We start from the raw sequence: 57671 nt of genomic DNA, 5'->3' as shown, positions 1-57671 counted from the left end.
AAATGCGGGTACCTGCCAGCTCAGCAATGAAGTAGTTGATTCCGAACTTCCTATCATTATAGATAAATTAAACGGTAAGATCCCTGTGTGATAATATTATCTTATAATAGGTAAATATTTGACCGTCGGTTCGTCCCGACGGTCTTTTTGTTGCGAAAACCCCATAATTAGCGTGATTTGTTTGTGCAGGCTTGCAATTGCTTTTTTTCGATTAGTGTGATATAATAAATGCGATATTATAATTTTATCACAATGCGGGCATATGACGCTCGCTTCTTGGGGGAAAAGAATATGACTAAAACAGAGGCACAGGAAGTATTATCTTTCCATTCATGCCGTAACAGGAATGTAAACGATCCCAGATGGGAATACGGTTTTGTGGGAAGGCTCCGTCCTTCCAGCGGAGAACTCAATGAGGATAACTTCATTCAGATCATGGAGAGCATACGTATCCTCAAACATGATCTTTCTTCTGAGACCATCGACAAGAATCTGGTCTATGATATCATAAGCATAATCCGACTGACCAGAACATGGTGCGTATCACCGGGCGGTCTCAACAATAACCTCACTGACCACGATCAGGACAAACTCCTGCTGTGGGTCGGTATAATCGAAAAAACCCTATTCTATCTGCTTGACGGCGCAGATGAAGAGATAGCCTTTCAGGATTACGAATGCTATCTACAGGACAGCAGTGAACAGCTGCTGAAAGCCGAACTGCTCAGAGCTATCTGAACCATATCCAATATTGGCGGTTTCCGCTGAATACGAGGAGTGATAATAGTGAAATGTCCTAAATGCGGAGAAATTGTGGGGGATCACGACAAGCTTTGTCCCCACTGTAACGCCGAATTGTTTATAGATACCCAGCTTGCCGAGCGCCTTTTCAAGAAAAAGGACGATCCGCTTCCTGATGATGAAGATAATTTCTTCAAGCCCGGCAAAAAAGTTAAGGATAAGAACGGACTGAAAAAGCCCAAGTTGAAGATAGATATCCACAATCTCAAACTAATTGCCATAGTGGTGCTGTCACTTCTAATCATTATTCTCGTGATAGTTCTTGTGGTCACTTCTATGGGCTCAAAGGGTGAGAAATATGCAAAAAAAGCCGCTGATTATATTGGCGCTGATTTTGAGATAGCTTCAAAGAAATTTGATTTCAAGATAAAACAGGAATCGGGTTATAAAGGTCTTACAGCAGTTATCGAGTATAACTACGTAGCAGAATCCGATACCGAAGTACGAATCGACGGTGTGACTTATCCCGAGTGGGCGGTCATTATAAAAACTGATGATGAGAACCGCATCACCGAAGTCCGCTACTGCAATTTCAAGAGCATCAAGAGCGATATCAAGGGTGTTAAGAAAGAGCATAACATCAACTTGGATAAATTCAATCCCGGTACGGACAAGTCTACTGTGGATAAAGAGCTTGATATGGACTACTACAGCGTATCCTATACCAAGGACGGCGAAGCTTACATCTACCGTTACTGGTACGAAAACGACAGCGGCGATGAACAGCCCGTTGTACTGACTGTTTACTACGATACCAAGGGTAAACTAAAGGTCTATACTCCACAGATGCTGTACCACCAGTTCATGTAAATTACCCCGATCCATTCGTATGAAAAAACGTATTTCAGGCACTTTTGTCATTTCTCTGGCAGAAGTGCCTTTTTATTATTCACTCGACTTACTTTGACAAAAAATTGTTAATCCGATATATTATCTTCTTTTTTCTTGCTTTTGTTACAGAAAATATTTATAAAAAATATGCAAAAGGACTTGACAATTGTGGATAGATTTGTTATAATATGCTTGACGAAGGGCAATGGTTCTTCGTATGCCTGCCGTAAGCACGGCGAAAATAACATCTTAAAGACGCCATCAGGTGCCTTTTGATTCGGCTGGCTCATCATGATGTTTAAGGCTTTTCGATGAGCAGGGAAGTGATTTATTCGGATAGCGTCCGAAAGAATCATATACTGCCCTCTGGGTTGGGGGCAGACCAGGGAGCAGAGGCGTGTCAGCCATAAGCTCTTACCATGTTTATGTTGATAGCCTGTCTGCTTATGCTGACAGGCTGTTTTACTTGAAAGGAACTGACATAAATGGATATCAGGAAAAATATTGCGCTGCTGACGGCTCTCGTATGTGTGCTGAGCTTAGGCAGCTGCTCAAATAAAAAAGATAATAGCAAAAAGAATTCAGCATCGCAATCTGTCGGAACCGTAGATGACGGTAAGCTTGATGATTCTATCGGTGTTGTAGATTTCAGCCTTGAAAGCGGATTCTACGATACCGACCAGCAGCTTGAACTCTCCGCTGATGGTGATGGTATAACCATAAGGTATACAACTGACGGAAGTATACCCAACGAATCATCACCCGAGTATACCGAAGCCCTGACACTCACCGACCGTGCTAACGATTTTTCTACTCTGGCGGAACATACAGATATCACTGCCAGCCATGATTATTCTGCACCTATGTCTTTGGATAAGGGCAACGTTATAAGGGCTGCGGCTTTTAAATCCGACGGCACCCACGGCGCAGTAACTTCAAGAACTATTTTCGTAGGTATCGACCGCGCGAAAAAGTACGGTGATGTACCCGTTATATCCCTTATGATGGATCAGGCTGATCTCTTCGATTATGAAAGAGGTATCTACGTACTGGGCAAAGTCCATGATGACTGGCTTGCGGAAGACTCCAAAAACAAATCTGTTGATGTCTGGAAGCAGGAAGCAAACTTCACACAGCGTGGAAAAGAATGGGAACGCCCCGTCTACGCTGAGTATCTTCTTGCTGATGGCACTACAGCTTTCACCCAGAATCTCGGTATCAGGATAATGGGAGCCGCTTCACGTAACGAACATCAGAAAAGTCTCCGTCTTTCTGCCCGCAAGGACTACGGCGAGAAGAATGTGAAATACGAACTTATCCCCGATAACACCCGTTCAGACGGTCAGGGAAATGTGGAAAAGTATAAGTCCTTTGTTCTGAGAAACGGCGGAAACGACTGCAATTTTGCCAAGATACGCGACCCGCTTCTCCAGTCTATGGTCAAAGACAAAACTTTTGAAACTATCCAATCAACTCCCGTTGTCGCTTTCATCGACGGCGAATACTGGGGAATGTACACCCTAACCGAAGATTACAGCGATAACTATATCGCAAATAACTACGATATCGATAATAACAACGTGGTCATCCTTAAAGTCGGAGAGATAGAAGAGGGCAATGACGAGGATATCAAGCTTTACAGCGATATGTACGAATTCATCACAGGTAATGATATGTCCGATGCCGAGAACTATGCCAAGGCTTGCGAAATGCTGGATATGCAGACTTTCTCGGATTACATGGCGTTCAACATCTACATCGCCAATGAGGACAGTATCATTCAGGGTAATAACTGGCGTATGTGGAGAGTCCGCGATGCCGATAATGCTACCGCAGTATCTGATGGCAAATGGCGCATGATGGCTTATGACACCGACTATTCCAGCGGCATTTACACAGGCGGACAGAACTACGATGATAACTTCATCAAAAAAGCCATCAACGGCACCAAGACTTTCAAAGACCTTGAACAGCCCCCCGCAGAGATTTTCCGCGCCCTGCTGGATAATGAGGATTTCAAGCAGATGTTCATTCTCTCCCTGTGCGATATGAGAAATATCAGCTTTGAGAAAAGCAATGTGGATGCCGCGTACAATGAAATCCTGAAAGTCTATTCCACCCTTGTGAAGGACACCTTTAAGCGTTTCGGTCCCGATTACGCTAAAGAGGGTTTTGAGTGGAATGCCGCTGGTCTGAAACAGTTCCTTGACGGTAGAAACGAGGTCTTTATGACCCATATCACCGACGTTTTCAAGCCCGGTGAAAAAGTCTCTGTTACTGTAAAGACTTCCGACAGTGCCAAGGGTGGAGTTATCCTCAACACCACAGCTCTTGATCTTTCGGGCAAGGATTTTTTGGGTGAATACTACACCGCATATCCTATAACCGTTACAGCTGACCCTGCATCGGGCAAGTTTGTCAAGTGGGAAGCCACTGGCTGTACTCTCTCCAATGCAAATTCAGCCACCGCAACCGTCACCATCAAAGGCGACTGCGAGATAAAGGCTATCTACGAATGATAAAAAAAGGCAGGGCGATCCTGCCTTTTGTCTTTCTCATAATTTCTCCGAAAGGACAACGACAATGAAAACACTTATCTTCAACGGTTCGCCACGATTAAACCAAGCTATACAAAATAAACCGTCTGCACACAGTGGCATACTGTGGCAGACGGTTGTATTTTTTATATTCAGTTTCGATCAGCTTAACACCCAAATCATGTAATGATTGTCGGGCTCGTATGAAGCGGTAGTAAGCTTGCTGCCCTTGGCTGTCAGATATTTTTTGAAATCGCTGTCCTCGGTGCTGATAACAAATCTGCGGTTGCCCAAAGCTTCAGCCCTGAACTGTGCAGCCTTGCCATCGATCTTCAGGTAATCGTATCCGCTGCATTTTTTGTTGATGTATCCGCCGCTTATGGCTCTCAGTCCAAAAGTGCCTGTCTCACTGAGTTTCACACGAAGTTTCTGATCTTTGTCCTTGTCGGCTTCGTCAACGGAGATGTTCTTTTCGGTGGTAGTCAGCAGAAGTCCTGTTGCTTCATTTTTGAATGTGTACATCTTGTCGTTGCATACGAAGTTGCCGCTATCGGTATTACAGTCGTTAAAGAATTTCAGAAGCACTGCCATAACGTGCTGTTCGGTAACAGGAATGGTGTTCTTCGCGGTGTCATCAAATGCTCGGGGATCAAGGTGAAGTATGGTATCAACGAACTTGCCCGCATATTTTATCAGCTTGTTGAAAGCGTCGCCGGGGTCGGCTTTTTCGTAGTACTTTGTAAGGCGCTTGTCGAAGTTATCAGCCTTGAAACCTGTGTAGCTGTTCTTTACCTGCTTTTCAAAAGCGTTGTGTACGTTGCTTGCTTTGATGCCGCTGGTCATATTCGCAACATGAGGAGTACAGCCCATATCGGATACAAAATGTATCGCTCTGCCAAGATATACCATAGATTCCTTGATCTTTCCGCTTTTGTAAAGAGATATTGCAGAGGTATAATTTGCGCGGAAAAGTGTTCTTGCACTGGGTGCAAAATCCCCAAGTCTGTTGCGGAAGAATCCGTTTGATTCATCGAGTTCCTTGCCCTTTGCGTTCATACAGGAATAGTAGTGCATACCGGGTCCTTCGTCTATATCACCTGATTTATCGGGCGCAACAGCACCCTGCTTTATCTCTTCATGCCAGTCTTTATAAAATGCTGCCGGACGGAGCTTTTTTTCAATTGTAAGAAGCTCCAGCGCTTTTTCTGCGATATAGCTGTGTACATCAGAAGTCCATGCATAAGCAGTTTTTACCCTGACCTTACTGCATAAAAAAGCTGAGGCAGTATTTGTTATGTTCTTCATCTTCATTCTAAAATTCCTCTTTCGTATAATTTATATAAAGCTGAAATCAGCCCTTGAAAGGACAAATATTCAGCGTTTTTTCTCGGTCTTCTTTTTGTTTTTCCTTACAGAATAACCGAAGCTGCCAAGCTGTTTTCCCAGCTCAAAATATCCGCCGTGAGCGTAAGCCAGAAGTCCTGCTTTTTCAAGGCAGAGCTTTCCATTTTCATCAAGAAGTTCCTTTGCGGCATTTATGCCCACGATATCAGCTATGAACATATCATGGCTGCCCAGCGGGACTATTTCCTTGACCTTACATTCTATGCTGACAGGACATTCAGCGACCATTGGAACAGATACATTTACGCATTCTTCGGTATGAAGTCCGCAGTCGGCAAATTTATCGAGCTTTGCACCTGTCTTAACACCGCAGCGATCAACTGCTCTAACAAGTTCTTTTGTCGGCAGATTGATAACGAACTCGCCGCTGTTTTTTATAAGGTCGTAGGAATATCTTTCAGGTCTTACCGAGATATATGTCACGGGAGGACGGGTGCAGAGTATGCCTGTCCACGCGATAGTCAGCACATTCACCTTATCTTCAAACGCGCAGGTAACAAGTGTGGGGGGCAGGGGAGAAGTTATCACGCTGCCTTTCCAGTGCTCTTTATGGTATGTCATTTCAAGTCCTCCTGGGAAAAGCCGTGAACCTTTTTGTAAATGGCGTCATAGTCTTTGTAAAGCAGCTGTACTGTATTTTCAAGAAAAAAGTAATGCTTGATATATGGCAGGAGCAGTCCCATAAGTAGTGCAGCCAGAGGTATCAGAGTCAGCTTGTCATATATCGCCACAGCAAGTATCGTTATGACGGTACACAACGCGAAAAGTACAAGTACTATAAGATGTATGAATCTTTCGTGCTGAAAATGACGGAGCTTTTCGCTGTGATAATCAAGAAGTTGAGTGATATCACAGTTTTCATCTTCAAGACATTCAAGGATATATTTCCTGTATTTTGTCAGATATTCAGTCATTGCTGCTCTCCGTTTTTTCTTCTGAAATATCAGAAAGGTCTATCGGTTCGGCATCGATTATATTCAGGTCGCGGAGCTTTTTGTTCTTGAATTCCTGTTCTAAGGCGCGTCGCTTTTCGTCTTCGGCGGCTTCCTTGGCAACTGTCATCACAAGCAGCTTGTCGATAGAGCCGTAATACTTACCGATACGCTGAAAAAAGTTTGGTTTGCCTTTTTTCTTTTTTGACGATATCGTCAGTATAGCCAGAGCGGTTGAGATAGCGGCAGTCATTATACCTTTCTCCGTTTTTGTATTCAGAGAAATATTGACTTTTTTGCTGATATCCTTGATATCCATTTGAATCGACCTGCCTTTCCCGATAAAAGTTTTACACTTAATTATACACTATTTTTTCATCGATTGCAAGTAGCAATAGCAAAAATCAGTAAAAATTTACTTTTTAAGCTCAAAAGGCTTTATTATTCGGTTATCAAGATTCTGTCCCGGTACAGTATGACACGTCATTTTTTGTGCCGTAGTCACAGCAAATGTCAGCCTGCCATCGTGCGTATCGGGGCTTTATGTAAACGGCAGATTTTTGAAAAATGCCGGGATAGTCTTCTTACTATCAGCGATTTTGCAGTAAAAGTTGTACGTTTTTGTACAACTCTTGCAGAAATATGTCCGAGTTAAATATAAAAACAGTTGTTTGCACAATGCCGCAGGTCGGGATATGTGCAAGTACAACAAGGCGCAGATCGTTTCTGTTAAACTTTTGGAGTCGGGTTAGCCCTTGACAAAATACGTTTTTTATTGTATCATAAATTAGATATTGCATGACCGATCTCGGACTGTTTTTGCAGGTCAGGGATCTGGTTTTATGATTTTGAACGGAGAAGATAACTATGGTATACAATAATGTTCTTGAAGCTCTGGGGCACACTCCCATGATAAGACTCAACCGAATGAACAAGCCCGGCAACGCTGAGGTACTTGTAAAGTTCGAGGGGCTGAACGTGGGCGGTTCCATAAAGACCAGAACAGCATACAACATGATAAAGAACGCCGAAAAGGAAGGTCTTATAAAAGATGACACCATAATCGTTGAGCCTACCAGTGGCAACCAGGGCATAGGTCTGGCACTAGTTGGTGCGGTGAGAGGTTATAAGACTGTCATCATCATGCCCGATTCCGTAAGTGAGGAAAGACGAAAGCTGGTTGAACACTACGGTGCACAGGTTATACTTGTTCACGATGACGGCGATATCGGTGCCTGCATACAGGAATGCCTTGATACTGCTCTTCGCATGGCTGAGAATGACCCGAAGGTCTTCGTGCCCCAGCAGTTTGCTAACCCCAACAATGTTTATGCTCACAAGTATCACACGGCGCTGGAGATCATGGAGCAGGTAGCAGGCAAGATAGATGGTTTCTGCTCTGGTATAGGTACGGGCGGAACTATCACGGGTATCGGCGAAGCTCTGCGCTGCCAGTACCCCGACCTTGAAATATGGGCAGTTGAACCGGAAAATGCAGCTATTCTTGCGGGTGGAACAATTGGCACCCATTTGCAGATGGGTATCGGTGACGGCATAATTCCTGATATACTGAACCAGAATATCTATGATGAGATATACATCGTAAGCGATGAAGAAGCTATTCAGACGGCTAAGGATCTGGCATCAAAAGAGGGCATAATGTGCGGAATATCCAGCGGCACTAATGTGGCTGCGGCATTGAAACTTGCTGAAAAACTTGGCGAGGGCAAGACTGTTGTAACAATACTGCCTGATACCGCGGAGAGATATTTCTCTACACCTCTTTTTGAATGATGTATAACTAAAAACGGACGACGCGTGGAGTTATGCCTTGTCCGTTTTTATCTTGAAGAATATGGACTTGAGGGTGAGGACGGTTACTGCTATGACTGCAGATCCCCTTTTCTAAGCATATCGCTGCTTTATCTGACAGGAAGCTTTTGTCAGAGAAGTTTTAGATGGACTCTCAGTACTACTTGAAGCGGAGATAAAAGAGGAATGGTGAAAAAATCCGTTAAAACTCTTGACAAGCGGGAGCATTTCGTATATAATAAATGTATATATGTAAATGCTGTGACGGAATTATCCGCAGGCGAGGACTATAGAGAGGGAGCGGTCGGTGAAAGCTCCTGTCCGGACGGCGGTGGCTGACCCGAGCTTGTACTGTGAAAACAGTGACGTATCATCTGCGTTAAAGGTGTCGAGGGGGCGCGTACTTTGTTATGTGTCAATTTGGGTGGTAACACGGAGTATCAGCTTCGTCCCATGTACAGGGGCGGGGCTGTTTTTTATTGAGTTTTCAGCATTTACTACAGACAGAGAAAAAAACTTTTGGGGACATACATAACGGGAGGTGCTTCGCGGTGAGCGTCAGATTATCAAAGGAAGAATCGGAAAAGCGGCTTGATCTCAGAAAAGAGACGGTAAAAAAAGTCTGTCTTAAAAAGACGGATATGAGCCATCTGATATCGAGGGTAGCTGTAGTTCTGGACGTTTCAGGGTCGATGACAAGAGCTTTTCAGTGCGGTATGGTACAGGCGACACTGGAAAGACTTCTTCCTCTGGCTATGGCTTTTGATGATGACGGCTCAATGGAAGTGTGGACTTTCGACCACGAGTTCAAGCGGTATCCGCCCATAACAAGGACTAATTTCTACAACTATATCGCGGACAACAAGATATCTGCCAGGGGTGCAACCATGTATGCGCCTGTTCTTTGTGATGTGGGCAGGTATTTCATACAGGAAGAACCTGCGAAGATACCGACTTATGTAATTTTCATCACCGACGGCGACAATGCCGATGGTCCTGATACGGACAAGGCTATAAAGGCTCTTTCTCATTTCCCGATATTCTTCCAGTTTGTGGGAATAGGCGGGTTTGGCACGAATGGTTTCAGGTATCTGGCAGAGCTTGACGAAATGGACGGCAGATATGTTGATAATGCGAATTTCTTTGCTATAGAAAATCTTGCCGATATTGATGTCATAGACGATGCATCGCTCTACACAAAGCTTATGGATGAATATCCGAAATGGCTGGCTTACCCTCAGGTCAGGGAAATGATCGAGAGGGGCGATATCATTGACAAGCAAAAGAGAAAGCTTCTAAAAAAACTCAAAAGACGCAACGGCGGTACAGAGTCTAATGCCGGCGACATTCTGAGTGCAATTATTGATATTTTACTTGAATTTTTAACGTAAATTATTTTTGAAAGGAAAGATATATAATGGAATGGACTAGTCTTAATGATCTGAGAGAATCCTATCTGAAATTTTTTGAAAGCAAGGGATGTCTGAGGCACAAGAGTTATCCTCTGGTACCCCAGAACGACAAGAGCCTGCTGCTGATCGTTGCAGGTATGGCTCCTTTGAAGCCTTACTTCACAGGTCAGGAGGTTCCTCCCAGAGTGAGGATGACAACTTGTCAGAAGTGTATCAGAACAGGTGATATCGAGAATGTTGGTAAGACTGCAAGACACGGCACTTACTTCGAGATGCTTGGTAACTTCTCATTCGGCGATTACTTCAAGAAAGAAGCTATCGCATGGGCTTGGGAGTATGTTACCGAAGTTCTGAAGCTGCCCCTTGACAGACTGCACGTATCTGTATACGAGGACGATGACGAGGCTGAAAAGATCTGGCACGAAGAGATCGGTGTGCCAATGGATCACATTGTCCGCATGGGCAAGGAGGACAACTTCTGGGAGGCAGGTACTGACGGTCCCTGCGGTCCTTGCTCTGAGATATACTTCGACCGCGGCGAGAAGTACGGCTGCGGCAAGCCTGATTGTAAGGTAGGCTGCGACTGCGACAGATTCATGGAATTCTGGAATTTGGTATTTACTCAGTTTGAGAGACACGAGGACGGTACTTACACTCCTCTGGCACAGAAGAACATCGACACAGGTATGGGTCTTGAAAGACTTGCTGCACTGATGCAGGGCGTTGATTCCATATTCGATGTTGATACAGTTAAGGCTATCAGAGACCACATCTGCAAGATAGCAGGCTGTGAGTACGGCGCTGAGTACAAGAAAGACGTTTCAATCCGCGTTATCACCGACCATATCCGTGCGGTAACATTCCTGGCTTCCGATGGCGTTCTGCCTTCAAACGAGGGTAGGGGCTACGTTATGAGAAGACTTCTCAGACGTGCTGTTCGTCATGGCAAACTGCTGGGTATCAACGGTCTGTTCCTGAAAGACCTGGTTAAGACTGTTGTTGACTGCAACAAGTGCGAATATAACGAGCTTGAAGAGAAGTTCGATTACATCGTAAAGGTACTGACTACCGAGGAGCAGAACTTCAACTCCACTATCGACAGAGGTATGAAGATTCTTGATGAATATATCGAGAAGCTGCAGGCTGAGGGCAAGACCATGCTGGACGGTGAGAGCTGCTTCAAGCTTTCCGATACCTATGGTTTCCCACTCGACCTTACCAGAGAGATACTTGAAGAAAAGGGACTTTCTGCTGATGAAGAAGGATATGCCGTATGCATGGAAAAGCAGAGAGAAACTGCAAGAGGTGCAAGAGAATCTCAGGGTTACATGGGTGCAGAGGAAACTGTATTCCACAAGATCGACAAGAACGTTTCTACCAAGTTCACAGGCTATGACAAGACTGAGGACACAGGTGTTATCTCATATTTGGCTAATGATGAAGACCTCATCGAGAATGCAGGTGTTGAGGACGTTGTGTACATTGTTCCCGATCAGACCTGTTTCTATGCTGAGAGCGGCGGACAGTCCGGCGATACAGGTGTTGTTGAGACAGCTACCGGCAAGGCAGAAGTACTTGACACACAGAAGGCTGTTGGCGGCAAGTTCGCTCTGAAAGTAAAGGTAACAGAGGGCGCACTTACTGTTGGTCAGAAGATCACATTCAAGGTGGACAAGGCAAAGCGTCTGGCTACCATGAGAAACCACAGCTGTGCACATCTGCTGCAGGCTGCACTGAGAACTGTTCTTGGCGATCACGTTCATCAGGCAGGTCAGCTGGTAGACAGCCAGAGACTGCGTTTCGACTTCTCTCACTTTGAAGCTATGACCAACGAGGAAAAGGCTAAGGTAGAGGCTCTGGTAAACAAGTATATCTTTGATGCGCTTGATATCACCATGGAAGAAATGCCTATCGCTGAGGCACAGAAGCTGGGCGCTATGGCACTATTTGGTGAGAAGTACGGCGAGACTGTAAGAGTTGTAACAATGGGTGATAAGGCTGATGCTGCATCCATCGAATTCTGCGGCGGTACTCATCTTAACAATACTTCAAAGATCGGTCTGTTCAAGATAATTTCCGAGAACTCTGTAGCTTCGGGTGTTAGAAGAATCGAGGCTGTTACAGGTACAGGTGTTCTTGAACTGCTCAATTCCAATATCGATACCATCAACAAGGCATCTGAGACACTGAAGCTCAACAACCCCGCTGAACTGGTTGCACGCTGCGGCGCTGTAATGCAGGAGATAAAGGGTCTGGAGAAGGAGAGAGATTCTCTGGAGACTGCAATGGCTAACATGAGAGCAAAGTCGGTTCTGGAAAATGCTGTTGATGTTAACGGTGTTTCTGTGGCAACTGCTCAGCTGACAAATGTTAAGCCCGATGTTCTCAGAAAGATGGCTGACGAGCTCAAGGCTGCAAACGACAACGTTCTGGTCATCATGACCACTGTAAACGGCGATAAGGGCAACATCGTTGCTGCCTGCGGCAAAGAAGCTGTTGCTAAGGGTGCTCATGCAGGCAAGATAGCAGGAAAGATAGCTGCGCTGACTAACGGCAAGGGCGGCGGACGTCCTGATTCGGCTATGGCAGGTGTTGGTGATATCGCGCTTATCGGTGCTGCACTTGAAAAGGCTGCTGAGGTTGCAGGAGAGTTCATAAAGTAACATAAAATATCGATCTGCTGCGGTGTGGGTGATACTACGCCGCTGGCAGGTATTCTTCATATGTATCGGAGGAAAGGCTGATGGGCAAGGCTGTTATCGTTGAACATTACAACGAGGCTTGGAAGGCTGATTTTCAGGCTATAAGAGATGAACTGGCGGATGCGCTGGGAAGTCTGGCACTGAGGATAGAGCACGTCGGCAGCACTTCTGTAAAGGGGCTTTCGGCTAAGCCTGTTATTGATATCGATGTGGTTATAGGCAATGAAAGTCAGCTTGGCGATGTTATTGAAGCGCTGGGCAAGGCAGGTTATAATCACGAGGGCGACCTTGGCATCAAGGGGCGCGAGGCTTTCAAATATGATGGAAAAGAACATTTGCGTAAGCATCATCTTTATGTTTGTGCGGAGGATTCTGCCGAGCTAAAAAGACACATCACGTTCAGGGACTATCTGCGTTCACATCCCGAAGCTGTGCGGGAGTACAGCCGCATAAAAGAAGAGGGTGCTTCGCTTTTTCCCGATGATATGGGAAAATACATTGAATACAAATCTCCGTTTATCGAGAAGATTTACGGTGAGTTAGGATTATAAAACTTTTGATCAGGAGGTATGAAAAATGTCTGATTGTTTATTCTGCAAGATAATCGCGGGGGAGATACCCTCGAAAAAGGTTTACGAGGACGAACTGGTTTATGCGTTCGAGGATATCGCGCCTACTTCGCCTGTTCATTTTCTTGTTATACCTAAACAGCATATCTCAAAGCTGAGCGACGTTACTGAGGAGAACAGTGCTGTTATCGCACATATCTACGAGGTCATCGCGAAGATAGCTAAGGAAAATGAGGCTATGAAAGACGGCTACCGCGTTGTTTCAAACTGCGGCGAGAGCGCAGGACAGAGCGTTTTCCATATTCATTTCCATGTTCTTGCTGGCAGACCGCTTACCTGGCCTGCGGGTTAAGATAGGTTTATGGGCTGTCGGAAAAATATTTTCGGCAGCCTTATAAGTATGGTGATAATATGACCAGAAAAGCAGCTTGGGCGGGAATATCTTTTTGGGCGGCACTGCTGTTTGGGGCTGTTTTCCGTAGTGAAAAGAACGGACTGTTTTTGCTGACAGCTCTTGGGCTGGCGGTAATAGTTTTTTCTGCGCTGAAAGGATACCGACGCCATGCAGTGGTATGTTTTATAGCTTTCGCGGCAGGTATCGCGGTGAATTCTAGCTACACTCATTTTGTTTATGACAGGCTCGTTGCTATGGACGGAAAAGAAGTCACGATACAGGGCTATATCAAAGATATCTCCCAAATAGACGGTAATTTTGATAGGGTTACTGTTTGCGGCGAGGTGGACGATATTCGCACAGAGATAAGCTATGTTCTGCCCTATGGAGATATGCATTACTATGATGAGATATCCGTGTCGGATACTGTCAGCGCTATCGAGGACGGAGTGAAGTTCGACAGCGGCAGCTACAACTATTCAAAGAGCGTATTTTTGCAGGGCGGGTATGCCACGGGGAGTTACGAGCTTTCGGGGCGCTGTGTGAATCCAATTTTCCGCGGGATACGCGAATACCGCGACAAACTTTTCGAGAAAATAATAGCTGTTTGTCCTAAGCGTGAGGGAGCTTTCCTCGGGGCGATGCTTTGCGGGGACAAGAGCGAGATGACTCCTGCGATGAAGACAGAGCTTTACAGGAGCGGTCTTGGGCATATATTTGCAGTCTCGGGAATCCATCTTGTTATTGCGGCGGCATTTTTCGGCTACGTAGTGGGGAAGATAGTCAAGGCAAAGAGGGTTGTATACTTGCTGACACTTGCTGAGATATGGGGCTTTGCTGTATTCGCAGGGCTTTCGGTGAGCGTTGTCAGGGCGGCGGTAATGATGACCGTCACTCGAAGCGGATACTATTTCGGCAGAAAAAGCGACGGATTGAATTCTCTTGGACTATGTGCTGTGATACTTACGGCGGCGAAACCTTATACGGCGATATCGCCTTCATTTTTGCTTTCATTCCTGGCGGTTGCGGCTATCGAGTTTGTAACGCTTTCAAAACACGAGAAAGATGGCAAAGTTGAGAGCACGCTTAGGCTTTCGGCGGCAGTGCTTTTCATGACCGCACCTGCATCTGCGGTGCTGTTTGGCGGAGTTTCTGCCGCATCGGTTGTTACGAATCTTCTGCTTGTACCGCTATGCACTGTTTCTTTGCAGATATGCTTTATCGTGCTGTTCACAGGCGGTGGCGCTATTGCTACGCCTTTGCTTATGGCGGCGGCATTGCCTGTGAAGTTCGTGCTTTACTGTTCGGATATACTGGCGAGGTATGATTTCAGCTATGTATTTGCGTCGTCAGGTGTCTTGCTTTTTATCGTTATAGGGACTTCTATTCTAATGACTTACGGATGTGTTCGCATCAGTGACAGCAGGAAAGTCGCGTTATGTACTGCGGCTGTGCTTGCTGTATGGTGTGCCTGCGGAAATGTCGCGCGAGTGATTAATGATGATATCAAGGTTACTATTCTGCCCAACGGCAAGAAATCGGCTTACATTGTTTCAACAGGCGGTAGGGCTGTTATCTTTGATGTTGGCTGCAAGGGCAAAATGGACAGCGCTTTGCAGCACCGGATGGACAAGCTTGGTATCCGTGAGATGCCCTATGCTTTTATCCTTGATGATGGCGCGGTGACGGCTGCGGGTTATGAGGACGATCTCTTTTTACAGCCGGATATCGTGTTTGTATGCGATGATCTTATCTCTGCTGATGGACGGAAGGTCTATCTTAAAAGCGGAGATACTGCGGATATCGGGGATATTCAGGTGAAGTCTGCAAAGGATGGATTTACTGTCAGCTATGATGACTGTGATATTTTTCTCGGCAAGGGGAAGATGCTGATAAATGGCGATGCGATCGATATCTCAGACGAGAAACGTGCTTTGGAATTTGACGGGAATGAGCTTAGTCGGCTTTGATGTGCTATGGGATTTTATGAAATGAGTTAGGAGGCTGTGTGATGGCTGTCAGCAATACTTCAAATATTACTAAAGATATCAAAAATGGTGAGGCGGCTAGTCTTTACTATTTTTACGGTCATGATACGGCTTCCATTGAAAGCTATACAAAGTGGTTGATAAATAAACTTTGTCCCAAGGATGCTCAGTTCATGAATTTTCACAAGTTTGAGGGCAAGGGTTTGGATATCCCCGCGCTTGTTGATGCCTGCGAGGCTTTGCCTATGTTCGCGGAACGTGTTGTTATCGCCATAAACGATCTGCGAATGGAGGACATAAGCAAAGAGGACGGAGATGTACTGAGAAAGATAGTATCCAATCTTTCGGAAACCACCACCGTAATTATTTACTCCACTGGTGTTGACCTTTACAAGAACAAGAGAAATCTCACGGACAAGAACAAGAGGTTCTGTGACCATTGCGCCAAGTACGGCGAGGTTGTGGATTTTGCTTACAAGTCAGCAGGTGAACTTGGACGTTCCATCGCGGCAGCTTTGCAGAAGAACGGCTGTGCCATCGACAAGAGGACTGCTGAATATCTGGCAGAGTGCTGTGGGTGCGATTCGGCTTACATAAAGCAGGAGATCGACAAGCTTTCGGCTTATGCACAGGGACGGTCGGTGACGAAAGAGGATATCGACACCATATGCGTAAAGCATATTGAATCCGACGGCTACGAGCTGGCTGTGAATATCCTCAACAATAACGCAAAATACGTATATAATCGGCTTTCCGAGCTTGCAAAGCAGGATTATGACGCTTATGAGATAGTCAGCATAATCGGGTTTTCGCTAACGGATATATATCGTGCTAAGCTAGCAAGGTCATCGGGGCTTTCGGCAGCTGATGCCTGCAAGGATTTCGGGTATGCGAAGAACAGGGAATTCGCGGTGAAAAAAGCTTTTCAGATCTGCGGAAGTATTTCCCTTACCAAGATAAGAGAGGTACTGAAGATAATGTCTCAGACCGATCTTACTATGAAGACCACATCGCTGGATAAAAAAGGCGCTATGCTGGTGCTAGAACAGCGTGTGGCAGAATGTTTCATGGCAGGAAACGGCAGGGTTTAATGATGGAAAAGATCAAAGTCAAGCAGGCGGTCGTTGTTGAGGGAAAATACGACAAGATCGCCCTGAAAAATGTTATAGATGGAGTGATAATCACCACTGATGGTTTCGGCGTTTACAGGAGTGAGGACAAGATAAAGCTCATTCAGATGTATGCGAAAAGTGTGGGGCTTATCATTCTGACGGATTCGGATACGGCGGGTCAGCAGATACGGGGACGCATAAAAAGTCTTGTGGGAGATGCACAGATAATCAATGTGTATTGCCCTGTGATCTTCGGCAAGGAGCGCAGAAAAGATCATGCTTCAAAAGAGGGAAAGCTCGGTGTTGAAGGCATGAGCGTCGAGGTTTTGAGAGAAGCTTTTGAAAAGGCAGGGCTTTCGGGAGATACGGAGATAGTCCGTGAACCTGTGACAAAGCAGGACATGATAGCTCTTGGACTAAACGGTTCACCGAACAGTTCGGCTTTGCGTGAAAAAGCGGCTATATCTCTGGGATTGCCTGCTAAGCTGTCTTCAAATGCTCTTCGTGATGCAGTCAGCACGATGATGAGCAGAGATGCTTTCATAGATTTTATCAATAAATTGAAAGGGGCGGAAAAATGAGCGATATCAGCTTTTTATATTTTTTTCTGCCCGTTTTTACGGGTCTTTATCTGATAACGCCCAAAGCGCTGAAAAGGCTGCTGGTGATACTGGCTGGAGCGGGAGTTATAGTATGGGCGGACCCTGTCGGGCTGATACCCATGGGGATCTGCATACTGAGCGGATATCTCTTCGGGATATTCATACATAATTTCAGGGATAAAGTCTGGGGTAAGGTCTTCCTGGGTCTTGAGATAACCGTCAATGCCGCGGCATTCCTGCTGTTCCATCGGACAGCTTTTGACGGAGCTGATTTTATGACGCTTCTTGGACAAAAGTCCCTGATCAAAAGTGCGGCTGCTATTGGTGCATCGGTTATGCCACTGCATTCGGTGGCATACTGCATTGACGTTTACAAGAAGAAGTATGTCTGCGAGCATAGGTTCACTACAGCAGCTGAATATATCGCCTTTTTTCCTACATTCGGAGCAGGACCGATACTCAGCTTTGATAAGATGAAATCTCAGTTTGAAGATCCAAAACCAAGCTTTGCAAAATGCGCGGTGGGTGTCAGAATGCTGATGCTTGGTCTTATAATGAAGCTTTTTATATCAAACGCCATGAAAGATATGTGGCACGATGTGACCGACATCCCTTTGAATAGTATGCCTGCGACTGCTGCTTGGCTGGGTTCATTGGGATTTGCTATGTTTTTCTATTTTGAAGTCTGCGCTTTTTGCTGCATGGCTTGTGGAATGGCTTCTCTTATGGGGATAGAACTGAGTTACAGCCTGCCTGCAGGTATACATTCCAAGAGTTTCAGAGGGCTTTGCAGACGTGCGAATCCGTCGTTATATCATTGGTCAAGAAACTATATTTACAGGAGCATAAAGCGTGACGGCAGCGGCTTTTCGGAATTTCTTGCCATAATATTCTCTGTGATGCTGGCGGTGCTGTGGTATGGATTTTCCATGCGGTCAGTGATGTTCGGGGCGGCATTGATAGTAGTGCTGTGTTTTGAAAAGATACTGGAATCTCCGCTGAAAAAACTGCCCGGTTTTGTCAGGTACATTATACTGTTTTTCATGATACTGGTGATAATGCCTTTCATGGCGTTCTCAGAGCCTGCTGAGGCACTGCAGTACATTTCTGCAATGTTCGGCAGCGGTAATAATACACTCGATACTGCATCGAGCTATTTGCTGGGAAGCTACAGCTGCCCTATGATAACGGCGATAGTAGTATCATTCGGTGCATTCGGATACCTGAAGAGAAAAAAGGTCTTCAACAACGAATACCTGACGACCATAATACAGCCCGTATGGGTCATAGCACTGCTGATTATCTGCACGGCTTTTCTGGTTTCGGGCGAAAACTGTACTTATAAGTTCTAGGAGGTGTGTTGAGTGAAAAAGTTTTCAGATGCAATAACTGTTGTTGCTTTCTTTGCGATACTTCTGATGTTTGCAGTCAGCACACTTTTCTTCCAGGGAAAAGTATCATTTGATGATATATCCAGGAACAGTGATACTGCTAAGGAAGCCTGTTCGGAATACGTGGTGCAGAATTTCCCCATGAATTCAAACTGGCATTCGATGTTTGGAAATCTTATGGGATTTGTGGGCAGAAAGCGCTTCGGTGATACTTTTATTGCAGGAGAGCGGCTTGTTAAGGTATCGGATCATCACGGAGATGATAATACCATTCAGAATGTAGCGTACATAAATGAGCTTGCTGCTAACACTGAAAGTCCGATCTACATGATGCTTGCACCTACCGCAGGGGGAGTATACAGCGCAGATATACCCGAACTTCTCGGCTGCGGAAGTCAGCGTGAGCGTATAAACGAAGCGTATATGCAGCTTGACAAGAGGATAATCTCCATCGATGCATTTTACCCGCTGTATTCGGCACGTGATGAGTATGTTTATTATCGGACAGAAGACCTGTGGACGAGCTTCGGGGCGTATTACGCTTATACAGAATCAGTCGGACAGCTTGGCTTCTCGGCGGTATCTCTTGATAATTACGATCAAGAATATGCCGATGCTAATTTTATGGGAAGTCTGTACGACAAGGCGATGGTGGGCAGTATCAAGCCGGACAGGATAAATATTTTCAGGTCGAAGTATCAGAGCCCTGTGACCAAGGTGAAAATGTACGGCACCTCTGAAAGCAAGGAAGCAGAGTCGGTATATTTCAGATCGGCGCTGAAAAACAGTAAAAAGACGGATATATTCCTGCTGGGCAACAGATATATAAAGACAGATGTTTTCACTGAACTGAAAGACGATCCCAAGCTGCTTATTATCAAAGGCAGTTACGCGAACACGATAGTGCCATTCTACACCGCCCATTATAGCAAGATAACCATGGTAGACCCAAACAGGTTAAAACAGGCAGACAGAAAGCTTTCTGACGTTGTCGATCCCGATGATTACGATCAGATACTTGTCATCTTTGACATCGACAGCTTTTCAAGGGCATCTTATTTTGATACACTGACCTGAGGTTTTCGATCGGACAGCTCGGCTTGTTTCTTACACGAAACAGGTCGAGAAATTTTTTGCAGTGTCTTTACTTTTCTGCCTAGATGTGTTATAATATATCAGTATGATGTTTTAAGGGTATGTTTTGTGCTGAAAGGAAGTTTATTTATGGCAAATCTTTATAACAACCTCAACCTTATCGATCTTAATGATTATTCAGTTAGCTGGTGGGAAAAACTGCTGGAAAGGGCTCACGAGATAATGGCTGACCCCTCGGCTTATGCTGAAAGCTGCAAGGGAAAGATCATGGGTACGCTGTTCTATGAACCGTCCACAAGGACTCAGATGTCTTTTCAGACGGCTATGCTAAGGTTGGGCGGAACGATAATCGGCTTTGACAACCCTGCGACTTCTTCGGTCGCTAAAGGCGAGAACATCAAGGATACCACTAAGATAGTATCGGGATATGCAGATATCATGGTAATGAGACACCCTGTTGCGGGCTCTGTAAAAGCGGCGGCGCTGACTGCTGATTGTCCTGTTATAAACGCAGGCGACGGTGGGCATCTTCATCCGACCCAGACACTTACCGATCTGCTGACCCTGAAAGAGGAAAAGGGTTCACTGGAAGGTCTGTGTATCGGTCTTTGCGGCGACCTTAAAAATGGCAGAACGGTACATTCGCTGATAAAGGCAATGTCATGCTTCAAGGGTACAAGTTTTGTGCTGATATCAACACCCGAACTGGCACTGCCTGCATACATTAAAGATGTACTTTCCGCAGGCGGACACCCGTATAAGGAAGTATCTTCACTTGATGATGCGGTGGGTATGCTGGATGTTCTGTACATGACAAGGATACAGCGCGAGAGATTTGCAAGTCCGGAGGAATACGAAAAGCAGAAGGGACATTACATACTCGATAAAAAGAAGATGTCTAAGGCTAAGGACAGCATGATAGTTCTTCACCCTCTGCCGAGAGTTGATGAGATAGCCATCGAAGTCGATGACGACCCGAGAGCAATGTACTTCAAGCAGGCTAAGTACGGTATGTACATCAGAATGGCGCTTATACTCACTATGCTTGAAGAAAACAGCCTTAAAGTGCCGCTCATCACGGGCAAGGTGCATGAGCATCAGAAATGCTCGAATCCATTGTGCATAACCCATAAGGAGACTTATCTCCCTCACTATTTCAGGGGCGAGGGCACAATGCTTGAATGTGAATACTGCGACGAAAGAACACTGGTGGAATAAGCATTTTCCGCCGATAACAGGGAGCAATATCCATGTATAAAATGTCAGATGAAGAATTTTACCAGGTATACGGACGTATGCCGCGTAAAAATAAAAATAAGAAGAAAAAGGTCAAGGTCTACTGGGGCAGGATAAGCATTGCGCTGGTTGCAATCATCCTCATAATTGTTGTTATCGTCAAGATCGTCGGCGCGGTTTCGGGAAAGTCACAGAAAGGCAAAGGCGAAAAGGCAGGTGTCACATCTTCGGCTGAAAATAAGGGCGATGATTACTATGCGGCTCCCGAAAACAAGGAGAACGATGTAGTTTATGACGGCATAGAGCTTACTGTCTGCATAGATGCCGCCCACGGCGGTTTTGACAAGGGCACTATAGGCGAGGACAACAGGTTTGAAAAGAACGATACCCTGAAGATAGCCGAGGCTGTGAGAGATTATCTTGAAAGCTGCGGAGTGAAGGTCATTATGACCAGAACTGATGACAGATATATCAGCGTTGAGGAAAGATGCAATATCGCCAATGATAACGGCGCTGATCTGTTTGTTTCGATACACCGAAGCAGCAACGAGATAGAGGGCAGCGATACCCACGGCTTTGAAGCCTGGATACACACTTCAAAGCCCGAAGCAGATAAGCTTTTCGCTGAGAAGATAATGATGAAGCTTCATGATATAGGCATATCTGAAAACAGGGGAGTGCGTGCGGGATATCCCAATGACAACAGCGCTAACTACAAAATAAACCAGTTGACAGTAATGCCCAGCGTACTGCTGGATATGGGTTATCTTACCAGTGACATCGACAATCAGCTTTTGGAAGCCAGCCTTGAACCCTATGCAAGAGCTATCGGCAATGCGATAATCAGCGGAGCAAATGAATTGGGTGTTATCGATGATAACGGTGCAAGGCTGTTGAACGGTCAGCTGTTATCGAATAAGCCCGCCCCCGTGGAGAAGTCGGCTGTGACTGAAAGTAAGCCAGACGAGAGCTCGGAAATCGATGAAGGCAGCAGTCAGACTGAGGAAGAGGGCTACAGCTATGACGACGGTTACGGATATGATGATTATGATGATACGCAGACAGAATCCGAGCCCGAGATCGTTTATACAGATGACGGTATGGGTTACTACACCGATCCTATGACTACAGAATAATAATTTCAGGGCTTTTCCTGTATCAAGGCAGATACTTCTTATGGAGTATCTGCCTTGTATTTTTACGCAGACAGATCATCGCTGTCTGCGTTTTTTAGTTATATCGAACAAATTTTCGTAAAACTATTGACAAACGAACAAATGTATGATAGAATATATACAAACAAACGTGCGAGGATGGTGACTTATGGACAGGATATATGTGGCGATAGATCTTAAATCATTTTATGCATCGGTGGAATGTGTTCAGTTGGGACGTGATCCTCTGGATACTAATCTGGTGGTGGCTGACCCTTCGCGTACTGAGAAAACTATCTGTCTGGCTGTCACACCTACATTGAAAGCTCACGGGATATCAAGCAGGGCAAGGCTTTTTGAAGTTGTGGAAAAGGTCAAGGAGATAAACAGTATTCGCAGGAACAAGCTTCACGGCAGGGGATTTTCGGGAAGCTCGGATTCTGACAAGGCGCTGAAAGCCGATCCGACGCTGGAACTAAGCTATAAAATTGCAACGCCGCAAATGTCAAAGTATATGGAGATAAGTGCGAAGATATACGGGATATATCTCAAATATGTAGCTCCCGAGGATATTTTTGCATATTCAATAGATGAGGTTTTTATAGATGCCACGAGTTATCTGACGACCTACAGAGTGTCGCCGTGTGAATTTGCCGCCATGCTGGTGCGGGATGTGCTTTCAGCCACTGGGATAACCGCAACGGCGGGCATTGGCACTAATATGTACCTTTGCAAGATCGCGATGGATATAGTTGCGAAGCATATCCCCGCTGACAAGGACGGCGTGAGGATAGCTTATCTTGATGAAAGGCTTTACCGTGAAAAGCTGTGGGAGCACACACCGATAACGGATTTCTGGCGTGTGGGCGGAGGTATCGCAAAGCGTCTTGAAAAGCTGGGGATACGGACTATGGGCGATATAGCAAGACATTCGCTGGACAGATGGCGTATAGGCAATATTTATAGGGAACTTGGGAAAAATGCGGAGCTTCTGATTGACCATGCCTGGGGTATAGAGCCGACTACGATGGCTGATGTAAAGGCGTACCGTCCCGAGACGAAAAGTCTGTCGTCGGGACAGGTGCTTCAGAAGCCAACTGAGTACAAGGATGTTCACATAATAATACGAGAGATGGCTGATGCGCTGTCACTTGATTTAGCGGAAAAGGGCTTGGTCACAGATCAGCTGGTGCTGGTGCTGGGGTATGACAGGGAGAGTCTTTCGGGCAGAAATTACGATGGTGAGGTAGTGCGCGACCATTACGGTCGGTCGATACCGAAACATTCCCGGGGAACTGTGAATCTCAGGCGGCACACGGCATCTTCAAAGGAGATAACTTCGGCGGTGACAGAAGTTTTCGAACGGATAGCTGACAGCAGACTGCTTTTCCGCAGGCTGAACATCGCCGCCTGCAATCTGATATATGAGGAAGAAGCCTCTGAATACGATATGTGCGAACAGCTGGATATATTCACGATAGCTTCGTCCCAGCAGGAGAGCGAGGAGCGTGAAAAGGCTTATCACAAGGAAAAAGCCATACAGCAGGCTATACTGAAGATCAAACGCCGATACGGAAAAAACGCAGTGCTCAAGGGCTTTAATTATCTTGATGGCGGCACTGCCCGTGAGAGGAACGGAACGATCGGCGGACACAAGGCGTGAGGGGTGAGATCATGTTTCATGATTACAGCGATATAAAGGATATGAGCCGTCCGTACTATGACGATCTTCCACCCATGTCACAGCATGACCGTGCAGCTCAGTTCGCGTCCTTTGCAGCATTGACCGGGTATGATGACGCAGTCGGTGAAACTGTGCGGTTTACGGACTGTAAGCACGAGCTTGACGAAGACGGAATAAACAGGCTTAATTCCCAGCTTTGCAGACTTATGGAGAATATATCGGAAAGACCCGAGATAATGGCTGTGTATTTTCTGCCAGATGAAAAGAAATCCGGAGGAAGTTATAATGTGAAAAGAGGGGCAGTTCGCATTATCGACACCTATGAGAATTCTCTTGTTTTTGCTGATGGTATGCGCATACCGATAGTTGATCTTTACAGTTTGGAATTCAGGGAAACAGAAAACGGAGCGTTAGTTTGAGAAACGCTCCGTTTTTTTAATATGTCTTTGCAGAAAGCCTATTCCGAAAAGCATCGGTAAAAAGTGGCTTATCGTAGAAATACCCTTGGATACGATGGCAGTGCATATCGGTGAGATTGCTGCGCTGTTCATCGGTCTCAACACCCTCGGCAACTATCTCGACGCCCAATTCCTCTGCCATATTTATTATATGGCGAAGAATGATATTCTCGCGCTTTTCTGCATCTCCTGTGAGTTCTGCTATGAAAGCCTTGTCGATCTTCAGAACATCAACCGAAACACTTTGCAGCATAAGCAGCGATGAATAGCCGATTCCGAAATCATCTATCGCAACGGTAAATCCGTTCTTGTGAAGTCCGTTGACATAAGTGAGAAGACGGTTGATCTCGTAGACATCTACGGTCTCCGTCATCTCTATCTCGATAAGGTGATGATCGATACCGTATTTATCAACTATCGCGATGATACGGTCAATAAGTTCATCATCACCGAGATGATCATTAGAGAAATTTACGGACACGGTTACAGGTTCAAGACCGTTATCAACCCAGCTTCGGAGATCGCGGCAGGTCTGTTCAAGAACGTAGAAATCAAGATCAGATATCAGGTGTTCTTTTTCAAATATCTCAACGAAATCCCCCGGATATATAACCTTGCCGTCGTTGTTCCACCTGACCAGGGCTTCCGCACCGTAAAGGGTATTGTTTTTTGTGTAGACCTTTGGCTGATACAGCACATAAAACTCATTCTTATCGATGGCATTTTTGAACTTCTGGCAGAACTCCTTGTGCTCGATCACCTTGTGTTCAACGTCCTTGGTGTAATAAACAACGTTTGTCCGAGAGTAGCTTTTGGCATAGTTGAGACTTGTGGAAAGGTAGGATATCACTTTGTCAAAAGTCTGGTCGGGAGTATTTATCATGTATACTCCTGCCCTTGCGGTGAGGTTGAATCTCATAGTGGCAGAATTGACTCTTGCCTTTACGTCGATGCCTTTGACCAGCTTATTGATCTTATCGATATTCTCCTTTTTGAATATGATGATAAAATTATCTCCGCCGGGACGTGCAATAAGTTCATCAGCACCAAACATATCTTTCAGCTTTGAAGCATACTGTTTAATGACCTTTGTTCCGGTGCGGAAGCCTGCCTTTTTATTTACATAGCTGAACCCGATTATATCCAGAAGTGCACAACCATAGTGATGGAATATACCGCGCCTTATCAGCTTGCTGACGAATCTGCCGAGACCATTGTTATTGCTTACGCCTGTGACAGTATCCATATAATAATAGCTGTTTGCCATGGCATCCAACCGCAATTTTTCGGAAAGAGTGCAGGCAGTCGTGCTGATAAAATCAAGGTCCTCAAGATCTTCATCATCCCATACAGTTCCGCTGCTTATCCAGGTAATGACAGTCCTTACGCCTGCCCTGCGCCTGCCTTCATAGGTGAATATCTGTCTGCCGACAATATCAACAGAATTGTCGCCGTAAAGATAGTAGAGCTGTTTGCTGTTTGACTTGAATGGTATCTCCAGAATCACCGCCGCAGCGCCATAAGCCTCGGCGATCGGTTTTACAGATTCACGGATGACCTCCTCATCAAACACAGACAGACCCTCCAACATCTTGAAGGACTGTTTTATAAGTTTAAATTTATCGTTCAAATTACCACCCCGATATCAATATCAAAATTAATACTTTATCGGTAACAAACCCAATCTTTAATACCATTATACAGGAAAGTTTGTAAAAATCAAGTGTTATGTTAAAAGTTCTAAGAATATCACAATACAGAGCATAAATTAAGCAAACTATTTTACTGTTCAGACAAAGAAATATCTTTAAAATCAACTTATATTGGTAGATATATAAATTTAAGAAGAGACTAATGTGAATTAAATTCAGTTAATTATTTCTTTAATAAAGCATGAGATAAGCTTTTTAAGGAATTTTCAGTTTACATAATGTTAAATCATGGAATTGAATAATCTGCACAATTGACCTTGAAATTGAAAAGTATATATGCTATAATAATTAACGAAGAATGAACCATATATCTATGGACGGTGATAAGATTGTCAGTTAAGATCAAAATTTGCGGGCTCGTATCTACTGAAGACGCTGTGAACGTTTCGGAAAGCGGAGCGGATATGGCAGGAATGGTACTGTTTTTCCCTAAAAGCAAGAGAAATGTCAGCATTGCTCAGGCAAAGAAGATAATGAGTGCGCTTTCGGATAATGTAAAAAAATGCGCGGTGACAGTGTCGCCGGATGCGGAACAGGTCAGGGAAATAAGCATGGCAGGGTTTGATATCCTCCAGGTTCACGGTGAGCTTTCAGATGAAGCATATGAAGCTTCCGCTATACCGATAGTCAAAGCATTCAATGTGACAGACATTGACAGGCTTGAAAAATACTCCATGCTGGAGAAGGTCTGCGGTTATGTTTTTGATGCTGCTGAATACGGAAGCGGAAAATGTTTCGACTGGAAGCTTCTGGATGACATTCCACGTGATGGAAAAATGTTCATACTGGCTGGCGGACTTCATCCCGAAAACGTTTTTGATGCCGTAAAACGCGTTAAGCCCGATTGTGTCGATGTTTCATCAGGAGTAGAGAAAGACGAGGGAATCGGAAAGGACAGAAACAAGATATTTGCCTTTGTAAATAATGCACGAATGGCATAATCTAGTTTTGTAAAATGTTAACATCATGTTTCTGACAATTATTAAAATATTCCACCGAGAAAAATATTAAAATATTGTAGAGAATTTCGACAAATTGTATTGACATTTTAATTCGAATATTGTATAATATACAAGAGCGATAAAAACGGTATCTGATGTATTTACTATGAGCTGTTTTGCAGCTTGATACCGGAATAAGCATGGAAGGATTGATTAATTTGGCTAAGAAGAAGGAAGAAAGCACTAATGAAAAGATCGTTCGTTTGTATAAAGAGGGTTATAGTTTTGATGAAATATCAAGATCTATGAATAATATCCCAAAAGCGAACGTTATTGGTATAGTAGAGAAGTATTTTCCCGAGTATAAGAGCTATGTTCAGCCCAAGGTAGATCATTCTATAACCGATGATAATGACAAGGCTCAGAAAGCTAAGTTCCCGGGTGTTGGTTTCCTGAAAAGAAATCCCAAGGCTGATGATCATCCCGTCAAGATAACCGTTAACCTTGATATGGACGACGAGGGATTCCTCGACAAGCATACAGAGGGCATCGCAAAGATGCTCAAAGACGGCAGAAGTGTAAATGATATAGCTGAATTCTTCAATAAGGATAAGGCTGATATCCTGGCAGTACGCGATGTAATGGACGAACATTTCAGGAGGGTTGAAGCCTGCAAGAAAGCTGAGCCGGCTCCTGCTAAAACTACAGAGCCCGAGGATAATAAGTTCAGTAATTTTGCAACTGGTCTTGAAGGTGATCAGATAGCTAAGCCCGTAAGACACAAGTATACTCCTCCCACGTATTCAAAACGTGACGATCCCAAACCTGTTTCGGCTTCTTACGGTCTTGCAAGCAATGAGCCTGCTGCTGAGGAAAAGCCCGTTGAAGAGACAGTAAAGGCTGAGACTTCCATCGATACTATCGATGAGGCTGAGCTTCTAAGAAAGGCTGTGGAGGAAGCAAATCTTCCTCCTGTCATCGAGAAAGAAGAAGTTGAAGAGCATAAGGTCAGCCTGCTTCCCAGTGATGATGATAACGGAAGCGGTGAACATGCAGTAGATCACAAGGTAAGTCTCATAGATGATGTGCCTGAGGATCCTGCTATGGATGAGATCCTCGAGATACCCTCTATCGAATCGGTAAGCCCAGAAGAGCTTGAAAAGGAACTTACCAAGGCACCTGAGCCAGTTGAAGATATCCCTGAGATCGGATATGAAAATAATACCGAGGAAGTAGTTTCCAAGGAAGTGAAGGAGGTTTATCCGGGCATGAGCGCTTTGGAGAAAATGAAGCAGTTTGCACAGGAACAGATTGCGGCTAATAACAAGAAAATCGAGGAGCTGAAGTCCAAGAAGACTGATGCAGAGAACGATGCATTCGACTGCAACACCAAGGTCGAGATGATGAAGAAAGAGATCGAGGAAATGCAGGCTAAGCTGCTTGTTCTTATCGACGAGAAGGACAAGGCAGGCAAGGTAGTCAGCGATATCAATGAAGAAATCGAGGCTATCAACAAGGAGAATGCTGATTACGGTACATATCTGTAATATAAAGTGTTCTTATTGAACGGCATTGAATATTCAGCGAGCGCATACCAGACTATGCGAATGCAGGATATTGAAAATATGTTGTATCATCAAAGCTCCGTCCGAAAAGGCGGAGCTTTTTGCTGAGGTGATGTTATGCTTGCTGCGAAACCTGTATACAAATATTTGGCGGATATCGTTTTTCCCAACACCTGTGCGTTCTGCGGAAAGGTGATACGTTGGGACGGGCTTTTATGCGAAAAATGCGCCGGGGATATGCCCGAGACTTTTGATGGGCTTATCCGCATTGAAAATACTGACGGCGCGGTGGGAGTGTTTTACTATGAGAACGATATCATCGGGCTTATCTACAAGCTGAAACACGGTGATGCTGTGTTCAATTTTGCGGAGATCAGTGCGGGTATGATAGCTGATAGGCTTAAGGTGAGGAAAATCGCTGACAGCATTGATATTGTAACAGCTGTGCCCATGCATTTTTCAAAGAAGATAGTCAGGGGCAGAGATCAGGCGGAGCTGTTGGCGCGTTTTGTGGCGGACAAGCTTGGCAAGCCTTTTAATTTTCACTTGCTTGGCAGGAAAAAGGACAGCACCGAGCAGCACAAGCTGGAGCGTGATGAACGTCAGTCTCATGCCGAGGAGGTTTATACTACCTTATCGAAACATTCCGATATTTCTGGTAAGACCATACTCATATGTGATGATGTTATCACGACAGGTTCTACTATAAGGGCTTGCGCGTCACAGTTGAAGTCCATGGGTGCTAAGAAAGTTTATGCCTGCAGTGCGGCTGTTTCGGCGGTTTATAAAGAACGCGGTGACGGAGATAATATTGTGCCTTGAATTTTGCTTGATTTGTTGGGATAGTCGTGAATTTACGGTGGTCGATAGTTTGCGAGCTTTCGCCCCTCGTTCCTCGGGTCAAGCTGTCGGATAACAGCGACTGCGTCGGCTGTGGCTTCGCTGTTTGACAGCGGGCGCGGCAATAATTTACGCATACAGAAAGAGCGTGGACGTTTGTATTGTCCACGCTCTAAAATATTTTTGCCGCGCCTATTTGGTCGGGAAGTTCGCTGTGCTTTTAAAGTTTGCTGTGCATTTTTGTTTTGAGCCTTGGTGATTGAGGGCTCTGCCAACAGTCAGCTTTGCTGATTGTGCAAACATCCTCGCAAGCCTTTCGCGAAAGGCTTGAGCCAAAGCTCTCTTCTTTGGCAGTTTTCAATAATTTTGCTATGTTATCAAAAAATGCCACAGTCCTTACAATGAACTGTGGCATTTTTATTTCTGTTTTATACTTCTGCGCCGAAGTAAACATCGTACCAGATAAGGAATGTAAATACTGTCCAGATTTTTCTGGAATAGTCATACTTCATAGCACGGTGGTCATCCAGCAGTGATACAAGCTCGGATGTATTGAAGAACTTTTCTGCGGCAGGAGAGGTAAAGCAATCCTTTACGACGCCGTAGTATTTGTCTTCTCTGAGCCATACTCTTGTAGGAACGGGGAAGCCAAGCTTTTTCTTGTTAGCTGTCTGAGGGGGGCAGGCTTTGAGGGCTGCTATTCTCATGGCGTACTTGGTATTCTCCTTGGTAACGCGGTATTTTGCAGGTATCTTCTCGGCGAGTTCCATGACCTTTCTGTCGAGGAAAGGTACGCGGAGTTCAAGAGAATGAGCCATTGACATTTTATCGGCTTTCAGCAGAATGTCGCCAGCCATCCAGAGATGGAGGTCGAGGTACTGCATCTGTGTTACCTGATCCTGATCGCGGACTTTATCGTAGTATGGTTTTGTGACAGCCATAGCATCCGAGGCATTTGTTTTTATCTTCAGTATCTTTTTACGTTCTTTTTCGGAGAAGATATAAGCATTTCCGATGAATCGTTCGTCCAAGTCTTTTGAACCTCTTATCAGATAGTTAACGCCATGCTTATGGGGCAGTTTTTCGGCTATAGCGCCCACGCCTTTTCGCAGGGGCTTGGGAATCTTGAAATATGCAGCCATATCTGCCGGGTTATGGTAGATGTTGTATCCGCCGAATATCTCATCGGCTCCTTCGCCCGAAAGCACTGCCTTTACCTGCTGTGATGCAAGCTGACATACAAAGAAAAGAGCGATAGCCGCAGGATCAGCAAGAGGTTCGTCCATATGATACTGTATCTTTTTGAGATTATCCCAATATTCTTCGGGAGTGATTACCTTTGAGAAATTCTCCTTGCCGATGTACTTTGAAAATTCCTTGGCATAGCCTATCTCGTTGTACTTTTCGTCCTCGCCGAAACCTACAGTAAAGGTCTTGTCAACGTCAGCAACTGCGGCAACATAGCTTGAATCCACACCGCTGGAAAGGAATGAGCCTACCTCAACATCAGCGAATTTATGTGCATCAACAGAGTTTTTGAAAGTATCTGATATCTTCTCCACCCAGTTTTCAAGGTCGGGACCGTTATCTGCATTGAACTTGACCTCCCAGTAACGGCGGATATTCAGCTTGCCGTCTTTATAGGTGAAGCAATGAGCGGGAAGCAGCTTTTTGACGTTTTTGAAGAAAGTATCCTCGGTAGGGGAGTACTGGAAGGTCAGGTAAGTCTCAAGAACGTCGGTGTTAAGCTCTTTAGTGAAATCGGGATGGTCGAGGAAGCTCTTTATCTCGCTGCCCCACATGAAAGTGCCGTTCATCTGTGCATAGTAGAAAGGCTTTATTCCGAAGAAATCCCTCGCACCGAAAAGCTCACCTGTATTTTTATTGTATATAACGAAAGCGAACATACCGCGCAGTCTGTCCAGAAGCTTTTCGCCCCATTCCTCGTAACCGTGGATAAGCACCTCGGAGTCGGTCTTGGTATAGAAGCTGTGACCTGCTGCAATAAGTTCATCTCTGAGTTCTTTGAAATTATATATCTCACCGTTGAAAGTCAGCACAAGTGACTTATCCTCGTTGAATATAGGCTGACTGCCCACATCACTGAGGTCGATGATAGAAAGTCTGCGGAATCCCATGGCAACACCGTCGTCGATATACTTTCCATCGGAATCAGGACCGCGGTGTTTTATCCTGTCCATCATTCTGCCGAGAACATCGGACGCGTTGTCAATTCTGTTCGTGAATCCTACGATACCACACATAAATACCCTCGTTTCCCAGAATAAATCTGAATGATCATAAATCATAAAGCGGAAAAGTATTTCCGCTGCAAATACAACTTATATTATACACCGCCTTGAATGTATTTGCAATAGGTATTTTGTAAAAATAAACAAAGTCATATGCATAAAATTGTTTAAATAGCAAGCAATATCTGATTTTTAGTGCCTTTTTGAATAAATTGCGTTAACCCCTTGCAAAATGAAAAAAGATAGTGTATAATAATAGTATAGTAACTGCCATTAAAGTTTTAAAGGGGGAGAGGGGCATGAAGGAGAAAAAGAAGAAGCGTTTTAGACTGGATATCGCGCTGCTTATAGGACTGCTCGCCATGCTCATATCTTTTGGAGCTTATATGGTAAACACAAGTCTTGAAGAAGTGCTTGAAAAGGAATACGGTGCGCCTGTGGTAACTCATGATTACAGCAGCGAAAAGTAAATATTCCTTGATTTGATTTCTGATATGCACCTTTGCTGTCACAGTAAAGGTGCTTTTTTATGAATTAAAGTGTATTATTCATCTGACAAGTCATTGCGCTTGTCGGAGTCAAAAAGTTACAGATTGTAACCTTTTGAAGCAAAGTTGTATACCTGATATAAAATGACATTCCCGGAGTAAAGTGTTTTACTTTACAAAATGCCGCAAAAATCTGTTATATATGGCAAGTAAATGTGCTTGTCATATCTGGGTGATGTATGTTCTGACAGGTAGGCAGGAGATATTTGTCTTGTTTCGATTTTCCAAAATGTAATTGTTTTGCACAAGAAACCAATTGGCTGGTTGTGCAAGGTATACAAATCTAGAGCGTACTTTTTGGCAGGTCCCCGCCTTGACTTTGGAATGATATTACTATATACTAGAATACGAACGCATTTTGAATACTAGATATGGTGGTCGAATGTTGTTCGACACTTTATTAAAATAAAGTATGGAGGAAGTACCATGATCGTAAAAATAAAGAAGAGGGACGGCCGTACCGTTACTTTCAACATTGAAAAGATAGCGCAGGCTATCTACAAGGCAGCTCAGTCTGTCGGCGGAAGCGACTATGAGACCGCGCTTGAACTTTCTGGTAGGGTAGTAGATATGCTGATGGCAAATAATATCTCGACACCTACCGTTGAAGAAATTCAGGACTGTGTTGAAAAGGTGCTTATCGAAGAGGGTCATGCGGCTACTGCAAAATCCTATATACTTTATCGTTCCGAGAGAACTAAGGCTCGTGAGATGGATACCCGTCTTATGAAGGTGTATGAAGACCTAACTTTCAAATCTGCTGAGGACAGCGACCTGAAGCGCGAGAACGCCAATATCGACGGCGATACCGCAATGGGTACCATGCTGAAATACGGATCTGTTGGTGCTAAGGAATTCTATGAGATGTATGTTCTTGAAGAGGAGCACGCAGAGGCTCACGAGAACGGCGATATCCACATCCATGATATGGACTTCTACACTCTCACAACTACCTGTACACAGATAGACCTCACAAAGCTTTTCACAGGCGGTTTCTCCACAGGTCACGGATACCTGAGGACACCTAATGATATAACCAGCTATGCCGCTCTTGCCTGCATTGCTATACAGTCCAACCAGAACGACCAGCACGGCGGTCAGTCTATCCCTAAGTTTGATTATGACATGGCTGAGGGTGTAAAGAAGACCTTCCGCCACCGTTACAGAGACAATATCCGCAGAGGTCTTTCTTTGCTGGCTGATGTTCCCGATAATCCCGATATAGCTCAGAGATGTGCTGATTTTCTGGCTAAGAGGGGACTTACTCCCACACTTGCAAACGACAACGGCTACATGGAAGAAGAAGCTCAGCTGCTGTCTTCCTATGCTGATGCCAAGGTGGTCAAGAAGATACAGAACTTCGCTTTCAAGAGTGCTGTAAAGGAGACAGACAGAGCTACCTATCAGGCTATGGAAGCGCTGATACACAACCTAAATACCATGAATTCGAGAGCGGGTGCCCAGACACCTTTCAGCTCTATAAACTACGGTACCGATACCTCTATCGAGGGCAGGATGGTAATAAAGAATATCCTTCTGGCTGAGGAAGCAGGTCTCGGAAACGGTGAGACACCTATATTCCCGATACACATTTTCAAGGTCAAGGAGGGTATAAACGTCAATCCGGAAGACCCGAACTACGACCTGTTCAAACTGGCGTGCAGAGTTTCGGCTAAGAGACTCTTCCCGAACTTCTCATTTATTGATGCGCCTTTCAATCTTCAGTACTACAAAGAGGGCGACCCCAACACCGAGATCGCTTACATGGGCTGCCGTACACGAGTTATCGGCAACGCATACGACCCCGAAAGAGAGATCGTTACAGGCAGAGGAAACCTCAGTTTCACAACTATCAACCTGCCGAGACTTGGTATCAAGGCTCATTACAATATCGACCTTTTCTATCAGTTGCTTGACGAAAAGCTCCAGCTTTGTATCGATCAGCTGATGCACAGATACAGGATACAGGCTAGCAAGAGAGTCAAGAACTATCCTTTCCTTATGGGACAGGGTGTCTGGATGGATTCTGAAAAGCTCTCCTATAATGACAGCGTAGAAGAAGTGCTTAAGCATGGAACGCTTTCCGTTGGTTTCATCGGTCTGGCTGAGTGTCTTAAAGTTCTGACAGGCAAGCACCACGGCGAATCTGAGGAATCAAGGAAGCTGGGTCTTGAGATAATCAAGCATATGCGTGAGCGTATGGATAAGGAAACTGCGGCTACCGGCATGAATTACTCTCTGCTGGCAACACCTGCTGAGGGTCTTTCGGGACGTTTTGTTAAGATGGACAAGGAGCTGTTCGGCGACATTCCCGGTGTTACGGACAGAGATTACTATACAAACTCGTTCCATGTGCCTGTATACTACAAGATCAACGCTTTTGAAAAGCTGGCTATCGAAGCTCCATATCACGAGCTGACTAATGCAGGTCATATCAGCTATGTTGAGCTTGACGGCGATCCTCTGGGCAACCTGAGTGCCTTTGAGAAGATCGTTAGATACATGAAAGAGGTTGGCATAGGCTACGGCTCTATCAACCATCCTGTAGACAGAGACCCCGAGTGCGGATACACAGGTATAATCGGTGACCGCTGCCCCAGATGCGGCAGATCGGAAGCTGAGCACCGCAAGTCCACACACGAGAGGATACCTCGTATCAAGATCGATGCTGTTCCTGCTGATACGGCTGAAAAGAAGCCTGCCAAGAGCAAGAAAAAATAACCACACCATTATCTCCTGTCCATCTGTTTTGTACAGGAGATAATTTTGCGCACATATCGGAGGTTTATTATGGAGATCAGGATAGCCGGTCTGGCGGAGGAATCTATAGTTGACGGACCCGGTTTCAGGTTCACTGTGTTCACTCAGGGCTGCCCACATCACTGCAAGGGCTGTCAAAACCCTCAGACCCATGATTTCAATGGCGGCAGGGTCGACGACACGGACAGCATTTTTGCTATGATAATCAAAGATCCCTTGCTTGACGGCGTAACATTCAGCGGTGGAGAACCATTTTGTCAGTGCAGCGCTCTTCTTTCTCTGGCTAAGAAGATACGTGGTTTCAAGGAACGCAGGCTGAATATCATCAGCTTTACGGGCTATACCTTTGAACAGCTCATCGAGCGTGGCAAAACCGAACCCGACTGCAAGGCTCTGCTTGAAACTCTTGATTATCTTGTTGACGGAAGATATGAAGAAGACAAACGCTCCCTGGAATTGAAATTTCGCGGAAGCTCAAATCAGCGTTTTATCGACGTTCAGCGTTCTCTGAAAGAGGGAAAAGCAGTTGAGGTCGATGACGAGCTGCTCTGAATCTGCTTTTTAAATTGCTGTAATGATCAAGAAGTTTTAAGCCATAGTACTTCTGAAATTATTCAGAGGTACTGTGGCTTTTTAATTGACGATCTGACAGCCGGATGATATAATCTTAAATAACAAAAATGGGAAAGTGGTGAACGAAATGAATAAAGAATGGTCCGAAATGAATAAGCTTATGCAGAAGCAGATAAAAAAGAGTGAAACATTTTTCGATGGTATAAACACATTGCTTGAACTACGCAGCAGTCTGATGGACACCATTATATCTTTTAAAAATGAGCTTTCAGCTGATGAATTTGCTGCTATCCCTTTCATTAATGTAGATGGTTATCACAGCAAAACCATTGCATATTCATTGTGGCATATTTTTAGGATCGAAGATATAGTTGCACACACTTTGATAAATGGTGATGAGCAAGTTTTCTTTTTAGGAAAATATAAAGAGAGGATCAATTCACCGACGGTCACCACAGGCAATGAACTTGTTAAAAATGAGATATCTGAGTTTTCAAAGCAGCTGGATATAAACGAATTATATGCATACATTTTTGAAGTCAAAGACAGCACAGAAAAAATACTGCGTGAAATGCCTTTTGAAAGACTTAAAGAAAAAATATCTGCAGAGCGCAGAGAGGTACTGCAAAACCTGAATGTTGTCAGCAATGACGATAAAGCTGTGTGGCTGATAGATTATTGGTGCGGAAAAGATATTCGCGGTTTGATACAAATGCCATTTTCGCGGCACTGGATAATGCATACAGAGGCAAGTTTAAGAATCGCAAATAAGATACACAAATAACTGAACTCGATGCCCCGAAGTGTTTAACGATGAACGCTTAGGGGTAAAACTTTATTTGAAATTTTCTCATAGGTCGATGCTATGCGGTCACTTTAGACGGATATCTGCTTCGTATGCAGTTAGAATAATTATTTTAGAACAGTATTACATCGCAGTTTTCCAGATTGTGGGATATGTTGATACATTCGCTTTAATATTATTAAAATTTTAAATAAACAGACATGATATGTATTCCCCGAAGTCTTTACTTTTGTTAAATAATGTGATATAATAAATACGAAAATAGTGCGATACGGAAAAGGTTGGGTATTATATTATGAAATTTATATCATGGAATGTAAACGGTTTCAGGGCTTGCCTGCAAAAAGGCTTCGGGGATTTTTTCACCGAGGCAGATGCTGATATCTTCTGTATGCAGGAGACTAAGATGCAGCCTGATCAGGCAGATTTTTCGCCCGAGGGTTATCAAAAGTATTTCCACAGTGCAATAAAGAAAGGCTATTCGGGAACTGCTGTTTATACAAAGAAAGAACCTCTCGATGTTAAATTCGGGCTGAACGGCACTCACACAGACGAGGGCAGGGTCATAACCTGTGAGTATGATGATTTTTACTTTGTATGCTGTTATGTCCCTAATGCGCAGAATGAGCTCAAAAGAATAGATTACCGTATGGAGTTTGAGGACGATATGAGGGCTTATCTTTCGGAGCTTGATAAGAAAAAGCCCGTTATTTACTGCGGCGATCTTAATGTTGCTCACGAGGAGATAGACCTTAAAAATCCCAAGAGTAATGCGGGCAACGCAGGATTTTCAGATCAGGAGCGCGGAAAGTTCACTGAGTTGCTGGCGGCGGGATTTGCTGATACTTTCCGCAGGCTTTATCCCGATGTGACAGGTGCTTACTCATGGTGGTCATACAGGTTCAACGCAAGAAAGAACAACGCGGGATGGCGTATCGACTACTTTGTAGTTTCGGAAAGACTAATGGATAAGGTAAAGGATTCAAAGATACTTAAAGATATAGAAGGCAGCGATCACTGTCCTGTTGAATTGGATATGGAGTTTTAAGTTATAAGATTTTTCGGGGGGAGAAAAATGATACTTGTTACGGGTGATATCCACGGATGCTCGGATATTGGCAAGCTTTCCGCAAAGGCAAACCCTGCCCAGAAACTGATGAGTAAGGATGATTTCCTTATCATCGCGGGGGATTTCGGGCTGGTCTGGAACAACGATGCGGAAGATCTCTGGTGGCGCAAATGGCTGGATATGAAGCCTTATACCACACTCTTCATCGATGGCAATCACGAAAACTTCGACTTGCTGGAAACCTTTGAAGAAGTGGAATTCTGCGGTGGAAAAGCTCACAGGATTGGCAACAGCATCTATCATCTGAAGCGCGGAGAAATGTTTGAGCTTCAGGGGAAAAAGTTTTTCACCATGGGCGGCGCTGAATCTCACGACAAGGAATTTCGCGAGATAGGTTCTTCGTTATGGGAGCAGGAGCTTCCCAGTGAAACTGAGTATGCTCACGCGCTGGAGACCCTTGATAAGAACGGCTGGAAAACGGATTATATCCTGACCCACTGTGCGCCGTCTTCCGTTCAGCATGAAATAGCAGGGAAGCTTGGTCTGGAGAATGAATATCCCGACAACAAGCTGAATGAATTTCTTGAAGATATCGGTCAGAAAATCGAATACAAATTCTGGTTTGCTGGTCATTATCACACTGATATGGCAAGCGAGATCGAACCAAGGTTCAATGTTCTTTTTAATAGCATAGTTGAGATATGAATATAACAAACGAGGCTCGCTCCCGAAAAGGAACGAGCCTTTGATATTTATACTATGGATTCAGTCTGTTAGGACCACGGAAGATGAACATAGCTTCCTTGATGTGCAGACCAAGCAGCAGCATTGTCAGTCTGTCAACGCCGATACCGAAACCGCCGTGAGGAGGACAGCCGTACTTGAAGAACTCAAGATAGAACTTTACGTCCTCATCCAGACCCTTTTCAGCAGCCTGCTTCTTAAGAACTTCATATCTGTGCTCTCTCTGTGCGCCTGTTGTTATCTCTACACCTCTCCAGATGAGGTCGTAGCCCATAGGCACGCCCTTTTCATCTCTCATGTGATAGAATGCACGCTTTTCAGCATCAAAATCGGTAACAAAGAGGAACTCGTGGTTGTAGTGCTTCTTTACCCACTCATAGCTGAGCTTTTCAGCATCGGTGGTAAGGTCGCCCTTTTCTTCCTCGGGTACCTTGTAGCCGAACTCTTCTTCCAGTGCCTTGTAGAGATCTGCAAGCTTAACAACAGGGAAAGGAGTTTCGGGAACGATAACTTCCTGACCGAAGAGCTCCTTGATCTCGTCGCCGTACTTTTCCTTAACAGCGGAAAGACCTGCCTTTAATAGCTGTTCTTCCATAGCCATTACATCTCTGTAATCGTTGATGTAGCTGAATTCAAGGTCGAAGCCTGTGAACTCAGTGGTGTGCTTGCTGGTGTAGCTCTTTTCAGCTCTGAATACAGGGCCGACTTCAAAGATACGCTCAAAGCCGCTTGCCATAGCCATCTGCTTGTAGAACTGAGGGCTCTGTGCAAGATATGCGTTTCTGTCAAAATACTTTACCTCGAAAACGCTGGAGCCGCTCTCGGAAGCTGCGCCTATCAGCTTAGGGGTGTGTATCTCGATGAAGTTCTCACCCAGCAGAAAATTCCTCATGGCATTTACCATAGCGGTCTGTGCCTTGAACATCAGCTGGTTCTCATCGGTACGCAGGTCTATCCAGCGGTAGTCGATACGCTGATCGATGCTTGAACGCTCAACTGCCTTTTTCTTCTTGGTAGCAGCGATCTCTTTTCTTGCTATCGGGATAGCGTCTGCAATGCTCTCGGGGATGATATCCTCTGGTATCATTTCCAGACCGCCCAGCTTTACGTAGTCATTCTCAAATACCTGACCTATAACGGTAACAACGGAATCGCCTGTCAGTGCGTCAAGCTTTTCGTTGAGCTCGGGGTGCTTTTCCTTTTCAACAGTTACCTGTAATTTGCCTGTAATGTCCTTAACGACGATAAAAGCCATAGCGCGGGCATTTCTGTAATTCTCAACAAAGCCCTGTACCTTTATGGTCTCGCCAAGATGCTCTTTAACGTCTTTAATGTATGTTCTGTTCATATAATAACTTCCTCCCGTTTCGGATAAGATTTTACATACTTATATATTATAACGCTTTAAGCGTAAAATGTCAACAGCGATATAAATATATTTTGTTTCAAAAATCAAATCTTTTTTGCAGATGAAGAACCATTCTCCCGGACGGCCTGACATTTCAGCTTATGGGTGTTATCCTGTATCTATATAGAAAGAAGGACGTTACAGCATTCGGTAATAATACTTGAACCAATGCCCTGGGACAAAAACGGAGATACCGATCCTGAGCAAGATATAAACTGATAAAAAAAGGCATGAGTATTTTATTGCTCATGCCTTTAAGTTCTATATCTTGTGTCCGCAGATGGGACAGAATTTAGTGTCCGATGTCAGCTTGTTTCCACATTCGTTGCAGAACTTTACTGTTTCACCTGGCTGAGGTTGTATTTGTGACGGTGTATATGTTTGGCGCACAGGTTCGTAATTTTGATCGTAGGCAACAGTATTTTGCGACTGATATGCATTTGAAGCAGGATATCCGCCGTACTGACCTTGGCTGTAAGGGTTGACGTTATTAGGCTGTTGAGTGTTGTGGGGCTGATAACCAAACTGAGCATTCTGTGAATTTCCGTAAGGATAGCCACCCGACTGTTGATCGGTGGTATTATTTGGAATGCTGCCGTACTGCCATACAACAGGCTGACCTGCCATTGTATTCGGTTGGCTGCCATACGCATTTGTGACAAAGTTTTGTACGTTGTCAGGATTTACAAGCACAGTACCATTCTCGTTTGTTTTTCCGACCATATCCTGAAAGTGACCGTTCAGGTGCTGGTAGTAATACTCGTTGTAGATCATAAGGTCTTCTTTGCTTGCCTTAGTGATGATCTTATACATCAGCATATAGACAATGATCATTATACCGATAACTCCGGCAATGCCTACATACTCGAAACTTTCGGGAGCGTCTTTAGCGACAGACGCAAGAGCAAGAAAATCATATAGACCATGTACCAAGACCGAAATAAAAAATGCGCGACGCTGAGGATTTTTATCAGATTCGATGTTATTATACTTTTTATACTTAGAGAGTCCGAAATAATAGCCCATGAAAATTCCTGTGAACGCATGGAGCGGAACTGAAAGTGCTGCTCTTAAAATTCCCGTAAATGCACCCATTAATGCGCCTGATTTAGAACCATTACCCAATACATAAAAAATATTTTCAAGTGTAGCAAAGCCAAGTGCCGCAGCAGCGCCGTAAACAATACCGTCATAGGTATGGTCGAAATCTCTGTTTTTAAAGATAGTAAGCTTGAATGTGAAATACTTGCATAGTTCCTCTGCCGGACCTATAATAAACACACAAAGCGCAAACAGTCCGGACATACTCAGTATTTTATTTGCGTCGGAATTATATGAAATTGCCAAAATGATTATACCAATATATTCCAATATCGCAGCAATTATCGTTGAAAGAGCGCTAACAATAAATACCTTAGCAACTCTTTTGAAGGGTTCTTTTTTTATAGTCGGGGTCTTTTTCAGCACCACCGAAAAGATGACGATGGTAGGTACCAGAGCGATACCAATAAGAGCATAATTCAATCGTTTTACCTCCTTTATTTAAGGGAAGCAGCTGCTTCTTCAGAAGTTCGTATGTAATGGAAAAGATACTGCTGTGCTATGCCCTCGTATCCTCTGGTACATTCTGGAAGACCATTGGGATACCAGTTTGCCATAACTCGCTTGACCCATACATCTATGGGAAAAGCTTCTGTACGATAAAATCCGAACAGCAATGCACATTCTGCCACCTTGGGTCCTACGCCTTTTATGGTCTGCAAAAGTTTGCGAGCGCTTTCGATATCCATGCTTCGTATCTTTTCGAGATCGATGGCACCGCTTTGTATCTTTTGGACAGCATCAACCAGGTATTTCGCCCTGAATCCCGCACGGAGATAAGCAAGGCTTTCCTCGGTCTCCTCGGTGAGTTCCTGCCAAGCGGGATAACCGCCGCAGTGTTCGCAAAGCCGTCCGATTATTCCTTTGATTCGTGGAATATTATTGTTCTGGCTGATTATGAATGAGGAGAGCGCTTCCCAGCTGTCCTGACGGAGTATGCGTATACCGCTGGCGTATTTGCAGGCTTTTGAGAGAGTCTCGTCCTCTGAAAAACGTTTTTTTATTTCGCTGTAGTCGGTGGCAAGGTCAAAATAATCTACCCACAGCGAAATAAAGTCTTCTTCTGTGGTATCGTGCAACTTGAAAACGTCTTTACCGTTCTCACAGCTTATCACAAGCTTTTTATTTAGAAATGCTCCGCTGTAGGTGTTATCGGCAGTCTTCTCCCACCTGAAAGCCTGACCGCAGTCAAGGGTCTGGTCGAGGTCAAAGTCCGCCTGACAGAGCAGTATATCTTTGCCGTCTTTTTTGTAGTCCATTTTGTTCACACTCCGTCCTGCCAGTTTATACAGTCAGGCAGTTTATAGTTTTCGCAGAATCGTCTTATACAGGCGACGGCGCTTTCTATTGAAATAACAGCGTCTGCAGGTGCAGTCCATTCCGTACCGCAGGGATTAAAGGTGACCTGGGTATTTCCATAGCCGCGGGACATATACATATCGCCCTCATCATTCCCGAAATAGTTCAGGCAGGCATATCCGCCGTTTACAAGCACTGCAAGGGCAGGGTAGAGCGAACCGTCTTCACTTATCCATATCTCGTTCATACCCTTTTCTGCAAGACTGAGTATCAGCAAGATAACTTCTTTGGTATCGGCGATAGTTATGTCACCGTTTTCGCAACTTATACGCATAGCATTCACCTTTTATAAGACACTTGCAAATTTCATTAAAATACATTATACTATATAATGAAACAATTTTCAATATATTTTTTGCCTATATGCGAAAGGGAGTTTTTCAATGAGAGAAAGCATTTTAACCATACCGGTTACAGAAATATTCGAGCCGAAATGCGGCTGTCCTATATGCAGGCTGCGGGATACTCTTGAACAGCGTACTATTGATTACATAATGGGTGCAGCCATGATGGAGCCTGATGTCCGCATAGAGACCAACAAGCAAGGCTTCTGCAAGGTACATTTCGAGCAGATGCGTGCCTGCAAAAACCGCCTCTCACTGGCGCTGATGCTGTCAACACACTTACAGTCACTTCAAAAGAACGTACTTAAAAGGCAGAGCATATTTGAAGGCAAGACAGCTAAGCAAAAGCGCGTATCTGCGGTAAATAATGACTGTTTTGTCTGCAACAAGATAGAGTGGGGAATGTCCCGCATAATGGTGACGCTTTTTGAGCTTTACGAACAGCAGGACGAGTTCCGCCAGCTGTTTGCCGAGCAGGAAATGCTTTGTCTGCCCCATTATGATATGCTTGTATCTGCCTGCGAGGACAAGATGAACAAGAAGATACAGGGAAGTTTCAAGGAAGCCTGTGCCGCACTTACCGAGAAATATCTGGCTGAACTGGAAAAAGATGTGACCCATTACTGTGATATGTATGACTACCGCAACAACGGAAGTGATGCTGACTGGGGCAATTCTAAGGATTCCATCGAGAGAGCGATAAAATTTCTGACAACACGATAATTTCGTAACAGAATGTAATTTTTCTTTGGGCATTCGGCTGAATAAAAATACATAATATTGTACAGACTTTCATAGATGAGTGTTATTTGTCAGGTAGAGTAAAACTAGTACGTTTTTATGGATATTTGAGGCCTTAAAGTGCCTAACAAATTAAAACTTTCCGCGAATCCCCTAGAACTTTGGGGATTCAGCTCTGTGTAAGACCAAAATATTGCCGTGTTCATTATTCAGTAATAGTTTTAACGATTTAAAAGCCTTTCAAGAGGTGTGCGTTTTCACTTGATGTACATATTTTTGTCCTTAGGTATATTTTTCAACAAAATTAACCAATGTTGAAAACATAGGAATTTTACGTGATTTTCAACCTTTTCAACAGGTTTTTCAACACTTTTGGTTTGAAAATGTTGACTTATGAAATGAGTTTTCAACTTTTCAACAGTAAATTGTTGAGAAGTACATTCTAACGGACTTTAATGTGAAAATCGATGACAAGGAGATGTCTGAAAGGTGATAAAAGGCGTGAACAAGCAAATTATTGAAATTAAATGTACGAACAATGAATGTTTTGAAAGAGCACTTTTGTTCGTGAACTCAAACTGTGAACTGTTTTCTGAAAACGATCCGCAGGTCATGGCAGGGGAGTATCTTAAGAAGCTGACAGATGAAATGGAAAGTATTGAAAGAGAAGACAAACAGCCACATGATAAAACACTAAGATCACTTCTCGCTGTACTTTTCGGAGCGATAGTGACTTCTGTGCTGGTTTTTGTTTTGATTGCCTTATGATAGCGCACATATTTTCTAAAAATCGTATATGCTATTTGTTTAAATTGCAAAAAATCCTCGGAAGCTATTGGCTTTTGAGGATTTTTGTGCTATAATACCTAATAACTGTTGTTTGAAAAAGGATTTTTGATTATGAATAAAGACAGAAATAACACTACCGAAAACAAGCGTGACGAAGAGCTTATCCTTGGAAGAAATCCGGTTATCGAGGCGCTGAAAGCCGATAAGCTGATAGATATGATCTTCGTGAATCCCGAGGCTAAGGGTTCTATCTCGCTGATACTTAAACTTGCCAAGGAAAGGGATATCCCCGTAAAGCAAGTCAGGGAAGTAAAGCTTGACTACATGGCAGGCGGTGCGGCGCATCAGGGCGTTATAGCTGTGGGCGCCTGTGCTGAGTATGTGGAGGTCGAGGATATCCTCGCTATCGCTGAAAAGAAAGGCGAAGATCCTTTCATAATAATATGTGACGAGATCGAGGATCCCCATAATCTCGGTGCGATAATACGTACCGCCGAGGCTGCCGGAGCTCATGGTATAATAATCCCCAAGAGAAGGAGTGCTTCACTGAACCACACTGTTTTCAAGACTTCTGCAGGTGCGGCAAGCTGGCTGCCTGTTGCGAGAGTACCAAATCTTGCGGCGGCAGTTGACGAACTGAAAAAGCAGGGCGTGTGGATATACGGTACAGACGGCGCAGGTGAAAATTATTCGGGCGCCGATCTCCGCGGTCCCATCGGACTGGTAGTAGGTTCTGAGGGCTTCGGCATGGGAAGACTTATGAAAGAAAAATGCGATATGCTTCTCAGCCTGCCGATGGCGGGCAAGATAACCTCGCTTAATGCTTCTGTTGCTGCTGGAATCTTTATGTATGAGATAGTGCGCCAACGCGCCATCAAGTAGATTTGGAGTGATATGGATTGGCTGATAAATATTCCATCGACGAAATTTTGTCGGAATACAGCAATAAATACAAAACAAATAACAGACCCGAGGCGGACAAGCCTGAAGATTTCGATATAAGCTTTGATAAGCCCCGGGAAGCTCGTACTGCGCCGGAGATACCCGATATCCCGATGGATAGTACCGCAGAAAACGCTGTTGAGAAGACCAAGGATATTGCGAAAACTGTTTCGGCTGCCGAAGATAAAGCCGAATCTGTCGTAACGAGCGATGCTTCATCTGATGCAAAAGCTGACGGCTTCCTGCTTGCAGAAGATCTTATTCTCAAGAACGATACACCGGTAGACGATGAGATCGCTATGCTGACGGCTCGTAAGATCAGCAGACTTTCCTCCCATGGAGGAAGACGCAGGCGCGACGACGAACTGTCAGCTGAACCGGTAAGACGCACAAGCTTAAAGGATATGAAGCTTGGTCTTGAGGGCAAGATAATCCCTCAGAGCCAGTATCTCACAGACATCGATGAGGAAGAAGAGGATATTCCCGAAAGCGATGCTGATGACGAGTATACAAGACGTTCGGCAGCACTTGAAAAGCATAGAAGATCCAAGGTCGAAAGCTTTGTTCTGGACAGTCTGGACGATGCTGATGATGCAGAGAAAAGCAAAACAAATAAGATATCCTATGGTCAGAAAGAGTTTGAAAACTACGATGAAGCACCGAAGGTACTCAATGATATTCTGCAGATCAAAAGTAATCTGTTTCTCAGACTTTGCGTGCTGCTCTTCACAGGTCTTTCAAGCTTGCTTATAACCATAGCAAATGACCTTGAACTTCCTGTGATAAGGATATTCGACAGATCGGTCTCGCCGTCTGCTTTCCTGTTTTCCAACACGATAATGGGTCTGCTGTCGCTGGGTGTTTCTTATACTATCATGACTGCCGGTATAAAAAATATGTTTCTGCGTAAACCCGATAATGATTCTATCGCAGCTGTAGGTATATTCGTTTCGGTAATCGCAGGTATCGCTACGCTGTTTGAGCCGGATTCTGTCCGTGACTGCTATTACCATGTATATGTATCAGCAGCCATCATGGGGCTGATATTCAATACTCTGGGCAAGATGATGACAGTTCAGCGAACCGAAAAGAATTTCAGATACATCGCAGGAGATTTCGACAGATACGCTGTCAAGAGCGTTGACGGAAGCACTGCTGTGAATCTTGGCAGGGGAGCCGTTCCAGTCAATGCCAATATGGCTGCTATGCGAAAGACAGGCTTCGTAGAGGATTTCATCAACAACAGCTATGCGCCAGATGTTTCCGACAGATTTGCAAAGTATTCCGCACCAATCGTACTAATTGCAGGATTTTTAACGGGGCTTCTCTCGTTCATCTGCGATAAGCACGCGGGTTCAAGCATAGAGAAGATATATGTTGCACTTGCTGCATTTTCTGGTACCGTGACAATGTGCTCATCACTTTCACTTATATTGGCTGTAAATCTGCCAATAAGCAAGGCGACCAATAAATATTTGCAGTATTCCTCGGTTATACTGGGTTACAGCGCCGTAGAGGAGTATTCGGAAACCAATTCGGTAATGGTAGATGCAGTTCAGCTATTCCCGAAAGAAAGCGTTGATCTTGTAAATCTGAAGCTTCTTTCCACCGAGCCGCTTGACGAATGTATTCTTCTGGCTTCAAGCCTTGTTTTCCGTGCGGACAGTGTACTGAAAAATTCTTTCTATAAAATACTCAAAGGCAAGCTTGATATGCTATATCCCGTAGAAAGCTACATCTACGAGGACGAAAGAGGATTATCGGGCTGGATAGACAATAAGCGCGTGCTTCTCGGCACAAGACAGCATATGGAAGATCATTCAATTGATGGTCTGCCGCCTGCTTCAAAGGAAGCTGAATACGGCAAGGGCAATGTGATACTTTATCTTTCCATATCTGGCGTGATATGTACAATGTTCGTGCTGAAAGTTACTCCTTCCATGTCGGTGACGAAATGGATGCAGTCGCTTGAAAGAGAGGGCGTTGTCACCGTTGTAAGAAATGTGGACGGTTTCCTCACACAGGAGTTTCTTGAATGTCTATTCGATCTTGACAAAGGCTCAGTAACGATGCTGCCTTTCAGGTATCACAAGGAATATGAAAACGAAGTTGGCTACAATGAGCGCGAATCCTCTCCTATGATGTGCAGCGGAAGTTTCCCCGCGTTTGCTATGCTGATAACAGGCGTAAAGAGGATAAAATCCGCAGCTCAGCTGGGTATCGCGATACAGGTAGGTTCCGTAGCACTGGGCGCGGCTATATGTCTTATATCCATGCTTCTTGGCACATTCGCACAGATAACACCAACGCTGATAATCGTTTATCACCTGGTATTCGCAGGCATTACCCTGGCAATGCTCGGCAGCAAGAAAGTATGATATCAATACCGTCGGTTCACCGGCGGTATTTTTTTGTAATATAGGCGGAACTATTCGCATAGGATTTATGAGGGAGTGATGCCAATGAAGAAGTTACTGATGGCTGCTGTCATACTGCTTGCGGGCTGTACCACTGATATACCACATGATACGATAAAATACGACCGTATACCATCGCCTGCGCCGAGGATCGAAGCTGATGACACAGAAAACGATGGCTATTCGCCGCTAAACTATGAGCGTCGTAAGGGGATATGGCTATCTTATATCGACCTTGCGCCCATGCTTTCGGCGGATAACGCTGATGATTTCCGAGAATGGTTTGATACCGCCTGTTCCGAAATTGCTGACCTTGGATGCAATACGATCTACGTTCATGTAAGACCTTTCGGAGATGCTATTTACGATTCTGCTCTGTTTCCGCCATCGGAGTATCTCGGCGGAGATTATGACCCACTTGAAATTATGTGCGGGGCAGCACATGAACACGAGCTTTCGATTCATGCTTGGATAAATCCTCTGAGATTACAGACGGCGGACAAGCTGGCTGAGTTTTCGGGATACACAACAGCTGATTGGTTCATCGAGGAAAATGACAGAGTGAGCTATGTGGGTGAGGACGGTCATCTGTGGCTCGACCCTGCCTATCCAGAGGTTCGTGAGCTTATCGCCGATGGTGCATACGAGATAGCCGAAAACTACGATATTGATGGCATACATTACGATGATTATTTCTATCCTACAACCGATTCTGAATTTGATGCGAAGTGTTTCGCTGAAAACGAAGGTGACAATTCTCTCGATGAATGGCGGAGGGATAATATCTCAAAAATGTGCCGTGAGATATATCAGAGAGTTAAGTCCGTTGACGGCCGAATCGAAGTAAGCATATCCCCGCAGGGAAATATGGAAAACAACTATTACAAGCTGTATGCCGATGTAGAAAAATGGTGCAGCGATGGCGGTTACTGCGACAGGATCATTCCGCAGATATATTTTGGATATGATAACCCTGTCAAGCCTTTTATCAGTACACTTGATGAGTGGCAGGATGTTTGTAGCAGCGGGAAAGTCAGTCTTGATATAGGATTGGCTGTTTATAAAATTAGTACAGATGAAGAGTTCACGGACAATGTTGGAATAATAGCTGATCAAATTGATGATTGCGATAATTGTCAAGGAATATCGTTTTACTCATTTGGAAGTCTATTTGGCGAGGACAGGGAATATGAAAGGATAGCCCATGAGAGGGAAGCTATCAGAAAAGCTCTTGCCAAATATTAAATTTTTCTAAATAATTTTATTGCTGACGATTATAATTCTTTTCAGACACTTGTAATTTTCATCGAAATGATGTATAATAAAATGAAATATTTTTGCGGAGGGATAGGATTGTTTAAGATAATCAGAAGGAAACAGTTAAACGACAGCGTTGTGCTGATGGATATTGATGCACCTTTTATTGCGAAAAAAGCTGATGCAGGTCAGTTTGTTATCGTAAGAGCAGATGAATACAGTGAAAGGATCCCCCTTACCATTGCGGATTTTGACCGTGAAAAGGGTACAGTTACTATAATTTTTCAGACGATCGGCGGTTCTACTATGTCGCTTGCCGCACTCAAAGAGGGCGAAGCTATACGCGATGTTGTGGGACCTCTGGGAATGGCTACAGAGTATGAGCCCAATTTGAAGAAAGTCGCTGTTATCGGCGGCGGTGTTGGCTGTGCGATAGCTTATCCTCAGGCTAAAAAGCTCCATAACATGGGTGTTGACGTTCAGCTTATCGCGGGTTTCAGGACTAAGGATATCATCATTCTTGAAGACGAGATGAAGTCTGAATCCACCGATCTGCATATCTGCACCGATGATGGATCTTACGGCTACCACGGATTTGTTACCGACAAGCTCAAGGAGCTTATCGACGCAGGCGCTAATTTCGACGAAGTTATTGCAATAGGTCCTGTTCCTATGATGAAATTCGTATGTAAAGTAACAGAGCCTTACAATATAAAAACTATTGTTTCACTGAATCCTATCATGATAGACGGCACAGGAATGTGCGGCGGCTGTCGTGTTAGAGTCGGCGGAGAGATAAAGTACGCCTGTGTTGACGGTCCTGATTTTGACGGTCACAAGGTTGATTTCAACGAGCTTGTAAGAAGAAATTCCACTTATAACGAGGCTGAAAAGCAGCACGTTTGCAGACTTATGGGAGGTGCGGCTAATGGCTGATATGAGATTGGACAAGGTTCCGATAGCTGAACAGGAGCCCGAAGTCAGGGCGAAGAACTTCAAAGAGGTAACATTGGGTTACTCCCTTGAAAAGGCTGTTAGAGAGGCTATGCGCTGCCTGAATTGTAAGAATAAGCCCTGCATGAGCGGATGTCCAGTTGGTGTAAGGATACCCGAGTTTATCGCTAAGGTCGCTGAAGGCAATATGGAAGCGGCTTACGAGATCATCAAAACCACTAACTCTCTGCCTGCAGTCTGCGGAAGAGTATGTCCTCAGGAAAACCAGTGTGAGGGCAAGTGTGTCAGAGGTATAAAGGGTGAGCCTGTTGCGATCGGCAGACTGGAGCGCTTTGTTGCTGATTATATGAGAGGCAAGGAACCCGAAGTTGAGCTTCCCGAACCCAACGGACACAAGGTTGCTATCATAGGCGCGGGTCCCAGCGGACTTACCGCTGCGGGCGATCTGGCAAAGCTTGGTTACGAAGTTACTGTATTCGAAGCTTTTCACACCGCAGGCGGAGTTCTGATGTACGGTATCCCCGAGTTCAGGCTTCCCAAAACTATCGTTCAGCACGAGATAGACAATCTTACCAAAATGGGCGTTAAGATCATGACCAACATGGTCATAGGCAAGGTGCTTTCCGTTGATGAGCTCTTCGAGATGGGCTATGAGGCTGTATTCGTTGGTTCAGGCGCAGGTCTGCCCAGATTTATGGGCATTGACGGTGAGGGTCTGATAGGCGTTTATTCCGCTAATGAGTACCTGACACGTATCAACCTGATGAAGGCTTACAAGAAGGAGTATGCAACTCCTATCATGAAGTCCCAGAAAGTGGCTGTTGTAGGCGGTGGTAACGTTGCGATGGATGCTGCGCGTTCTGCGCTGAGAATAGGCGCTAAGAAGGTCTATGTCGTTTATAGACGTTCTCTTGAAGAGCTTCCCGCACGTAAGGAAGAAGTTCATCACGCTATGGAGGAAGGCGTTGAGTTCCTGACTCTAAATAATCCTGTTGAACTGCTGGGTGATGACAATGGAAGAGTTCGTGCTATGGTCTGCCGTAAGATGGAACTGGGCGAACCTGATGAGAGCGGCAGAAGAAGTCCTGTTGCTGTTGAAGGTTCGGATTACGAGCTTGATGTTGATACAGTTATCATGGCGATAGGTACATCTCCCAATCCGCTAATAAGGAACACCACCCCCGGTCTTGATGTTAACAAGCGCGGCTGTCTCATTGTTGATGACACCGAGGCTACCACCAAAAAGGGAGTATATGCGGGCGGTGACGCTGTTACAGGCGCTGCAACTGTTATACTCGCTATGGGTGCAGGCAAAAAGGCTGCCGCAGCTATCGACGCTTATATCAAGAATATCAGCGAAGAAGAGTAAACATTCTGTTAAATCACTTGATAAATTTTCTGGATTCTGCTATAATCATTAGCAGTAATTTAAAAATCGGGAGGCAGTAAAATGAATCATGCATACGCAACACTGATGTCTGCAAGCGGTAATTCCACAACAAGCGGATATCTTCTCTCTTTCGCACCGCTGGTGCTGATACTGGTGTTCTTCTATTTCTTCATCATGAAGCCTCAGAAGAAGCAGGAAAAGGCTGACAGAGAAATGAGAGAGAATGTCGATGTTGGTGACGAGATCATCACAAACGGCGGTATAATCGGCATAGTTACTCAGGTCAAGGAAGATAACGTAGTTATCGAAACAGGTGGCGACAGAAGCAAGATACGCATCATGAAATGGGCTATCGCTAAGGTCGTTACCGACGATGACGATAACGAAAAGGATAAGGCTTGATAATATCTCAGCACCGTTTTAAAGCGGTGCTGTTTTTTGTAATAAATTTTATCATGCATGAATATGATAGCAGTAGAGACTAATAGGGGAGGTCGACTGCTATGAGAAAGCACAGAAGTAATTCAAGAGGTCTTGGTATCGCCGCCGAGCAAATGCTAGCACTGATTGTTGCGGCAGGTGTGATACTGCTGCTCATATGTGCTATGGCTTTTCTTCTAACAAAGATTGACGCGGGAAAGAGCGTTTTGTCGACCATGTCCACAGGAGCACTGGTCATTGGGGCATATTTTGGTGGATACACAGGTGGCAAAAAGCGAAAGCGCAATGGTCTTGCGGCGGGGGCACTGACGGGTATACTTACGTTTATTACCATACTGATAGCGGGGTGTATTTTCGCAGGATATTCAGTACGGATAACCTCTTTCGGAAAATTGCTTCTTACAGTTGCAGCCGCTTCGATCGGCGGGGCAGTTGGGGTCAACACCAAAAGAGTACACTAGATAATATGATTTTATATGTTTAGCAAATATTTATATCTCGTTAAATATTACTTCATAAACTTTATGTCATAATATGATATAATATCTGTAAATCGTATATGGAGGTATGATATTATGAAACATATCAAGACTATCAATAAGGCTAATCTGAAGAAGACTGCTGCTAAGGGCGGCTGCGGCAAGTGCCAGGCTTCCTGCCAGTCTGCTTGCAAGACTTCCTGCACTGTTGCTAACCAGAAGTGCGAGAAGGACGCTTGATCCACAAGGACCGTTTTTAGGGAGCTATATAGCTCCCGATACAGCGGGCGAGCACAGGTCAACTCTACACGGTCTTGGCTGACCCGTAGGGCTGGGCTTTGGTCGTCCGTTATTTTTTAAGATTTGCGAGGGAAGAAAATGATCCATAAATATAAACTTGCAGGATATAATGTCCTGCTTGATGTCAACAGCGGCGGCGTGCATATCATAGATGATCTTACCTATGATATACTTGACAGCGTCGAGCCTCCTTTTGCAGAGGAGTGTCCCGCTGAGGTATTAGCTAAGCTTTCCAGAAGCTATCCTGCACAGGATATCAAGGAATGCTACGAGGAGATAGTATCTCTCTACAATGACAAGATACTGTATTCAGAGGACGATTACGAAAAGTATGCGCTGGTAGCTGTGGCTTCACCTATCAAAGCTATGTGTCTGCATATCTCTCATGACTGCAACCTGAGATGCAAGTACTGCTTCGCTTCTACTGGTGATTTCGGTGTTGGTAGAAAGCTGATGGACTTGGAAACTGCTAAGCGTGCTATCGATTTTCTTATTGAAAAATCAGGCGACAGAAAATTTCTTGAAGTTGATTTCTTCGGCGGCGAGCCTTCGATGAATTTCGATGTTGTTATGCAGACCGTTGAGTATGCACGTTCCAGAGAAGCTGAAACAGGCAAGACTTTCAGATTTACAACTACTACCAACGGTATCCATCTTACCGATGAAATGATCGATTTCATCAATAAGGAGATGAATAACGTCGTATTGTCCATTGACGGCAGAAAAGAAGTCAATGATAGAGTAAGAGTACGTGTTGACGGCACGGGCAGCTATGATACCATAACCAAGAACTTCAAGCGCCTTGTGGACAAGCGCCCCAAGGACAGCGACTGGTATGTCCGCGGCACTTATACCAAGTACAATCTTGATTTCTCAAATGATGTTATGCATCTGTATGATCTCGGATTTGATCAGATCTCCGTTGAGCCTGTTATGGCTGATGCTAAGGAGCCTTATGCCATCACCGAAGCTGATCTGCCACGTATTTTCAAGGAGTACGAAGTTCTTTCCGAAAAGATCGCTAAGATCAGAGCAGAAGGGAAGTTCATCAATTTCTTCCACTTTATGCTTGATCTCGATCAGGGTCCCTGCGCTATCAAGAGACTTCGCGGATGCGGATGCGGCAACGAGTATTGCTCTGTCACACCCGATGGAGATATCTATCCATGCCATCAATTCGTAGGTGTTGAGGAATACAAGATGGGCAACCTTTATGACGGCAGCTTCAACCTTGAAATGAAGGACGAGTTTGCTAAAGCTCACGTTTATAACAAGCCCGAATGTAAGAAGTGCTGGGCGAAGTTCTATTGCAGCGGCGGATGTAATGCCAATAACTACATCTATCAGGGCGATATCCATGCCGCTCACAAGCTTTCCTGCCAGATACAGAAGAAGCGTCTTGAAGTTGCCATCCTGATGAAAGCAGTTCAGCTGCTTGACGATGCTGAATAATGTTTGATTACAGAGAACTTCTAGAGCTGTTTGATTTGACAGAGCCTATGGGCTGGAGCGAGGATATAATAGCCGCGCTGAAAGCTGAATATTGCAGTATTCCTGATACATTGGAGGACTACTACAGACAGTGCGCGGGCTGTGATGCGCTTGCATCGAATTCCGCAGGTGATTATCTTATGCCTGCCGAGAAAGTCGGTATGTATAAGGATCAGGGATACTATGTTTTCTTCTCTGAAAATCAGAGTGTATCCTTCTGGGGAATAAAGCTTGAGGATATGGACAAGCCCGACCCGCCTGTATATGAGAGCTATGACCGTGGAGAATGGTTTCTAACTGGGGACAGCCTTTCAAAATTCCTTATCTCCGAGGGATATCTTTGTGCAGTGACAAGCGGTCTTGAGTATGCGACGGAAGATTATCTGGAAGCTGATGAAGAACAGGCTGAAAATATCCGCAGTGAATTTGAGCACATCGAGTATGCAGACAGCGGGATATATCAGGGTGCTCAGTTCTACCGTATCAACGAAGATTCCTATCTGGCTCTTATGCCCGACAGTTGCAGAAGCCTTGTGATGTTTGCATCAAAAAGCGAGGAAGGCTTTGATGCTGCTGAAAAAGCGGTTCTGCCTTTACTTGATATTGACCCCGAGGAGGACTAAGATGAAAAATATTGCAGATTACTATCCCTCAAAATACTGCGCTGACGGTGTAAACTGCGTTGCTGCGGGGATTTATGAATATGATGGTCTGTATTTTACCAGCATTTCTTTTGAACAGGAACCCGAGTATGGCGAGCACGAAGACGCAAGCGATATCTCACAGCACCCGCTGGAGGATATCCTGAATAAATTTAGCGTTTACGTGCAGGACTATTTTGAGTACGATATCTATTACGGCTCAAAGCAGTGTCACCTTGAATTCGCTTCAACTGATATAGAGAATATCAAGGCACTGAGGACTATCCTCGGCAGACACGTTTTCTGCGATGCAGAGGGAAAACTCGTCATCGAATGACGTTACATTTTCCTGAAAAACTATAAGATTAATAAGCACTTTCGATTTTTCGGAGGTGCTTTTGCTTTTGTCAGATATCAATGAAAGAAAAAATTTACTTATACTGAGGGTTTAAGAGGGCTTTGTCAGCACTTTTAATGTTGACAAATTTCCCGAAAAGATATATAATAATACAGTATGTTGCAGATTGACCGACATTTACTTTTATAACTTAAAAATGTCGGCCATGACACGCAGTATCTTTGCTTACGATTGAAATGAGGTTAGTGATGTCAGAATTATATGTTTCCGATGTCGGTAAAGAGGAAGCTTCACGCAGGCTTGCCGAATGGGCAGAAAAATTCCGTTCCGACAACGGTCATGCACCCATGGCTTTTATACATTCCTACGGCTGTCAGCAGAATGTCAGTGACGGTGAAAAGATAAAGGGTATGCTGGCTAAAGTCGGTTATGAATTTACCGATGTTACCGATAATGCTCAGCTTATCCTGCTGAATACCTGTGCTGTACGTGAAAATGCAGAGGATAGAGTGTTCGGCAATATCGGAAATTTCAAAAAGCTGAAAGAGAACAGGAAAGACCTGATAATAGGTATCTGCGGCTGTATGGCCCAGCAGAAGCACGTAGCCGATAAGATAAAGGATTCTTACCGACAGGTCGATTTGGTTTTCGGCACTTTTGCTTATAATGAGCTGTACTCCATGCTCTGGGAAGTTATATCAAAGCACCGCCGTCTTTTCAATCAGTCGGAGATCTGCACCGAGATAGACGAGGGAATGACTCAGCTTCGTGATGACAAGTTCAGGGCGTTTGTACCGATAATGTATGGCTGCAACAATTTCTGCACCTACTGCATAGTTCCTTATGTACGCGGCAGAGAGCGGAGCAGAAAGCCCGAAGCCGTTCTTGCTGAAGTCAGGAGACTTGTTGATCAGGGCTATAAGGAGATAACTTTGCTGGGACAGAACGTTAATTCCTATGCTTACGGATTTCCGCAGCTTTTGAGGGATATAGATTCGATTGACGGAAAATTCCGCATACGTTTCATGTCCAGTCACCCCAAGGATGCTACCAAAGAACTGATAGACACGATAATCGACAGCAGACATATCTGCAAGCATCTGCATCTTCCTGTACAGGCAGGCAGCGACAGGGTGCTCAAAGCTATGAACCGCCGCTACACTGTGGAAAAGTATATGGAAATGATAGATTACGCCCGTGGACGTATGCCGGATTTCTCATTCACCACTGACCTGATAGTAGGTTTCCCCGGTGAGAGCTATGAGGAATTCTGTCAGACAAAGGAACTCATAAAGCGTGTGAAGTATGACAACATTTATTCCTTCGTGTATTCAAGACGTTCGGGAACACCCGCCGCTGAAATGGAAGATAGTGTATCGGACAAGCAGAAAGGTCTGTGGCTGAGGGAACTTCTTCTCGAACAGAGGGAGATCACTTCCGAATGGTTCGGCAGATTTGTTGGCAAGACCGTGGAAGTTCTCGTTGATGGCGAGGGCAGAACAGGCGAAGGATGGCTAACGGGCAAGAATGATGAGAATATCATTGTCGAGTTTCCCGCAGATAAAAAGTACATAGGTGAATTCGTCAACGTGCGCATAACCAAGGCTATGAACTGGGCGCTTGAGGGCGAAATTGTCACTGAATAATATAGTTTAAGGAGTAGTAAAAATGAACGTTATAGAACTTACAAGACAGCTTGGGAAAGCCATTCAGGAAGATGAAAGATACAAGAAGTACGAGGCAGCTTGTGCGCTGAACGATACCGATACCGAGATACAGAACGAGATCGGCAAGTTCAACCAGATGCGTCAGGATCTCAGTGTTGAGATGAGAAAGCCCGATAAGGATGCTGACAGGCTCACAACTCTCGATCACGATATCAAGGAACTTTATGAGAAGATCATGGCAATGCCCAAGATGATCGAGTATAATGAGGCTAAGGCTGATATCGATGCGCTTATGAAGAGCGTATACTACATACTTCAGCAGGCAGCGAACGGCGAAGATCCCGAGACTTGCCCTGCACAGGCACCCTCAGGTTGCACGGGAAGCTGCTCAACTTGCGGCGGCTGCGGCTAGTATTTGATATAATATCCATTAAATAGAACGGAGCGGGCAGAAGTGACACTTAAAGAGATAGATGAATCAAAGCTTACACCCATGATGAAACAGTATCTGGCGGTGAAAAAGAAGTACAAAAACCACATTCTTTTCTACCGTCTGGGTGATTTTTACGAAATGTTTTTTGACGATGCACTGATCGTTTCAAAGGAACTGGAGCTTACCCTTACGGGCAGAGACTGCGGTCTTGAGGAACGCGCCCCTATGTGCGGCGTGCCTTTCCATGCCTGTGATGTTTATCTTAAAAAGCTGATAGAAAAAGGTCACATGGTGGCGATATGTGAGCAGACAAAAGACCCCTCGGAATGCCAAGGTCTTGTTCCACGTGATGTCATCAGGGTTGTCACTCCCGGCACGCTTATTGAAAGCAGTATGCTGGACGAGTCCTCAAACAATTATCTCTGTGCGTTCTATATGCAGTCAAAAGAGGCGGCACTTTGTCTGGCGGATATCTCCACAGGTGAAGTTCATCTTTTTGACTTTACCGGCAAGGATACAGCCAACAGCGCTATAAACGAGCTTTCAAGATTTGCGCCATCGGAGATACTGATAAATGACGCTATCCTTTCCAACAGAGAGATATCTGCATTTATCCGTGAAAAGATAAAGACCAGTGTTCAGCTTCTTGAAGACGCAGACTTCGACCCTGCTAATCATACTGACGAAGTTCTCACACAGTTCTCGGTAAACAGTCTTGATTCATTGGGACTGAAAGCTGATAGTCTCTGCGCCTATGCGGTATGCGGACTTTTCGCATATATACACGAAACACAAAAAGCACTGGTTGGAAGATTCTCGGAAATAACCCGTCATGATGCCGACCCCATAATGACCATAGGCTTTACTGCCCGCAGAAATCTTGAACTTACAGAGACACTGCGAAACAAGCAGAAAAAGGGCTCTCTTCTCTGGGTCATCAGCAATACAAAGACCTCCATGGGCAACCGTATGCTGAAATCATGGCTGGAACAGCCCCTTATCAATCCCGCGAAGATCATCGACAGGCTTAACGCAGTTGAACAGCTTGTCCGCGATCCTGTTTCTCTTGGTGAGATACGCGAAGTGCTTAGCGGTGTTTATGACCTTGAACGTCTTATGACCAGGGTAATGTACCGTTCTGCAAGCCCACGCGACCTCAAGTCACTTTCACTTACAGCGCTGAAACTTCCCGAGCTGAAAAGACTGCTCTCCGCATTTGACGGCAAGCTTATCAAG

The 57671-nt window shown here is 44.7% G+C and carries 54 protein-coding genes (2 of these 54 running past the window's edge); 44 read left to right on the top strand and 10 right to left on the bottom strand.

The annotated features are described in order from the left end of the window. The 4 genes from BMY75_RS01075 to BMY75_RS01055 all read left to right on the top strand — a co-directional run. Nucleotides 1-91: the end of a DHH family phosphoesterase gene (locus BMY75_RS01075; RefSeq protein WP_074828394.1), read on the top strand. Its footprint begins 842 nt before the window's first position; 91 of the gene's 933 nt are visible here — the last part of the coding sequence; its start codon lies beyond the left edge, outside the window; its stop codon occupies nucleotides 89-91. 200 nt (nucleotides 92-291) lie between these two features. After that, the gene (locus tag BMY75_RS01070; protein ID WP_074828392.1) at nucleotides 292-738 is read left to right on the top strand and encodes a hypothetical protein; all 447 of its coding nucleotides are present in this window, start codon (nucleotides 292-294) and stop codon (nucleotides 736-738) included. A 48-nt stretch (nucleotides 739-786) separates the two neighbouring features. Then, entirely contained in the window at nucleotides 787-1611 is an 825-nt protein-coding gene (locus BMY75_RS01065) for a zinc ribbon domain-containing protein (protein ID WP_074828389.1), read from the top strand. A 506-nt stretch (nucleotides 1612-2117) separates the two neighbouring features. Then, entirely contained in the window at nucleotides 2118-4151 is a 2034-nt protein-coding gene (locus BMY75_RS01055; RefSeq protein ID WP_074828384.1) for a CotH kinase family protein, read from the top strand. Between the two features lie 180 nt (nucleotides 4152-4331). Here BMY75_RS01055 and BMY75_RS01050 read toward each other — a convergent pair whose 3' ends face one another. The 4 genes from BMY75_RS01050 to BMY75_RS01035 all read right to left on the bottom strand — a co-directional run bounded on the left by BMY75_RS01050 (nucleotide 4332) and on the right by BMY75_RS01035 (nucleotide 6824). After that, the gene (locus BMY75_RS01050; RefSeq protein WP_074828383.1) at nucleotides 4332-5480 is read right to left on the bottom strand and encodes a zinc dependent phospholipase C family protein; all 1149 of its coding nucleotides are present in this window, start codon (nucleotides 5478-5480) and stop codon (nucleotides 4332-4334) included. Nucleotides 5481-5543: 63 nt separating this feature from the next. Beyond that, a complete protein-coding gene (locus BMY75_RS01045; protein ID WP_074828380.1) occupies nucleotides 5544-6134 on the bottom strand; it encodes a flavin reductase family protein in 591 nt (196 codons plus the stop codon). Further along, nucleotides 6131-6487: a hypothetical protein gene (locus BMY75_RS01040; RefSeq protein WP_074828377.1), complete on the bottom strand. Its 357-nt coding sequence runs from the start codon at nucleotides 6485-6487 to the stop codon at nucleotides 6131-6133. The genes BMY75_RS01045 and BMY75_RS01040 overlap by 4 nt, the downstream gene beginning before the upstream one ends. Beyond that, entirely contained in the window at nucleotides 6480-6824 is a 345-nt protein-coding gene (locus BMY75_RS01035; protein WP_074828372.1) for a hypothetical protein, read from the bottom strand. Before BMY75_RS01035 ends, BMY75_RS01040 begins: the two co-directional genes overlap by 8 nt. Nucleotides 6825-7372: 548 nt before the next feature. On the opposite strand from BMY75_RS01035, the gene cysK reads away from it, so the two are divergent. The 15 genes from cysK (at nucleotide 7373) to BMY75_RS00965 (ending at nucleotide 24075) form a co-directional block, all read left to right on the top strand. After that, nucleotides 7373-8299, top strand: coding sequence for a cysteine synthase A (cysK, locus tag BMY75_RS01030; protein ID WP_074828369.1), 927 nt, complete (start codon nucleotides 7373-7375; stop codon nucleotides 8297-8299). Nucleotides 8300-8503: 204 nt separating this feature from the next. Continuing rightward, nucleotides 8504-8656, top strand: coding sequence for a hypothetical protein (locus BMY75_RS17830; RefSeq protein ID WP_170844229.1), 153 nt, complete (start codon nucleotides 8504-8506; stop codon nucleotides 8654-8656). A gap of 212 nt (nucleotides 8657-8868) precedes the next feature. Beyond that, the gene (locus tag BMY75_RS01025; RefSeq protein WP_074828367.1) at nucleotides 8869-9708 is read left to right on the top strand and encodes a VWA domain-containing protein; all 840 of its coding nucleotides are present in this window, start codon (nucleotides 8869-8871) and stop codon (nucleotides 9706-9708) included. Nucleotides 9709-9734: 26 nt separating this feature from the next. Next, a complete protein-coding gene (gene alaS / locus BMY75_RS01020) occupies nucleotides 9735-12392 on the top strand; it encodes an alanine--tRNA ligase (RefSeq protein WP_074828363.1) in 2658 nt (885 codons plus the stop codon). 77 nt (nucleotides 12393-12469) lie between these two features. Then, on the top strand, nucleotides 12470-12982 hold the full coding sequence (locus BMY75_RS01015) for a GrpB family protein (protein ID WP_139199656.1): 513 nt from the start codon (nucleotides 12470-12472) through the stop codon (nucleotides 12980-12982). Nucleotides 12983-13007: 25 nt separating this feature from the next. Continuing rightward, nucleotides 13008-13352, top strand: coding sequence for a histidine triad nucleotide-binding protein (locus BMY75_RS01010; protein WP_074828356.1), 345 nt, complete (start codon nucleotides 13008-13010; stop codon nucleotides 13350-13352). 59 nt (nucleotides 13353-13411) lie between these two features. Continuing rightward, nucleotides 13412-15364: a ComEC/Rec2 family competence protein gene (locus BMY75_RS01005; RefSeq protein ID WP_074828352.1), complete on the top strand. Its 1953-nt coding sequence runs from the start codon at nucleotides 13412-13414 to the stop codon at nucleotides 15362-15364. A 41-nt stretch (nucleotides 15365-15405) separates the two neighbouring features. After that, nucleotides 15406-16473 carry a DNA polymerase III subunit delta gene (gene holA / locus BMY75_RS01000; RefSeq protein WP_074828349.1) on the top strand — a complete coding sequence of 356 codons (1068 nt, stop codon included), beginning with the start codon at nucleotides 15406-15408 and terminating at the stop codon, nucleotides 16471-16473. After that, on the top strand, nucleotides 16473-17075 hold the full coding sequence (locus tag BMY75_RS00995; protein ID WP_242940140.1) for a ribonuclease M5: 603 nt from the start codon (nucleotides 16473-16475) through the stop codon (nucleotides 17073-17075). The genes holA and BMY75_RS00995 overlap by 1 nt, the downstream gene beginning before the upstream one ends. Next, nucleotides 17072-18448: an MBOAT family O-acyltransferase gene (locus BMY75_RS00990; RefSeq protein ID WP_074828345.1), complete on the top strand. Its 1377-nt coding sequence runs from the start codon at nucleotides 17072-17074 to the stop codon at nucleotides 18446-18448. Before BMY75_RS00995 ends, BMY75_RS00990 begins: the two co-directional genes overlap by 4 nt. 12 nt (nucleotides 18449-18460) lie before the next feature. Further along, nucleotides 18461-19564, top strand: coding sequence for a DHHW family protein (locus tag BMY75_RS00985; protein WP_074828340.1), 1104 nt, complete (start codon nucleotides 18461-18463; stop codon nucleotides 19562-19564). A 147-nt stretch (nucleotides 19565-19711) separates the two neighbouring features. Beyond that, nucleotides 19712-20800: an aspartate carbamoyltransferase gene (gene pyrB / locus BMY75_RS00980; RefSeq protein WP_074828335.1), complete on the top strand. Its 1089-nt coding sequence runs from the start codon at nucleotides 19712-19714 to the stop codon at nucleotides 20798-20800. A gap of 32 nt (nucleotides 20801-20832) precedes the next feature. Next, the gene (locus BMY75_RS00975; RefSeq protein ID WP_074828332.1) at nucleotides 20833-21954 is read left to right on the top strand and encodes an N-acetylmuramoyl-L-alanine amidase family protein; all 1122 of its coding nucleotides are present in this window, start codon (nucleotides 20833-20835) and stop codon (nucleotides 21952-21954) included. A 187-nt stretch (nucleotides 21955-22141) separates the two neighbouring features. Further along, the gene (locus BMY75_RS00970) at nucleotides 22142-23635 is read left to right on the top strand and encodes a Y-family DNA polymerase (RefSeq protein WP_074828329.1); all 1494 of its coding nucleotides are present in this window, start codon (nucleotides 22142-22144) and stop codon (nucleotides 23633-23635) included. Nucleotides 23636-23646: 11 nt separating this feature from the next. Further along, nucleotides 23647-24075: a hypothetical protein gene (locus BMY75_RS00965; protein ID WP_074828969.1), complete on the top strand. Its 429-nt coding sequence runs from the start codon at nucleotides 23647-23649 to the stop codon at nucleotides 24073-24075. Nucleotides 24076-24091: 16 nt separating this feature from the next. Here BMY75_RS00965 and BMY75_RS00960 read toward each other — a convergent pair whose 3' ends face one another. Beyond that, nucleotides 24092-25744 (bottom strand): putative bifunctional diguanylate cyclase/phosphodiesterase, encoded by a 1653-nt coding sequence (locus tag BMY75_RS00960; RefSeq protein ID WP_074828325.1) that lies wholly within the window; start codon nucleotides 25742-25744, stop codon nucleotides 24092-24094. A 411-nt stretch (nucleotides 25745-26155) separates the two neighbouring features. On the opposite strand from BMY75_RS00960, the gene BMY75_RS00955 reads away from it, so the two are divergent. From BMY75_RS00955 to BMY75_RS00945, 3 genes are all read left to right on the top strand, one after another. Beyond that, nucleotides 26156-26767 (top strand): phosphoribosylanthranilate isomerase, encoded by a 612-nt coding sequence (locus tag BMY75_RS00955; protein ID WP_074828322.1) that lies wholly within the window; start codon nucleotides 26156-26158, stop codon nucleotides 26765-26767. Between the two features lie 218 nt (nucleotides 26768-26985). Beyond that, a complete protein-coding gene (locus BMY75_RS00950) occupies nucleotides 26986-28314 on the top strand; it encodes a hypothetical protein (protein WP_242940139.1) in 1329 nt (442 codons plus the stop codon). Between the two features lie 135 nt (nucleotides 28315-28449). After that, the gene (locus BMY75_RS00945) at nucleotides 28450-29154 is read left to right on the top strand and encodes a ComF family protein (RefSeq protein ID WP_074828319.1); all 705 of its coding nucleotides are present in this window, start codon (nucleotides 28450-28452) and stop codon (nucleotides 29152-29154) included. A 446-nt stretch (nucleotides 29155-29600) separates the two neighbouring features. Here BMY75_RS00945 and asnB read toward each other — a convergent pair whose 3' ends face one another. Then, nucleotides 29601-31436 (bottom strand): asparagine synthase (glutamine-hydrolyzing), encoded by a 1836-nt coding sequence (gene asnB / locus BMY75_RS00940; RefSeq protein ID WP_074828316.1) that lies wholly within the window; start codon nucleotides 31434-31436, stop codon nucleotides 29601-29603. A gap of 287 nt (nucleotides 31437-31723) precedes the next feature. Here asnB and BMY75_RS17825 point away from each other — a divergent pair, with 287 nt between their 5' ends. The 6 genes from BMY75_RS17825 (at nucleotide 31724) to BMY75_RS00915 (ending at nucleotide 37884) form a co-directional block, all read left to right on the top strand. Continuing rightward, nucleotides 31724-31894, top strand: a complete 171-nt coding sequence (locus tag BMY75_RS17825) for a hypothetical protein (protein WP_170844228.1) — start codon at nucleotides 31724-31726, stop codon at nucleotides 31892-31894. 504 nt (nucleotides 31895-32398) lie between these two features. Beyond that, the gene (locus tag BMY75_RS00935; protein WP_074828311.1) at nucleotides 32399-34693 is read left to right on the top strand and encodes an anaerobic ribonucleoside triphosphate reductase; all 2295 of its coding nucleotides are present in this window, start codon (nucleotides 32399-32401) and stop codon (nucleotides 34691-34693) included. Nucleotides 34694-34762: 69 nt separating this feature from the next. Then, entirely contained in the window at nucleotides 34763-35284 is a 522-nt protein-coding gene (gene nrdG, locus BMY75_RS00930) for an anaerobic ribonucleoside-triphosphate reductase activating protein (protein ID WP_074828307.1), read from the top strand. A gap of 256 nt (nucleotides 35285-35540) precedes the next feature. After that, entirely contained in the window at nucleotides 35541-36089 is a 549-nt protein-coding gene (locus BMY75_RS00925; protein WP_347499904.1) for a phage head-tail adapter protein, read from the top strand. Between the two features lie 316 nt (nucleotides 36090-36405). Next, nucleotides 36406-37158 carry an exodeoxyribonuclease III gene (locus tag BMY75_RS00920; protein WP_074828300.1) on the top strand — a complete coding sequence of 251 codons (753 nt, stop codon included), beginning with the start codon at nucleotides 36406-36408 and terminating at the stop codon, nucleotides 37156-37158. Between the two features lie 27 nt (nucleotides 37159-37185). Then, the gene (locus BMY75_RS00915; RefSeq protein ID WP_074828295.1) at nucleotides 37186-37884 is read left to right on the top strand and encodes a metallophosphoesterase family protein; all 699 of its coding nucleotides are present in this window, start codon (nucleotides 37186-37188) and stop codon (nucleotides 37882-37884) included. Nucleotides 37885-37936: 52 nt separating this feature from the next. Here the strand turns inward: BMY75_RS00915 and aspS are convergent, their stop codons facing one another. The 4 genes from aspS to BMY75_RS00895 all read right to left on the bottom strand — a co-directional run bounded on the left by aspS (nucleotide 37937) and on the right by BMY75_RS00895 (nucleotide 42065). Further along, nucleotides 37937-39271, bottom strand: a complete 1335-nt coding sequence (gene aspS, locus BMY75_RS00910) for an aspartate--tRNA(Asn) ligase (protein WP_074828292.1) — start codon at nucleotides 39269-39271, stop codon at nucleotides 37937-37939. A 321-nt stretch (nucleotides 39272-39592) separates the two neighbouring features. Continuing rightward, nucleotides 39593-40855: a PrsW family glutamic-type intramembrane protease gene (locus BMY75_RS00905; protein WP_074828289.1), complete on the bottom strand. Its 1263-nt coding sequence runs from the start codon at nucleotides 40853-40855 to the stop codon at nucleotides 39593-39595. A gap of 14 nt (nucleotides 40856-40869) precedes the next feature. Then, complete coding sequence (locus BMY75_RS00900) at nucleotides 40870-41691, bottom strand: DNA-3-methyladenine glycosylase family protein (protein WP_074828286.1); 822 nt, start codon at nucleotides 41689-41691, stop codon at nucleotides 40870-40872. Between the two features lie 5 nt (nucleotides 41692-41696). Further along, nucleotides 41697-42065 carry an Imm1 family immunity protein gene (locus BMY75_RS00895; protein ID WP_074828282.1) on the bottom strand — a complete coding sequence of 123 codons (369 nt, stop codon included), beginning with the start codon at nucleotides 42063-42065 and terminating at the stop codon, nucleotides 41697-41699. 109 nt (nucleotides 42066-42174) lie between these two features. On the opposite strand from BMY75_RS00895, the gene BMY75_RS00890 reads away from it, so the two are divergent. The 16 genes from BMY75_RS00890 to mutS all read left to right on the top strand — a co-directional run. Further along, entirely contained in the window at nucleotides 42175-42858 is a 684-nt protein-coding gene (locus BMY75_RS00890; RefSeq protein WP_074828278.1) for a DUF6062 family protein, read from the top strand. 519 nt (nucleotides 42859-43377) lie between these two features. Beyond that, the gene (locus BMY75_RS00885; RefSeq protein WP_139199654.1) at nucleotides 43378-43644 is read left to right on the top strand and encodes a hypothetical protein; all 267 of its coding nucleotides are present in this window, start codon (nucleotides 43378-43380) and stop codon (nucleotides 43642-43644) included. Nucleotides 43645-43776: 132 nt separating this feature from the next. After that, nucleotides 43777-44547: a 23S rRNA (guanosine(2251)-2'-O)-methyltransferase RlmB gene (rlmB, locus tag BMY75_RS00880; RefSeq protein WP_074828274.1), complete on the top strand. Its 771-nt coding sequence runs from the start codon at nucleotides 43777-43779 to the stop codon at nucleotides 44545-44547. Nucleotides 44548-44564: 17 nt separating this feature from the next. Further along, nucleotides 44565-46985, top strand: coding sequence for an HAD family hydrolase (locus BMY75_RS00875; RefSeq protein WP_074828269.1), 2421 nt, complete (start codon nucleotides 44565-44567; stop codon nucleotides 46983-46985). Between the two features lie 84 nt (nucleotides 46986-47069). Beyond that, a complete protein-coding gene (locus tag BMY75_RS00870) occupies nucleotides 47070-48269 on the top strand; it encodes a glycoside hydrolase family 10-like protein (protein WP_074828266.1) in 1200 nt (399 codons plus the stop codon). A gap of 108 nt (nucleotides 48270-48377) precedes the next feature. Beyond that, nucleotides 48378-49217: a sulfide/dihydroorotate dehydrogenase-like FAD/NAD-binding protein gene (locus BMY75_RS00865; protein ID WP_074828262.1), complete on the top strand. Its 840-nt coding sequence runs from the start codon at nucleotides 48378-48380 to the stop codon at nucleotides 49215-49217. Then, nucleotides 49210-50604: an NADPH-dependent glutamate synthase gene (gltA, locus tag BMY75_RS00860; protein ID WP_074828257.1), complete on the top strand. Its 1395-nt coding sequence runs from the start codon at nucleotides 49210-49212 to the stop codon at nucleotides 50602-50604. The genes BMY75_RS00865 and gltA overlap by 8 nt, the downstream gene beginning before the upstream one ends. An 81-nt stretch (nucleotides 50605-50685) precedes the next feature. After that, complete coding sequence (yajC, locus tag BMY75_RS00855) at nucleotides 50686-51027, top strand: preprotein translocase subunit YajC (RefSeq protein ID WP_074828254.1); 342 nt, start codon at nucleotides 50686-50688, stop codon at nucleotides 51025-51027. Nucleotides 51028-51128: 101 nt separating this feature from the next. Then, nucleotides 51129-51527, top strand: coding sequence for a TIGR04086 family membrane protein (locus BMY75_RS00850; RefSeq protein WP_074828251.1), 399 nt, complete (start codon nucleotides 51129-51131; stop codon nucleotides 51525-51527). Nucleotides 51528-51641: 114 nt separating this feature from the next. Beyond that, nucleotides 51642-51785: a six-cysteine ranthipeptide SCIFF gene (gene scfA, locus BMY75_RS00845; protein WP_074828246.1), complete on the top strand. Its 144-nt coding sequence runs from the start codon at nucleotides 51642-51644 to the stop codon at nucleotides 51783-51785. 138 nt (nucleotides 51786-51923) lie between these two features. Then, a complete protein-coding gene (scfB, locus tag BMY75_RS00840; RefSeq protein WP_074828243.1) occupies nucleotides 51924-53297 on the top strand; it encodes a thioether cross-link-forming SCIFF peptide maturase in 1374 nt (457 codons plus the stop codon). Continuing rightward, nucleotides 53297-53959, top strand: coding sequence for a hypothetical protein (locus BMY75_RS00835; protein WP_074828242.1), 663 nt, complete (start codon nucleotides 53297-53299; stop codon nucleotides 53957-53959). The genes scfB and BMY75_RS00835 overlap by 1 nt, the downstream gene beginning before the upstream one ends. Before the next feature lies 1 nt (nucleotide 53960). Next, complete coding sequence (locus tag BMY75_RS00830) at nucleotides 53961-54314, top strand: hypothetical protein (protein ID WP_074828239.1); 354 nt, start codon at nucleotides 53961-53963, stop codon at nucleotides 54312-54314. Between the two features lie 269 nt (nucleotides 54315-54583). After that, nucleotides 54584-55981, top strand: coding sequence for a tRNA (N6-isopentenyl adenosine(37)-C2)-methylthiotransferase MiaB (gene miaB, locus BMY75_RS00825; protein WP_074828236.1), 1398 nt, complete (start codon nucleotides 54584-54586; stop codon nucleotides 55979-55981). Nucleotides 55982-56003: 22 nt separating this feature from the next. Then, on the top strand, nucleotides 56004-56414 hold the full coding sequence (locus tag BMY75_RS00820) for a YlbF/YmcA family competence regulator (RefSeq protein ID WP_074828232.1): 411 nt from the start codon (nucleotides 56004-56006) through the stop codon (nucleotides 56412-56414). 42 nt (nucleotides 56415-56456) lie between these two features. Further along, a protein-coding gene (gene mutS / locus BMY75_RS00815) for a DNA mismatch repair protein MutS (RefSeq protein ID WP_074828229.1) crosses the window boundary here: on the top strand, nucleotides 56457-57671 show its 5' portion. 1401 nt of this gene lie beyond the right edge of the window; the window shows 1215 of its 2616 coding nt (coding positions 1-1215); the start codon lies at nucleotides 56457-56459; its stop codon lies beyond the right edge, outside the window.

Origin of the sequence: Hominimerdicola alba (assembly GCF_900109655.1) — a bacterium.
GTDB lineage: Bacteria > Bacillota > Clostridia > Oscillospirales > Ruminococcaceae > Hominimerdicola > Hominimerdicola alba_B.
The sequence above is the reverse complement of the archived record's forward strand: the minus strand, read 5'-3'. Positions and strand labels throughout refer to the sequence as shown.

What these genes read in the sequence shown, in the direction of transcription:
- BMY75_RS01070 (WP_074828392.1), top strand. Translation starts at nt 292, where the DNA reads ATGACTAAAACAGAGGCACAGGAAGTATTATCTTTCCATTCATGCCGT.
- BMY75_RS01055 (WP_074828384.1), top strand. Translation starts at nt 2,118, where the DNA reads ATGGATATCAGGAAAAATATTGCGCTGCTGACGGCTCTCGTATGTGTG.
- BMY75_RS01050 (WP_074828383.1), bottom strand. Translation starts at nt 5,480, where the DNA reads ATGAAGATGAAGAACATAACAAATACTGCCTCAGCTTTTTTATGCAGT.
- BMY75_RS01045 (WP_074828380.1), bottom strand. Translation starts at nt 6,134, where the DNA reads ATGACATACCATAAAGAGCACTGGAAAGGCAGCGTGATAACTTCTCCC.
- BMY75_RS01040 (WP_074828377.1), bottom strand. Translation starts at nt 6,487, where the DNA reads ATGACTGAATATCTGACAAAATACAGGAAATATATCCTTGAATGTCTT.
- BMY75_RS01035 (WP_074828372.1), bottom strand. Translation starts at nt 6,824, where the DNA reads ATGGATATCAAGGATATCAGCAAAAAAGTCAATATTTCTCTGAATACA.
- cysK (WP_074828369.1), top strand. Translation starts at nt 7,373, where the DNA reads ATGGTATACAATAATGTTCTTGAAGCTCTGGGGCACACTCCCATGATA.
- BMY75_RS17830 (WP_170844229.1), top strand. Translation starts at nt 8,504, where the DNA reads ATGGTGAAAAAATCCGTTAAAACTCTTGACAAGCGGGAGCATTTCGTA.
- alaS (WP_074828363.1), top strand. Translation starts at nt 9,735, where the DNA reads ATGGAATGGACTAGTCTTAATGATCTGAGAGAATCCTATCTGAAATTT.
- BMY75_RS01010 (WP_074828356.1), top strand. Translation starts at nt 13,008, where the DNA reads ATGTCTGATTGTTTATTCTGCAAGATAATCGCGGGGGAGATACCCTCG.
- BMY75_RS01005 (WP_074828352.1), top strand. Translation starts at nt 13,412, where the DNA reads ATGACCAGAAAAGCAGCTTGGGCGGGAATATCTTTTTGGGCGGCACTG.
- holA (WP_074828349.1), top strand. Translation starts at nt 15,406, where the DNA reads ATGGCTGTCAGCAATACTTCAAATATTACTAAAGATATCAAAAATGGT.
- BMY75_RS00995 (WP_242940140.1), top strand. Translation starts at nt 16,473, where the DNA reads ATGATGGAAAAGATCAAAGTCAAGCAGGCGGTCGTTGTTGAGGGAAAA.
- BMY75_RS00990 (WP_074828345.1), top strand. Translation starts at nt 17,072, where the DNA reads ATGAGCGATATCAGCTTTTTATATTTTTTTCTGCCCGTTTTTACGGGT.
- pyrB (WP_074828335.1), top strand. Translation starts at nt 19,712, where the DNA reads ATGGCAAATCTTTATAACAACCTCAACCTTATCGATCTTAATGATTAT.
- BMY75_RS00975 (WP_074828332.1), top strand. Translation starts at nt 20,833, where the DNA reads ATGTATAAAATGTCAGATGAAGAATTTTACCAGGTATACGGACGTATG.
- BMY75_RS00970 (WP_074828329.1), top strand. Translation starts at nt 22,142, where the DNA reads ATGGACAGGATATATGTGGCGATAGATCTTAAATCATTTTATGCATCG.
- BMY75_RS00965 (WP_074828969.1), top strand. Translation starts at nt 23,647, where the DNA reads ATGTTTCATGATTACAGCGATATAAAGGATATGAGCCGTCCGTACTAT.
- BMY75_RS00945 (WP_074828319.1), top strand. Translation starts at nt 28,450, where the DNA reads ATGCTTGCTGCGAAACCTGTATACAAATATTTGGCGGATATCGTTTTT.
- asnB (WP_074828316.1), bottom strand. Translation starts at nt 31,436, where the DNA reads ATGTGTGGTATCGTAGGATTCACGAACAGAATTGACAACGCGTCCGAT.
- BMY75_RS17825 (WP_170844228.1), top strand. Translation starts at nt 31,724, where the DNA reads ATGAAGGAGAAAAAGAAGAAGCGTTTTAGACTGGATATCGCGCTGCTT.
- BMY75_RS00935 (WP_074828311.1), top strand. Translation starts at nt 32,399, where the DNA reads ATGATCGTAAAAATAAAGAAGAGGGACGGCCGTACCGTTACTTTCAAC.
- nrdG (WP_074828307.1), top strand. Translation starts at nt 34,763, where the DNA reads ATGGAGATCAGGATAGCCGGTCTGGCGGAGGAATCTATAGTTGACGGA.
- BMY75_RS00925 (WP_347499904.1), top strand. Translation starts at nt 35,541, where the DNA reads ATGGACACCATTATATCTTTTAAAAATGAGCTTTCAGCTGATGAATTT.
- BMY75_RS00920 (WP_074828300.1), top strand. Translation starts at nt 36,406, where the DNA reads ATGAAATTTATATCATGGAATGTAAACGGTTTCAGGGCTTGCCTGCAA.
- BMY75_RS00915 (WP_074828295.1), top strand. Translation starts at nt 37,186, where the DNA reads ATGATACTTGTTACGGGTGATATCCACGGATGCTCGGATATTGGCAAG.
- aspS (WP_074828292.1), bottom strand. Translation starts at nt 39,271, where the DNA reads ATGAACAGAACATACATTAAAGACGTTAAAGAGCATCTTGGCGAGACC.
- BMY75_RS00900 (WP_074828286.1), bottom strand. Translation starts at nt 41,691, where the DNA reads ATGGACTACAAAAAAGACGGCAAAGATATACTGCTCTGTCAGGCGGAC.
- BMY75_RS00895 (WP_074828282.1), bottom strand. Translation starts at nt 42,065, where the DNA reads ATGCGTATAAGTTGCGAAAACGGTGACATAACTATCGCCGATACCAAA.
- BMY75_RS00890 (WP_074828278.1), top strand. Translation starts at nt 42,175, where the DNA reads ATGAGAGAAAGCATTTTAACCATACCGGTTACAGAAATATTCGAGCCG.
- rlmB (WP_074828274.1), top strand. Translation starts at nt 43,777, where the DNA reads ATGAATAAAGACAGAAATAACACTACCGAAAACAAGCGTGACGAAGAG.
- BMY75_RS00870 (WP_074828266.1), top strand. Translation starts at nt 47,070, where the DNA reads ATGAAGAAGTTACTGATGGCTGCTGTCATACTGCTTGCGGGCTGTACC.
- gltA (WP_074828257.1), top strand. Translation starts at nt 49,210, where the DNA reads ATGGCTGATATGAGATTGGACAAGGTTCCGATAGCTGAACAGGAGCCC.
- yajC (WP_074828254.1), top strand. Translation starts at nt 50,686, where the DNA reads ATGAATCATGCATACGCAACACTGATGTCTGCAAGCGGTAATTCCACA.
- BMY75_RS00850 (WP_074828251.1), top strand. Translation starts at nt 51,129, where the DNA reads ATGAGAAAGCACAGAAGTAATTCAAGAGGTCTTGGTATCGCCGCCGAG.
- scfA (WP_074828246.1), top strand. Translation starts at nt 51,642, where the DNA reads ATGAAACATATCAAGACTATCAATAAGGCTAATCTGAAGAAGACTGCT.
- scfB (WP_074828243.1), top strand. Translation starts at nt 51,924, where the DNA reads ATGATCCATAAATATAAACTTGCAGGATATAATGTCCTGCTTGATGTC.
- BMY75_RS00835 (WP_074828242.1), top strand. Translation starts at nt 53,297, where the DNA reads ATGTTTGATTACAGAGAACTTCTAGAGCTGTTTGATTTGACAGAGCCT.
- BMY75_RS00830 (WP_074828239.1), top strand. Translation starts at nt 53,961, where the DNA reads ATGAAAAATATTGCAGATTACTATCCCTCAAAATACTGCGCTGACGGT.
- miaB (WP_074828236.1), top strand. Translation starts at nt 54,584, where the DNA reads ATGTCAGAATTATATGTTTCCGATGTCGGTAAAGAGGAAGCTTCACGC.
- BMY75_RS00820 (WP_074828232.1), top strand. Translation starts at nt 56,004, where the DNA reads ATGAACGTTATAGAACTTACAAGACAGCTTGGGAAAGCCATTCAGGAA.